Raw genomic sequence first — 53389 nt, 5'->3', positions numbered from 1 at the left:
TCTCGAGCGCCCGCCCGCGATAGACGATGCGGTCGCCCGGCCCGATGTCCTTTCTGAACCTCAGGGTCACCTCATGGGTCGCACGCCCGGTGCGCCCGTCGCTCTCCTCGGCAAATCGCCCCGCCCGCGAGCGCACGCGCGCCCACACACTGCCCAGCGGCACGAAAATCGCCTCGTGCCCACCATCGTCTGTGGAGCTCGTCTGTCGGCTCTGAAGCTGCACGCGGTCGCGCAGCGTGCCGATGGGCGGTGTCGCACCCCTCACAGCCCCATCCTCCGGTAGCGCGAGACCAGCCGGTCGAACCCCGCGGGCACCACCGCTCCGGCCCCGGCGACGATCACTGCGTCGCGGTTCTCGTACCAGTATCCCACCAGCACCAGCAGCGCCTGGATGAGATCGCCCGGCACCTCGGCAGGCTCGGTGGCCAGCCCGGCGACATAGTCGATCTCGATGCCCATGCGCGCCCGCACCCCGCCCGCGCCCTGCACCTGGGCGGGCACGAGAAGCCGCGCCGGCACCGCCCCGGCGTCGAAGCTGAACCCTTCGGTGTCGATCTCCTCGGGCGTGCCTTCTCCGTCATGGGTTCGCACCTCTGTGATCGCGATCACCGGGCCGACCGGCAGCCGCACCTCCCCGTCCCCGGGCCAGGCGTCGAGCACCACGCGCCAGGACTGGGCCAGCAGCGCGCGGCCGGTGATGCCCTCGATATGAATGCGCGCTGCCGTAATCAGCGCTTCGATCAGCCCGTCCTCGGCGTCGTCCTCGACGCGCAGCCAGGCCTTTGCCCGGACGAGCGCAATCGGCTCCTCGTCCGGTCCGGCGAGCAGATAAGATGTCATGGTTCGTCTCTGTTGGTGGTTCTTGTGGTTCGCCGTGAAAGCGTAGGCCCGATGAGGCGTCTTCCGCTCCGCAGTTCAGCGCTGGGGCACTTGCCTTCCCCCCTTGCGGGAGCAGGTGGCCGCGAAGCGGTCGGATGAGGGGTCCTCTGCCGCAACCAGGGCTTTGCGGACCGGATGGTCCCCAAGCCGCGCCTGGTCCGCGGCCCTCATCTACTCGGAGAACTTCAGCAGCTTGATCGCATCATAGTCGGCAATCCCGCCGCCCACGCGCTTGGTGGTGTAGAACAGCACATAGGGCTTGGCCGAATAGGGATCGCGCAACACGTTCACCCCCTGCCGGTCGACGATCAGATACCCGCGCCGGAAGTCCCCGAAGGCGATGGGCGTTGCGTCGGTGGCGATGTCGTGCATGTCCTCGGCTTCCACCAGCGGGAAGCCCATCAGCCGGGCCCGCCCGTCCGGGGTAGCCGCCGGCTGCCAGAGATAATTGCCGTCCGCGTCCTTGAGCTTGCGGATCGCCGCTTGCGTGCGCCGGTTCATCATCCAGGTGGCGTTCTGGCGATAGCCGGCCTTGAGCGCATAGACCAGGTCGACCAGCACGTCCGAGGCGTCGGCCGGCGCGGACCCGCCGGGGAACGCCCCATCGACGCCGGTCGCGACAAACCCCAGGCTCTCCCAGGCCCACTCCGCCTCAGCGACAGTGGTCGCAGATAGAAAGCCCCGCGGCTTGTTGTTTCCGTCACCGGTGATGAACGCCGCCGTCTCCTGCTCGGCAAAGGCCGCGTTCACCTCCTCGGCGATCCACTGGCCCACATCGACCACCGCATCGTCGAGAAACATCTGGGTCGCCGCCGGCATGGCGTAGAGTTCGGTGGTCGGGAAATTGAGCTCGTCGAGCGTCTGGGCATTGGTCTGGCTGCGCGCGGCGGATTCGCCCACCCAGCCGGTCTGGGGCCCGCTCACCGTGATGGGCTTTTTGTAGACCGAGGACGACACCTGCCGCACCCCGCAGATCGCCCGCATCGGCGAGACCGCCGTCAGCAGCCGCGACAGTTCCGTCTCGGTTTCGGCGGGCACCAGATAGCCGCCCTCCTCGCCCGATCCGGCCCGCAGCGCCTTTTCCTCGCCGTGCTTGACGTAGGCCGAGAACGCTTCCTTGTATTCGTCACCCGAATGGGCGCGTCCGCCTTCGAGCGACGGCCGGGCCCGCTCGATCGCGGCCTTGTCGAGCGCCGCCTTGTGCCCGTCGAGGATGGTGTTGAGGCGCTCGAGCTTGTCCTCGATCAGGGTGTCGGCGCCCCCGCGTTTTTCCAGTTCGCCCAGCCGGGCGTCATTGGTCGATTTGAACTCCTCGAACGCCGACATGAACTCGCCGAACAGGGCAGCCACATCGCCATTGGCGGGCACAGAAGCGGCCTTGTTCTCAAGGCGCGGAGCATCGGATACGGTCATTGTCCATCCTTTTTGGTTCTCATCAGTCGCGCCGCCGCGCCAAGCGTTGCGGCCAGTCGGGCGGCGTCGCCGCCCGGTGCGGCGCCGATCCGCGCCGCATCCATCATCGGGAAGGTGACGATGGAGATTTCCCACAGATCGAGCGCCCACAGCCGGCGGGTGCCCGATCTCTGTTCCCGGGTGGCGCGCACGGCACGGAACCCGATCGAAAGCCCGTCCAGCCCGCCCTGGGCGATCAGGTGCCGCAGGCTCGCTGCCCGTGGCACGCCCTCGAGCAGCCGACCGGCCACCTTCAGGCCCGTCGCGTCCTCGACCGCCTCTTCCCAGACGCCCACCGGCTCCTTGGGGTCGTGCTGGAACAACAGCCGGATGCGCGCCGGCCCGCGCAGGGCGAGCGAAGCGGCAAAGGCCCCTGGCATCACGATGTCCCCGCCCTGGTCGCGCCGCCCGAAAATCGAGGCGTAGCCGGAAAACCGCCCATCGGCGTCGATCACGACGCTCATTTGCGGCCCTGCCGTTCGCTCGCGGCTCCCGATTTGCCCGGCCGGGCGGCCAGCGTGCCCGCAAGGTTCCAGGCGAACTGCCGGAACACCCGCGTCGCCCGCGCGTCGGGTTTGGCGCCCTGGCTCTGCTTTTTGCTCATGATCTGTCCCTGTTGCTGAACAGCCTGTTGAGGTGCGCGATCTCGGTCACGAAAGCATTGAACCGCCGGTTCGCCGCCCCCAGCTCGCGCAACAGCACCAGGCACCCCCAACTCGCCGCCCCCGCCCAGAGAAACAGCGCCAGATGAGCCAGATCCCCGCGCTCGAGCACGGCATGAGTGATTTCATTCATGTGACGATTGCCTACGGAATGGTCCGAAGTTCGAACTCTGCTCGGTTCTTCTAGACTTGGTGAGCTGCACAGACGCAGCGTCAGGAGATTCGCGATGGCGAAAGTGAACCCGTTTCGTTCCCGGCTTCCCGGGACCAAAGTTCATCACGACAACAACGCTTGCACGGAAGGAAACAACATCGAGAGCAGAAACCGGGTAGCGGGCACCGGTGGACTGCCCAAATGCCAGCGTTGCAAAGAACTTTAGAACGTTTCCCCGCCCCGGGAGAGGTCAGGCTTGAGCCTGGACACCGCCGCTGGCCCACGAGCCCCCCTCTCCCCTTGAGGGAGAGGGGTCGGGGGTGAGGGGTGGACCGCGGCCCCACCAGCCACCCGCTACTCCCCGAACCCCACCAGCTCACGCTTCTCGGCGTCAGTCAGAAACCCGGCTTTCCCGATCCGGTCCCATTCAAGCGCCCGCTCGGCCGCCAGCGCCTCGATCACGTCGAAATCGGGCACCAGCGCCGCGCCGCCGAACGCCGGGGCCAGCCATTGGCCGAGCGCGGCGGCAACGCTCTGGACCAGCGGGATCACCGTCTGGCGCCAGAGGGCCCGGCTTGCTTCGGCATAGTTGGCATAGGTGTTGTCCCCGGGAATGCCGAGCAGCATGGGCGGCACGCCGAAGGCCAGCGCGATCTCCCGCGCCGCCGCGTTCTTGGCTTCGAGGAAATCCATGTCCTTGGGCGAAAGCCCCATCGACTTCCAGTCCAGCCCGCCATCGAGCACCATGGGCCGGCCCGCGTTCATCGCCCCTGCAAACCCGGCCTCCAGCTCGTCCTTGAGCCGGCGGAACTGCTCCTCGGTGAGGTTCTCGCCCGCGCTGTAGACCAGCGCCCCGGAGGGCCGCGCCGCGTTCTCGAGCAGCGCCCGGTTCCAGCGCGTGGCGGCGTTGTGGGTCTCAAGACTTTCCTGCGCCGCCTGGAGCGGGGACATCCCGTAATGATCGTCGAGCGGATGGAACAGGCTCAGATGCAGCACGCGCGGTATGGGCGCGGTGTCGAGCATCAGCCGGGTTGTCGTCCCGCCCACGGTGTAGCCATAGCCGATCGGCCAGCCATCCCGGCCCGCGATCACCGCCATGCGGTCGGGCCGCAATCCGTAGAGCCCCTTGACCTCCCCATCGGCGATCGCCGCGTCGATGAACGCGTTCCCCGCCGTCTGGAGATAGCAATAGACCGCCTCGAGCAGCGCGCTGCCCGTCTGGCGGCGGTTGGGCCGGGCGATCAGATCGAGCATGGGGTGCTCGGTCAGCACTCGCGCCCCGTCGCGGACCTCGAAAGGCACCCGCGCCGCACTCTGGGCCACCAGCCGCACGCAGCGATGGACCACCGGATTGCGCGCAAAGCCCTCATTGGCCAGCGCGACGAACCCTTTTCGCGGGCTCGCCCCCTCGCCCAGCGGGCTGAGCGCGAAGAGCGTCTGGCTGCCCGCCGTCTTTGTCTCAGCAGGCGCGCGGACGCGGCCGGCAACGAGCCGGTCGAACCAGTTCGGCATGTGTTGATATCCCTTCCTGGCAGCGGGCGCCTCCGCCGCGGCTCGACCGCCGGCGACCGGCACAAGGAGTGCGCTCCCGGCGCCCCGCCCACTGTTCCCATCATGTCAGAACCATACCCCAGCCCCGTGACGGGGGGATAAGTATTCGCTTTTCACCACCGCGCCCGGGGCACGCCGCCGCCCCTGAGCAGCAATTCGCGCAGCGCCCAGACCAGCGCGTCCAGCCTGTCGGGCGAATGGCCCTCTGCCATCCCGTCGACCCCGAAAGCGCACATCTCGTCCTCGAGCTGGGGGAAGGAACCCGCGTGGCTCACCTTGCCCTGCGCATAGAGCGCCGCGACCGGTTCGGCCCGCAGCCATTTGCCCCGGGTCGCGCGCACCGAGCGCACCGGCACCAGCGCATCGACCTGGGCGAGCACCTGCTTGACCATCTCCCCACCCTGGTTGACCTCCGCGATGATCGCGTCGGCCCCGAATTCGTGAAACGCCTTGATCGCCACGCGCGCCCAGCCCACCGGGGTCATCCGGGACACCGTGCGGTCGGCCAGCACCACGGCGATCCCGCCGCGCCGGCCCGCCACCACGATCCCGCACGAATCCGCGCCCTCGGCGCTCGATGCGGGAGGATCGACCGCCACCACCACCCGTTCGAGTTCGGGCACGATCGCGATCCGTACCGCTTCGAGCCCGTCACGGGTCCAGAGCGCGCCGGGCCTGTCCTCGATCATTTCCCCATCCAGTTCCTGCCGGCCCAGCGCCGTGCCGCGATAGCGTCCCACGACCGCGTCGAGAAATCCCGGCGCGAGATTGTCCGCGTTCTCGTCGGTCCGCATGCGCGTGATGACCGTTCCCGGCTCGGCCAGCAGCCGCTTGAGCAGCCGTGTGGGCCGGGGCGTCGTCGTCACGAGCTGGCGGGGGTGATCGCCCAGCCGCAGCCCGAATTGCAGCATGTCCCAGGCCGCCTCGGCCTTGGGCCATTTGGCCAGCTCATCGCACCAGGCCGCCGCGAACTGGGGGCCGCGGAACCGCTCGGGGTCGTTGGCCGGCAGCACCAGCCCGATCGCCCCGTTGGGCCACTCCACCCGGTCGCGACCGGAATCGTATCGCGGGCGCGTGCCCTCGCGCCCCAGAGCCAGAAGCCCGGAGACACCCTCCACCATCACGGCCCGCGCCTCGGTCATGGTTTCGCCAACGAGCGCGATCGGGCTCATGGGCCGTGAGCCGATCGCAAGGCCCCGCACCCATTCGGCGCCGGCCCGCGTCTTGCCCGCCCCGCGCCCGCCGACCAGCAGCCAGGTCACCCAGTCGCCAACGGGGGCAAGCTGGGCGGGCCGCGCCTCGAGCGTCCAGTCGTCGACGAGCCCCCTCGCCTCCGCGAGCGGGATCGCCCTGGCGATCGCTTCAGCCGTTCGTCTGTCCAAACCGCATGATCCTGTCTGCCAGCCGCGTGCGCAGCTCTTCTGCCTCGGGTCCGCTCAGGCGCCTGGGGCGCCGGGCGCGTTCGGCCTCGTCGAGCGCGATCAGCCGGTCCATGGTGCGCGTGAGGGTTTCGAGAAGGCGCACGTCCGGGAGCGTCCCGTCCCCGTCCGCGCCCATCTTCTCCTCGATCTGGCTCACCTGCCGGTCGAGCAGGCGCATCAGCCGCGCAATGAGCTGGACCCGTGATGCGGTCTGCCGCCCCGCGCGCCGGGGCATCCACTGGCCTGCCCGCCTGGCCTTGGCCAGGGCGTCGAGCGTGATGCCGTACCGCTCGGCGATGGCGCGCGTGGGCTCGGGCGTATCTTCATAGGCGCGCCGCACCGCGGCCCAGTCGACCCCGTCGGACATGTCTCCCCGCACCATTTTGTAAGCATGACACAACGATAGCCCGGCTGCGGCACGGGGGGACAAGTTCGTATGGCGCCGCTTGCTAAAGGCTCGCTGGCGCTGTAAGATGGGAACCATACGTGATGCTATTGGCGACCCTGAACTTCCGGTGCATGCCGGCTACTCTGGCTACCTTCAATTGCGATCGTTAGAGACGGGCACTTCGACCCGTCGCATCCGGCAACGCATGGTGCTCCGGGTGAACCTGCCAATTGAAAGGACCATATCATGGCCACCGGCAAGGTAAAATTCTTCAACACCACCAAGGGCTTCGGCTTCATCGAGCCCAACGAAGGCGGCGGTGACGCGTTCGTGCACATCTCGGCAGTCGAGCGCTCGGGCCTCGGCACGCTGACCGAAGGTCAGGTCGTGAACTACGATCTCGAGAAGGGCCGTGACGGCCGCAGCTCGGCGGTCAACCTCTCGGTCGCCGAATAATCTGCTTTCAGAGGGCCGCCTTCGGGCGGCCTTCTTCGTTCTGGAGCCAATCATGGTCACCCCAGCGCGCATCAGCGCGCAAAAGAAGTTCTCCGAAATGGAAAAGCGCCAGAAGCAGGCGCTCGATGAGGAAGAACGGACGCTCGACGCCACCCGCGCCAAGACCGCGCGTCTCAAGGCCCTTCGTCTCGAAAAAGAGCGCGTCGACGCCGAGGAAAAGGCTGCCACCAAGGCGGCCAAGCCCGTGCGCAAGTCGCGCAAAGCCTGACCGGCCCAGATCGGGGCCAGCAGTCTGAACCTTTGACCCCACCGGCGCATTAAGCAAGGTGTCCCACCGGAGCCTTCGCCATGATGCCGCGCCTTTTCGCCCTCGCTGCCGCCACCCTGCTTTCCGCCCCTGCCCTGGGGCAGGATGCGTTCGAGTTCGGCCGTGAGCGCTCCGACGCCTTCCTTGCCGGAGACCTCGAAGGCATCTGGGAGGCGATGAGCCCGGAGATGCAGGACGCGCTCGGCTCGTTGGAAGCCTTCGAGCAGTTCCGCGCCGACCTCGCCCCCGAAATCGGCCAGGAAGTCGACATCCTCGACGAAGTGGTCCGCGCCACCCCGCAGGGCGAATTCTACGTGCGCACCGGGCGCTGGGACAATGCGGAAACCCCCGTCGTCATGCAGTGGGCGTTCGCGGAAGACGGCACCATTCTCGGCTTTTACGTCCAGCCCGAGCCCGAAGCCGCACCCTCGCAACATCTCGACTACACCACCCGAGCCGATCTGCGCCTGCCCTTCGAGGGCGAATGGTCGGTCTATTGGGGCGGGCGCACGGTCGCGCAGAACTATCATGCGGTCGATCCCATTCAGCGTTTTGCGGTCGATTTCGTGGTCGAGAGGGACGGCGCGACCTTTGAGGGCGATCCTCTCCTGCCCGAGAACTACCATTGCTGGGGCCAGGAGATCCTCGCCCCCGCCGACGGCCTCGTCGTCGCAGCGGTCAGGGATCTGCCCGATCAGGTGATCGGGGAGACCGATCCGGAAAACCCGGCGGGCAACCACGTCATTCTCAATCTGGCCGATGACGAATATGCCTTCCTCGCCCACCTCCAGGCCGGCTCGGTCCAGGTCCAGCTGGGCGACGAGGTCAGCCAGGGCGATGTTCTGGGGCTGTGCGGGAACTCGGGCAACACCTCCGAGCCGCACCTGCATTTCCATCTCCAGACCACGCCCGATCTGCTGGAGGGCGAAGGCATTCCCGCTCAGTTCCTCGATTATGCCGCAGACGGCGAGCCCGTGGACCGCGGCGAACCGATGCGCGGGCAAATCGTCACCGCGAACTGAGTTCAGGCCGGGGCCCGTGCCCCTTGACCGCCCCCGCGATTCACGCTTTCCCTTTGCGCGTTGTTCAGCGGGGGCCCACAGGGTACATGCGTTCTAAGATTGCACTGCTCGTCTCCTCGCGTCGCTGGGAGCAATGGATCATCACGATCATCATCATCAACGCGGTGACCCTGGGGCTTGAAACGGTTCCCGAGGTGATGGCGCGCGCCGGCGGCCTGCTCGAGACCTTCGACCGCATCATCCTCGCCATCTTCATCGTCGAAATCGCCCTGCGGCTCTACGCCTTCGGCTTCCGGTTCTTCCGCGATCCCTGGTCGATCTTCGATTTCACTATCGTCGCCATCGCGCTCATTCCCGCGTCCGGGCCCTTCACCGTCTTGCGCGCTCTCCGCATCCTGCGCGTGCTGCGGCTGATTTCCGTGGTGCCCTCGCTGCGCCGGGTGGTCGGCGGGCTGATTTCCGCCCTGCCCGGGCTCGGCTCGATCGTCGTCCTCCTGCTGCTGGTCTTCTATGTCTTTGCGGTCATGGCGACCAAGCTCTTTGGCGCCAGCTTTCCCGACTGGTTCGGCTCGATCGGCGCCTCGTTTTATTCGCTCTTCCAGATCATGACGCTGGAAAGCTGGTCCATGGGCATCGTCCGGCCGGTGATGGAAATTTATCCCTGGGCATGGGCATTCTTCGTACCGTTCATCGCCTGCACGGCCTTCACGGTCCTCAACCTCTTTATCGGTGTGATCGTCTCGGCCATGCAGGAGGAGCACGATGCCATCCTGGAAGCCGATCGCCAGGCCTTGCAGTCGGAAACGTCGATGGTGCTCGAGGAAGTGCGCGCCCTGCGCACCGAAGTGGCCCAGATGCGCGAGGCCATCGGCAAGGACGGCTAACCATGGCCGGGAGCTAGATGTTGCAGCTCTCGCGCACCGGGGCGATCGCCTGCTCGATGCCGTCGATCTCAAAGCTCACGGTCACCGAGCGCTGCGATTGCGGCTGGGCGCGGACCAGCAGCCTGCCGGACTGGCGAAGCTGCTCGATAAAGGCGCGCGCCGCCTGGTCGTCGTAGAACCCCAGCGCGTTGCGATCGGGCGAGAGCGGAAGGGACTGGCTGCGTGGCGGCTGTCGGTCGAACTGGATGGTCAGCGTCCCGCTGTTGGACGTCGGCGTGCCCATCGGATAGCCCGCAAAGGCGAACTGCACCGCCGCATCGCCGTCCACGCACAGGATTGTCATCCGGGCCGGCGCGCGGCCCCTGGGGAGAGCAGGAATGAGCTGCTCGGATTGCACGGTCGCGAACGGGCGTTCGGTGCCCTCGATCTGGGAGATCTCGATCCCACCGGTCCAAAGCCCCGCAAGCGGCTCGCTCGCTTCCCCGGTGATCCCGGTGAACTGGTCCGAACGGAAAAGGGAATCATAGCACGACAGCCGCTCACTCGCCGGACCGATGGCCGCGCACCGCTCGACGGTCTGTGCCAGCGCCGGTGCGGCAGCGGACAGCCCGAGTGTGGCCAGTGCAACCAAAAGTCCCGCTTTGAGCATATCGTCATCCCTGATTGTCTCGACTGGCAGCAATGTGGTCGGCGCGGGCCGGCAAGTCCATACTGAATCACGCGATTGTTGGCCGCCGTGCTTGGCACCTCCCGCCCGCAACCCTACATACGGCAGCACAAGCGATCACCGAACAGGAGCACCCCATGGCCGCAGCAGACGCTTTCGATCTCATCGCCGAGGAACGGATCGAGGAGGTCAACGCTCTTGCGCGCCATTACCGGCACAAAAAGACGGGCGCCGAAGTGCTCTCGCTGATCAATGACGACGAGAACAAGGTGTTCGGCGTTTCCTTTGCCACCCCGCCCGAGGATTCCACCGGCATCGCCCATATTCTCGAGCATTCGGTCCTGTGCGGTTCGGAGAAATTCCCGGTCAAGAAGCCCTTCGTTGAAATGCTCAAGGGCTCGCTCCACACCTTCCTCAACGCCATGACCTTTCCCGACAAGACGGTCTACCCGGTCGCCAGTCAGAACCTTGCGGACTTCTACAACCTCACGGAAGTCTATCTCGATGCCGTCTTCTTCCCGCTCCTGAGCCGGGAAACCTTCCTTCAGGAGGGCTGGCACTACGAGCTCGAGGATCCCGCCGGACCTCTCGCCTACAAGGGCGTCGTCTTCAACGAGATGAAGGGCGGCTATTCCTCGCCCGATCAGGTTTTCCGCGTCTATGCGCAGAACTCGCTCTTTCCCGACACCACCTACGGGCTCTCCTCGGGCGGCGATCCGCGCGTCATGCCCGATCTCACCTTCGAGCAGTTCTCCGCTTTCCACAAACGCCACTACCACCCCTCGAACGCCCAGTTCATCTTCTATGGGGACGATGACCCGGAAAAGCGCCTCGACATCCTTGCCACCGTTCTCGACCGTTTCGAGCCCTCCGCTCCCGCCGGGGAGATCGCGCTCCAGCCACGATTTTCCAAGCCGCGCCGGGTCGAAAAGACCTATCCGGCCGACGAGGAAAACACGCGCAACGCCTTCGTCTCGGTCAACTGGCTGCTCGAGGACACTGCCGACGACGAGGAAAATCTCGCCCGCGCCATCACCGCGCTGGCGCTCTTTGGCACCTCGGCCTCCCCGCTCCACAAGCGCCTGACCGAATCCGGTCTGGGCGAAGCGGTGATGGCGTTCCTGAACGGTCATTCGCGCGAGCCGTGGTTTTATGCCGGCATGCGCGGGGTCGATCCCGCCGATGCCGACAAACTCCAAGCCCTGATCCTCGATGGACTAGAGGACCTTGCGCGCGACGGCGTGGACGCCGCGACCATCGAGGCGACGGTCAACAGCTATGAATTCCAGCTCCGCGAGAACAACACCGGCGGCTATCCACGCGGCATCATCTATTTCTTTTCCGCGCTCAACAAATGGCTCTATGGCGGCAATCCGCTCGACGGGCTGAAATACGAAAAGCCGCTAGCCGCCATCAAGGCCCGCCTCGCCGCCGGCGAACGTATCGTGGAGGACCGCATCCGCTCGCTCCTGCTCGACAATCCCCACCGCACCACGCTGGTGCTCAAGGCCGACAAGGATCAGGCCGCCCGCGAGGAGGCCGCCGAGCGGGCCCGGCTCGACGCCGCGAGATCGGCCATGAGCGAGGCCGAGATCGGTGCGGTCATCGAGACCACCAAGCGGCTCAAGACGCTCCAGAACGCGCCCGACAACCCAGAAGACCTCGCTCGTATCCCCACGCTGACGCTCAAGGATCTCCCGCGCGAGGGCATGTCCATTCCCGGGGCGGAAACCGCGATCGAAGGGGTGCGCGTGCTCACCCATGATCTGCCGACCAATGGCATCGTCTATCTGGACCTCGCCTTCGATCTCAAGGCCGTGCCCGCCGACCTCCTGCCGCTGGTGCCGGTCTTTTCGCGCGCGCTGACCCAGACGGGCACCTCGCGCGAGGATTTCGTCGCCCTCACCCAGCGGATCGGGCGGTCGACCGGCGGGGTGTCGATCTCGCGCCTGTCCTCGGCCATCGTCGGGAGCGACGAGGCGGCCACCATGCTGATCGCCCGCGGCAAGGCCACCGCCGACCGAGGCGCAGAGCTCGCTGCGGTGATGGGCGAAGTGCTCACCGACGCCAATTTCGCCAACCGCGACCGCATCCGCCAGATCGTGGGCGAGGACAAGGCGCGCTTTGAAGCCGGACTCGTGCCCTCGGGCCACCAGTTCGCCCTCGGTCGCGTCCGGGCGGGGCTGCACGAGGCCGATTGGGTCAACGAGCAGACGGGCGGGATCAGCCAGCTCTTTTTCCTCCGCGAACTGGCCCGGCGGATCGAGACCGACTGGGAGGGCGTGCAGCAGGCACTAGAAGCTCTGCGCGGGCATCTCGTCAATTCCGCTGCGCTCGTTGCCAACCTCACCGCCGACGGGCCGAGCACCGAAGCGTTCATGCCCGAGCTGGCCTCGCTGCTTTCGCGCCTGCCGCGCAGCGCCTTCGTGCGCGCCGACTGGGGCACGCCGCCAGCACCCCGCAATGAGGGCCTGACCATCCCCGCACAGGTCAACTACGTGGCCAAGGGCGCCAATCTCAAGGCGCTGGGCTATGCGCCCGAAGGCTCGTTCGCGGTGGTCAACAAGTTCCTGCGCACCTCATGGCTCTGGGACAAGATCCGGGTCGAGGGCGGCGCTTATGGCGGGTTCTCGCTCTTTGACTCCCTCTCGGGCGATTTCGCCTTCGGGTCCTATCGCGATCCCAACCTCACCGCGACGCTCGACGTCTACGACGCCACCGGCGATTTCCTGCGCAAGGGGATTTCCGAGGCCGATCTGGTGCGCTCGATCATCGGCGTCATCTCCGATCTCGACCCCTACCAGCTGCCCGACGCCAAGGGCTACACCGCGCTGGTGCGCGCGCTGACCAATGTCACCGACGCGCACCGGCAGGCCCGGCGCGAACAGGTGCTCTCCACCACCACGGCCGATTTCACCGCCGCGGCGGAGTATTTCGATGCCGTCGCCCGGCACGGCCACGTCGCCGTCCTGGGGTCGGCCGCGGCCATCGAAAAGGCTAATGCCGAGCGGAACGGGTTCCTCTCGGTCACCAGGGTTCTGTGATGGCGGCAGGCCCGGGCAACCGGGCCAGCCTGCCTGTCGGCGCCTTAGAGTTCGTCGACGATAACCTCGAACCCGCCATAGATCATGCGCTGCCCGTCGAACGGCATCTCCAAGCCTTCCATCTCCGGATCTTCCATCATCCCTTTGATGGCGGCTTCATAGGTCGCCTTGTCGGGATATTCGATCCAGCTGAAGACCGGTGTCTCGTCGTCCTTGCATTGGACGGCGGTGAAGAAGTCGTTGACCGTGCCCTTGGGCACGTCGTCGCCCCAGCACTCGACGTAGCGCACCGCGCCCAGCCGCTTGAACATGGCGTGGGCCTTGAGCGAAAAATCGGCATATTCCTGCTTTCGCGCGGTCGGCACGGCGGCAGCGAACCCTTGAACGTAAACCACGGTATTCTCCTTTGAAGCTTGTGGCTGCACCAGCCGGAGGACGCACGAGCCTCACGTCTCCCGACAGCCCGTGACGCGTTTTTTCCGGGCCGGCGGACGATTGTTCGGATTGACGATCGGGAGCGGCCGGTTCAACTATCGATCCAATCGCAGCCCGCCGCAATCGGGGAGTGCCCAATGCGCAAGCTCATCGCCTGGAACGTCATGACGCTCGACGGTCAGTTCGACGGGGACACCCCCTGGCAGCTCGATTTCCACCAGACCGTATGGGGCGACGAGCTCGAGGCGTTCTCGCTCGAACAGGGCCGGGACATGGACACGCTGGTTTTCGGGCGCAAGACCTATGAGGGCATGGCCGCCCACTGGGCGAACGAGACCGATGAGGTCGCCGATTTCATGAACGCGGTCGACAAGCGCGTCGCTTCGCGCACCCTGTCCGGCCCGCTCGACTGGGCCAATGCCAGCCTCCTTGAAGGCGACGCCTCAAAGGCCATCGCCGCGCTCAAGCGCCAGGATGGGCGCAACATCTATGTCTTCGGCAGCGCCGACCTGCTCGACACCCTGCTCGCGGGCGGCCTCGTGGATGAGTACCGCATCTGCCTCGCGCCGGTCATCCGCGGCTCGGGTGTTCCTCTCTTCAAACCCGGCCGCACCCTGCCGCCCCTGACCCTCCTCGAGTCCCGCCCCCTCGCCACCGGTGGCGTCATCCTGCGCTACGCGCTGGCTTCATGAGCGGGCGGACCGACAGCGCGTCGCGCATCATCGCCGCCGAGCCCCCCCGCATCTATGCTGCGCTGATCGACCCGGAGGCGATGGTCGAGTGGCGTCCGCCAACCGGCATGCGCGGCGAGGTCCTCGGCTTCGATCCACGGCCCGGCGGTACGCTGCGCATGGCCCTCCACTACGAGGACCGGTCCGTCCCCGGAAAATCCGGTGACGGCAGCGACGTGTTCGAAAGCAGGTTCGTCGCGCTCGATCCCGGCAGGCGGGTGACCGAAGCCATCGACTTTTCCTCGAACGATCCCGCCTTTTCCGGCACCATGACGATGACCACGTCGCTGGTGTCGTCGGACGCGGGCACCGAGGTAACCATCACCTGCACCGGCGTGCCGACCGGCATTTCTCCTGAGGATCACGCCATCGGCCTCGCCTCGACCCTCGACAATCTTGCGCTCTATTGCGAGGCCCGCAGCTAAGCTCCCGCCATGGCCGCCAGTTTCGCGACCGTATTCATGTTGCGCGCCGTCCCGCGCCGCGCTGCGGGAATGGTCAGCCGCGACTGCCCCATGCCCTGGTCGTAATGGACGTAGATCTCCCGCGCCCCGAGCGCGATGTCCTCACCGGACCGGTTGGTCACACCCTGGAGCGCATCGGCAGGCGGTGCATCGTCGAGAAAGATCGCCACCACCTGACTGGGCGGCTGCCCGGCAAAGGGATTGTCCGCGAGCACGCGGGCCATCTCGGCGTCGGTGCGCACCATCACGCCCACGGGCTTGCCGGCATGGGCGGCCAGCCGCGCCTCGAGCCGGGCCTTGACCTCCCCCGCAGTCAGCGCGCTCGAGAACACCACATTGCCGCTGGCGATATAGGTCCGCGCATCGGCAAACCCGATCTCGGCGCACATGGCCTTGAGCTCGGCCATGGGCAGCTTGCCGGTGCCGCCCACGTTGACGGCGCGCAAAAGGGCGATGAAAATGCCCATGGACGCCGCCGTTACGGCTCGAGCACGAAGGGCAGGTCGGTGTCCCCGGTCTTTTCGCCCAGTGCCGTGAGCGCCCCGTGAACCTGCCCGCGATGATGGGTCTGGTGGTTGAAGATCTGCATCACGCACAGCGCCCGGCTCCGCGTCAGTTCCCGATCCACCGCACCGCTGTACCAGGTCAACTCGCCCTCGAGATCGGCCTGAGCAAGCCCGCCGGCCCATTGCGCGATCACCCCGTCGAACGCCTGGCGCCGCGACCAAAGGGTGTCGAAATCGCCTTCCATCTGATCGCTCTGCGCGATCGGAAGGTCAGGCTTCTCGCCCGTCCCCAGCCGGGCGAGCCACAAGGTATCGGCCCACAGGATATGGCTCAGCGTCCCGTGGATCGAATGCCAGAACAGCCCCCGCTCCGCCTTGCGATCGGCATCGGACAGCCGCAGGGTCGCACCATAGATGCGCCGGTTCATCTCCGCATTATAGGCCGCCATGGCCTGTGCAAATTCAGGACTGATCACGACTCGCTCCTCGGCCATTATTGGGCTCCCGATCATCGGCCAATTCCCGCCCCCTGCAAAGACCCGGTCGAGCCCCGCCGCTGCTGCAATGCAGCGACAACTGCCTGTGAAGCCATGATCGCCAAGCCCTTGGCGGGAGTGGGGATCAGCGGCACATGATGAATTCCATCGAGACAATCAGCCCAACCCTCGCGCGCGCTCCGCAGTTCACACACCGCCGCTGCCCCACGAGCCCCCCTCTCCCCTTGAGGGGAGGGGCCGGGGGTGAGGGGTCCTCCGGCTGATCGTCCGGGCGCTCAACGGTCAACCCCTCATCCGTCTCGGGCCTTCGGCCCGAGCCACCTTCTCCCTCAAGCGAAGAAGGGAAGATGGGGCCGAGCGCGGTGAGGGCTTCGTCCTCGGGAGTGCCGGGCTGGTCCAGGTGCAGACCCGGTGTCTTCGCACCCCTCTCCCCTTGAGGGAGAGGGGCCGGGGGTGAGGGGTCCTGCTGGGTCTTCACCGCCCCCACCCCACATGGCTGCCCCGGGCATCATCCCGGGCCCATCAGCATACCTGCCCCAACCAGTTCCTGCGATTTCGGCTGATGGCCCCTGCTTAGGGCCGAGGCAACGCAGGGGCTCGGCTGCCGCCAGGCCGAACATACCCGCGCTCTTCTCCTCTTCCCCCTTCCTTCCTTCCTTCCTTCCTTCCTTCCTTCCTTCCTTCCTGCCTGTCTTCTTTCCCTTCCTCTCTCCAGCCTCCTCCATTCCTCCCCTTCCCTCGCCCCTCCCCGATTCCCCACCATCCCCACCTCAGCCGTACCGTACGGTACGGTACGGTTTTGCTTTACACATCGGCGTGCCCGCGATAGACAGGGAGCATGCCGCCGCGTACAGGAGGAGACTGCGCGCCGGCACGTCACGATGCCGAACACGTTCTCCCAAAAGCAGGTGACCTCATGCCCGCATATCGCTCACGCACAACCACTCACGGTCGCAACATGGCCGGTGCCCGCGGCCTCTGGCGCGCCACTGGCATGAAGGATGGAGATTTCGGCAAGCCCATCATTGCCGTGGTCAACTCCTTCACCCAGTTCGTGCCCGGCCACGTCCACCTCAAGGATCTGGGGCAGATGGTGGCGCGCGAGATCGAGCGCGCCGGCGGCGTGGCCAAGGAATTCAACACCATCGCGGTCGACGACGGCATCGCCATGGGCCATGACGGCATGCTCTATTCGCTGCCCAGCCGCGAGGTGATCGCCGACAGCGTGGAATACATGGTCAACGGCCACTGCGCCGATGCCATGGTCTGCATCTCGAACTGCGACAAGATCACCCCGGGCATGCTCAACGCCGCCATGCGGCTTAACATCCCCGTCGTCTTCGTCTCGGGCGGCCCCATGGAAGCGGGCAAGGTCGTCTACAAGGACGAAGTCCGCGCCGTCGATCTGGTCGATGCCATGGTCGTGGCCGCCGATGACAGCTACACCGATGCCGAAGTCCAGTCGTTCGAAGAGAATGCCTGCCCCACCTGCGGGTCGTGCTCGGGCATGTTCACGGCCAATTCCATGAATTGCCTCACCGAGGCGCTCGGCCTCTCGCTGCCGGGCAACGGCTCGACCCTCGCCACCCACGCGGACCGCAGGCGCCTGTTCCTCGAAGCCGGGCATCTGATCGTCGATCTGGCGCGCCGGTACTACGAGCAGGATGACGAAAGCGTGCTGCCGCGCAACGTCGCCTCCAAGGGCGCGTTCGAGAACGCCATGGCGCTCGATATCGCCATGGGAGGGTCGACCAATACGGTCCTGCACATCCTCGCCGCCGCCCATGAAGGCGAGATCGATTTCGACCTTGAGGATATCGACCAGCTCTCGCGCAAGGTCCCCGTGCTCTGCAAGGTGGCGCCCGCCAAGTCCGACGTCCACATGGAAGACGTGCACCGGGCCGGGGGCATCATGAGCATTCTCGGCCAGCTCGACCGGGCGAACCTGCTCAATCGCGACCTGCCCACCATCCACAGCGCCACCATAGGCGATGCGCTCGACAAATGGGACATCTCGCGCACCAATTCCGACAGCGTGCGCCAGTTCTTCATGGCTGCGCCGGGCGGGGTCCGCACCACCGAGGCCTTCTCGACCGAAAACCGCTGGAAAGAGCTCGATCTCGACCGCAGCAACGGCGTCATCCGTTCGGCCGATCACGCGTTTTCCAAGGATGGCGGACTGGCAGTACTCAAGGGCAACATCGCGCTCGATGGCTGCATCGTGAAGACTGCGGGCGTGGATGACTCCATCCTCAAGTTCACCGGCAAGGCCGTGGTCTACGAAAGCCAGGACAGCGCCGTCTCCGGCATTCTCACGGGCAAGGTCAAGGCCGGCGACGTGGTCGTCATCCGCTATGAGGGCCCCAAGGGCGGGCCGGGCATGCAGGAAATGCTCTATCCCACGAGCTATCTCAAGTCCAAGGGACTGGGCGCGGACTGCGCGCTGCTGACAGACGGACGGTTTTCGGGCGGCACGTCGGGCCTCTCGATCGGCCACGTCTCGCCCGAAGCGGCCCAGGGCGGCGCCATCGGGCTCGTGGAACAGGGCGATACCATCGAGATCGACATCCCCAACCGCACCATCAACCTTCTGGTGTCCGATGCCGAGCTCATCCGCCGGCGCGAGGAGATGGATTCGCGCGGCGCCGATGCATGGAAGCCGCTTGAAAAGCGCAAGCGCAAGATCACGACCGCGCTCAAGGCCTATGCCATGCTCGCCTCGAGCGCGGACAAGGGCGCCGTCCGCGTGCTCCCGGACGAATAAGCAGAAAACGCCGGCCCTTCTCGCGCGGGGCCGGCGTGACATTGCTCGCGTTTCAATGATTTTCCGGGCTCAGACCTCGGTGGCACGCCCGCGCCGCACCACTTCCTTTTTGGCGCGCTGCAGCGCCTGGGCCAGCAGGCTCATCTTTTCACTGTTGCCACGGTCCGCGCCTTCGCTGGCCTCGGCGTTGCCCTTGCCGCGCGCGTTGCGCCGCTGGGCCTTGGCGAGGTCGCGCGCCCGGTCGCGCCGCTCGCGCAACAGCTTGATGAGCTGCGCCAGATCCTTGTCCGATACAGCGGCCAGCGCCGGATGCCGCGTCTGGTCCACCAGTTCGCGCTCGGTCTTGTCCAGCAGCCGGTCTTCGGCTTTGCGTGCAGTGCTCATCGGGGCTCCTTGACGTGATACCTCTATCAAACACCCTGCCCCGCCGCCCGGTTCCCTTGCGCGGCGCGCTGGCCCGAACACGTGCCCTCTAAAGCCGGCTCACCACCATAGCGTCGAACACCGCGATCAGGTGAAGCGCCGCGCCCAGCACCACGAAGGCATGCCAGAGCACGTTCTGGAAGTGCAGCTTCTCCCAGAGGTGGAAGATGATTCCGGCCGAATAGGCGATGCCACCGGCCACGATCAGCCAGAGCGCGGTCTTGGGCAGTGCATCGGCCAGCGCGCTGAACACCAGCACCCCGCTCCAGCCGATCGCGAGATAAATCGGGATGGCCAGCCGCCCGAAATGCTGAGGCACGAACAATTTCAGCGCCATGCCGATCAGCGCCGTCGCCCAGACGAAGACCAGCAGTTTGTCTGCCAGCGGCACATCGGCCAGCGCGGTGAGAAAGGGCGTGTAGGTCCCGGCGATGAACAGGAAGATCGCCGCCTGGTCGAACCGCGCCAGCCAGGCCTTGGCAGCGCCGGGCGGGCACAGATTGAACGCCATCGAGACGCCGAACAGCACCACCAGCGAGCCCACATAGACCGCCAGCCCGAACACCTCGTCGCGCGCGGTTTCCATCGCCGCGACCGTGATCAGAACGGTGCCCGCCACCAGCGCCACCACCAGCCCGATGCCGTGCACGATGCCGTCGGCCACCAGTTCCGCCAGCGTGAACCTTCGGCGCGAGCGCAGCACGAATGCCCTCGCCTTGCGCGCAACGCCGGTCTTCCCTTGGTGGGGTCTCTCGATCACTGAAATGTCCGTATCCTTGCCATCATGTCCCGGCCGCCCGGCAGACCTTATTGTCCACGGACTGTGGCACGGTGATGAACGACACCAACGCCGCAGCGCCGTGTTGGTTCACCGGCGCATCGCCGTCTCAGTGCAGGTCGAAGCGTACCGAGGGCACAATTTCATCCGTCGCGGCCGTGGGACCGTCCGCGGTCTCGACCGGCGGCGCGAACGCAACGCAGTTCCGGCCCGATTTCTTGGCCTGATACAGCGCCACATCGGCCTGGGCAAACCACTGGATGCCCGAGGCCAGCTCGGGCACGAAATTGGCGATCCCCAGGCTCGCGGTCACCGAGAGCACCTTGCCTCCGGCCCGGAAGCTCATCGCACCGATGGTTTCGCGCAGGCGCTCGGCGCACTGGCTGGCTTCGTAGGCCATGGTCTCGGGCAGCAGCAGGCCGAACTCCTCGCCGGCCAGCCGGCCGAGCACATCGGTGGCCCGCAACTCTTCGGATGCGCGATTGGCGACAGCCTTGATGATTTCCTCACCCGCCCGCGGCCCGATGGTCCGGTTGATCTCGGCTGCGCCGTCGATCTCGATGAAGACCAGCGCCGCCGGGCAGCCATAGCGGCGGGCCCGCTCGAACTCGCGCTCCACTTCGCCGAGGAACCGCCGGCGCGTCGGCACGCCGGTGAGCATGTCTCGGTCCTGGGCAACGCCCGCCGCCATCTGGGTGGCGGCCAGCCCGGCCAGATTGGCAACGAGGTCGATCTCGCGCAGCGCGAACCGCCGCGGGGTGTCGGACATCACGCTGAGTACGCCGATGGGGCGCCCGTCCTCGGACATGATCGGCGCGCCCATATAGGCCTTTATCCCCGGATCGCCCGAAACCAGCGCGCAGTCGGCGTGGGCCGGTTCGGCCGAAATGTCCTCGATGATCATGGGGTCGCGCCCGGCGATCACCTGCGCCGCCAGCGACAATGTGCGGTCGATGGGGTCGGTCGGAATGCCCGAAGCGGCCAGTACCACTTCCTGGTTGCGGCCGATCGCGCTGATCGACACCATCGAGGCATCGGTCGCCAGTTGCACGATCCGCACGATGCGCCGCAGCGCATCGCGGTCGATCCCGGCGGGAAAGCCGTGGGCGTAGAGCGCCGCGAGACGACGCTCTTCGTCCCGATCGATCACGGGGTCCATAGACAGGTCTCCTTGGTCACGCTCCGAGGATACCTCATTTTCGCCCTATTCGGGCAAGGCATGTCCGACTTGGTTACGCAATCGTTTCGCGGGCCGGAGGCCGGGACTTAGCGCAGCCGGCTGAGCACCGTGCTCGAGGGATGGCCGTCTGCGGTCAGCCCCGCACTGCGCTGGAACCCGATGATGGCCTCGCGCGTGCGCGGCCCGATGATCCCGTCGGGCGTCCCCGCACTGAACCCGCGATTGTTCAGCAATTGCTGGAGTTCGCGGCGCTGGTCGCGGCTCAGCCCGGTTTCGTTGGCCGGGAACGGCTGGGCGAACGGCCCGACGCCCAGGATCCGGTCGGCGAGATGGCCGACCGCGAGGGCATAATTGTCGGAATTGTTGTAGCGCTTGATGACGTCGAAATTGGCCAGCAGCAGGAATTTCGGCCCCTGACTGCCCGAGGGCATCAGGATGCGGGCCTGATCACCGAGGCGGGGGAATTCCCGGCCTCCCGTGCGGCGAACGCCCATGTCACGCCATGTGGAAAGGCTCTGGCGCCCCGCGTCCCAGGCACGGCCATAATCGAAATTGGAGGGCAGCTCGACTTCGTAGCCCCAGGTCTCGCCATTGTTCCAGCCATGGGCGCGCAGATAGTTGGCCGCCGAGGCCAGTGCGTCGGGCACCGAGTTCCAGATGTCGCGCCGTCCGTTGCCGTTATAGTCCACCGCATAGGATGTGAAGCTGGTGGGCATGAACTGGGTATGGCCCATCGCACCCGCCCAGGAGCCCACCATGTTGGACGCAGCCACATGCCCCTGCTGCAGGATCTGTAGCGCGGTCAGCAGTTCGCCCTTGAAGAAATCGTAGCGGTAATTGCCATAGGTCAGGGTGGCCAGCGCGTGGATCACGTTGTTGCCGCCCATATATGAGCCGTAATTGGTTTCCATGCCCCAGATCGCGAGCACGATTTCCGACTGCACGCCCCAGCGCTGCTGAACGGTGCCCAGGGTCTGGCTCCACTCCCCGCGCATCGAGCGGCCGGTGGAAATGCGGGCCGAACTCACGGCGTTGCCCAGATACTGGCCCGTGGTGTTGGTGACTTCGGGCTGGCGCCGGGTGAGATCCATGATCTTCTGGCTGGGCGAAAACCCTGCGAACGCGGCATCGAAGACCTGCCGGGAGACGCCCTTGGACTGGGCTTCCGGCCACAGGCCCGAAACGAAATTGGGAACGCTCGCAAAGGCCACCCCAGGCAGCGCCATGGCGGCAGCGCCGGCGCCAAGGCCGAGGGCGATCGCCCTGCGGCGAGAGAGCAAGGGACCAGGGGACACGATAACTGTTTTACGCATGGGCACACCTTCACGGCTCCCAGCCCCCGCGCGATGGTAACCCGCCATTATGGCGGGATGGCGTCCAAGCCCCCTTTGGACGACCGGCACGCACGGACCGGTACACGACTGACTCAACAGCCGCCATATTGCGCCCATAGGCTTAAGGGCATGTTAAGCACGTTGGCACCGGGGCGGTCATCGGTTAGCCTTTGGTTCACACTCCCGTGAAGACGTGCCCTGCCCCATGCTCACCCGCGCCGCCCTCCGTGCCGAAATTGATCGCATCGGGCTCGTCTCTGGCGATATCGTAATGGTTCATGCGGCCATCGGGTCGCTGGGCCCGGTGCTGGGCGGACCCGACACCGTCATCGCCGCACTGGGCGATGCCGTCGGACCCGAGGGCACGCTCATCGCCTATACCGACTGGGACGCGTCCTACGAGCAGCTGGCCGATGCCGAGGGCCGCGTCCCCGAATACTGGAAGCCCCACATTCCGCCCTTCGATCCGGTGCGCTCGCGCGCCGCGCGCGAGAACGGCATCCTGCCCGAATTCCTGCGCACCACCCCGGGCGCGCTCCGCAGCGCCAGCCCCGGCGCTTCGGTCGCCGCGCTGGGCGCAAAGGCCCAAGCCATCACCGCCGATCACCCGCTGGACTATGGCTATGGCGAAGGCTCACCCTTCGCCAAACTCGTCGCGGCGGGAGGCAAGGTGTTCATGGTCGGCGCGCCCGACGACACCATAACGCTGATCCACCACGCCGAGCATCTTGCCCGCATCCCGGGCAAGCCGATAAAGCGCATCGAGGTGCCCTTTGCGCGCGAAAGTGGCACGCTCTGGCGGATGATCGAGGAGTTCGACACTGCCCGGCCCGTCATGGCCAGCCTTGCGGGCGAGGACTATTTCGGCGCCATCGTCGCCGGCGCAGTCGCAGCCGGCATCGCGCGACGCGATCGCATCGGGCCTGCGCCCTGCCTTGTCACCGATGCCGCGCCCATGGTCGGCTTCGCGGTCGACTGGCTGGAGCGACTGGCCCTGCGCTGAACCACCCGTTCACGCAACCCAGGTGCGCTCGAGCAGATCGATCCAGTTGCCATGGGTGATCCGGGCGATCAGGTCCTCGCCATAGCCGGCCTCGGCCATTGCCGCGACCAGAAGCGGCAGGCCCCGCGCATCGCCGATCTCGCGCGGCATCGAAGCGCCGTCAAAATCGGACCCGATCCCCACGCCCGCTTCACCGAGCTTTTCCAGCAGATAGTCGAGATGGGCGATCATCTGGGCGATCGGAGTATCCGTCCGCCCGTGATTGCCATCCTCGCGCAGGAACCCCACCGCGAAATTGAGCCCCACGAGCCCCCCGGATTCGGCGATGGCGTCGAGCTGGCGGTCGGTAAGGTTCCGGGGCGTGGGGCTGAGCGCATGGACGTTGGAATGGCTGGCAACCAGCGGCTTGTCCGAGAGCCGTGCGATATCCCAGAACCCTTTTTCATTGAGGTGCGAAAGGTCGAGCATGAGCCCTTTGGCGTTGCAGGCTCTCACGAGATCTTCGCCCTGCGCCGTCAGCCCCGGCCCGTGGTCGGGCGAGGCGGGAAATGAGAACGGCACTCCGTGGGCAAACACATTGTCCCGGCTCCACACGGGTCCAACCGACCGCAGCCCGCGCGTATAGAGCGCGTCGAGATTGCCCAGATCGGGCGCGATCACCTCGGCCCCCTCGATGTGATAGACCATCGCCAGCGCCCCCTCTTGCATGGCCGTGCGGATTTCGGCCGCGCTCGTGCAGTGCCGCACCGCCCCACCCGATTGCGCAACGATCTCGTCGCCCGCATCCATCATCGCGTAGGTAAAGTCCTCGGCCACCTCCTGGGAAATCGGATTCCCCATCGCGGGCTTGCCGCCGAGCGCGCTCGAAAGGCTGTCGGGATTGGGCGAGAACATCGCAAACAGCCCGCCTGCAAGCCCGCCGGCCTGCGCCTTGGGCAGGTCGATATGGTAGCCCTCGACCCCGGCAAGAAAGTCGATCTCTCGCCCCTTGCGCCGGTCCATCACGATCCTGAGCAGTGTGTCGTTGTGGCCGTCAAAGACCGTGGGGTTCGGGCGCGTCATCAAGGGCTCCGTCAAAGGATCAGATAGCCTTCCCTATCGCAAAGCGGGCCCGGATGCACTGGCGGCGGGTACCGGTTTTTGACCGGCCCCGCCACCAGGACGTTGTGCTTGCGGTCGACCTACCAGCCGAAGACCAGGCCCAGCCCGCTCTGGCCGTTGCCGTTCTGGTTGACGTGGGCATTGGTGTTGCGCCCGAACTGGAACAGCCCGTAGCTGTTGGAATTGCCGTTCTGCTGGACCGTGCCGTTATGTCCGCGACCCTCCTGGTGGACGACACCGAAATTGCCGCCCCCGTTCTGCGCCACCCCGGCGGTGTTGTTGTTGCCGCGTTGGCGGATGCCGCCATTGCGCTCGATCTCGTTGACGATTTGATAGATCCCCAGCCCCATCTGCACCATCTGGGCATCACGGGCGTTGGACGGGTTGTAATTCAGCGAGATCTGCCCGCCCGCCTGCGCGGGGGCGATCATCGAGACCATCGCGATCGTTGCTGCGGCGACGCCGGCTGCGAAAGACTTGGTGAAACGTTTGGAAATTGCGGTCATGGCCCTGCTCCTTTGTGTGTTGCTCCGGCTCCCCAGCCGTTGATTGGACACTGACGCATCGCGGCTGAACCGATCCGGAAGTGCGCGTTAAGCGTCGGTTCATCGCGCCGGCGGCCGGCCCTCAAAGCGAAAAGGGCTCCGGTGTCCCGAAGCCCTTTTCTATGGGTCTGGCTGGTGGTCGGTCTCATGCGCGCGAGCCGACCTTTCCCGAACACGCATAGCTCTTGCCGCCGATTTCGATCGAGAGCCTGGCGTCATAGGTCGCGCCCTGCCCGCCCAGATTGACCGAGCCCAGCGTCACCGCCTCGTCCGGTCCGGCGGAAAATTCCCCGCCCTGGGAAATGGTGGAGCGGTTGGGCCCGCCCACGCTCTCAACCTCGAGCCTGTAGGTGCCCCAGCCGGTCTGCCCGGCCTGATAGAGCGCCTTGATCCGCGTCATGCCGCCCTCAGCGGTTGTCGCTATCGCGCATTCGGTGGCGTCGGTGCCGGCCCCGGTGAAACTTCCACCGGCCTGAGTGGCGCCGGCCACCCCGATGATCGCCACCGCCGAGACCGCGATGATCGCGGCATTGGCTCTGATTGTCTTTACGATTCTCATGTCCTGTCTTCCTTTGGCTTTCGCATGTCCGGGAGACGCGCGCTCGCCTCTCCCGGCGCCTGCAGCGCTCAATTGCAGGTCTGGACGAAGGCGGCGACGTTGCCCGATCCGGACTGGTCGACGCTGGCCGAGCAATTGCGGCCCACCTGCACGCCGGCTGCGACGTTGCCTCTGCCGTCCTGGGTCAGGATCGAGGTGTGACCCCGCCCGAACTGGCCGACACCCGCCGCGTTGTTGCGGCCGCGCTGGTCGATGGTGGAGGAGTGGTAGCGGCCGGTCTGGCCGGTGGCGGCGACGTTGTTGCGGCCCCGCTGGTTGGCGACAGAGCCGTTGAAGCGCCCGTCCTGATGGATGCCGATCTGGTTGGCCCGGCCGGTCTGCTGGCCGCCGGCGGAGTGGCCCCAGCCCCACTGGTTGATGAAGACATCATTGGCCATGGCCGGAACGGCCGAAAAGCCTGCGATTGCCACGAAAACCGTCGAAAGAATGAATTTGCGCGTCATGTTCCGTCTCCTGAGCTCCGGCTTGCTGCCGTGTGTTGCGTTGACGGGACAAGATCTAGCGCCGCAGGCCGGAACGCAGGCTGAAGTGCACGTTCAGAAACCGTTCAGCCGTAACATTTCTCACAACCCATTGAATTTGCTATTGAATTATTTGTCTTCGGGCTCCCAGTATGGCCAATCCACCATGTGGCTTTCCCAGTCCTCGGTGTTGGCATCCTCCTCGGCCACGGTCCGCCCGCGCACCGAAACGCCCACCTGGTGCACCGTGTCGGGATCGCCCGAAACCAGCGGGTGCCACCAGGCCAGTCCTCTTCCCTCCGCGATTCGCCGATAGGCGCAGCTGGGCGGGATCCAGGGGATCTGGGTCACTTTCTCGGGCGTGAGCTTGATGCAGTCGGGCACCTTGGACTGCCGGTTGGGGTAATCGCTGCACCTGCACGAATCGCCGTCGAGCAGCTTGCACCTGACGTCGGCGGTAAAGATCTGCCCGGTGTCCTCGTCCTCGAGCTTGAGCAGGCAGCACCGGCCGCAACCGTCGCACAACGCCTCCCATTCGACGGCGTTCATTTCATCAAGCGTTTTTTCATCCCACCAGGGCATAAACCAAATCCCGTCTCGCGGCTCGCAAACTGCGTGAAAAGCACGTACAATTGTGGTGACCCGATCGTCGGGAACCGGATAGGATCAGGCTCCGTTGGGCAATGGCTTTCGGGCCACCCCGGCAGAGTTCGGTGCGAGCGAGTCGACGTGCAAGACCCATTCTATACCAAGCAGCGGCGAAAAAAGAGCAACAATCGCCTTCTGGAAGCCGACGCATGGCTCGATTCGGCGCTGTTTGACGGCGCCAAATCGGCCGGGCGCTTCTATGGACGCCTGCAGGACTTCTTTGCCATGTTCACCGTGCGCGGCATCGCGCGGCTGTTCGTGGAGGCCGCATCGGACGCCATGAGCTTTGCGGCCATCGGCGCGGTGCTGATGACCGCCCTCGCGCTTTCGGCCATGGATGCCACCGCCACGGGCGAGTTCAACCGCGCCGAGGACTATTCGGTCACCTTCCTTGACGTCGACGGCAATGAAATCGGCCGGCGCGGCGTGCGGGCCGACGACACCGTCGCGCTGACCTCGATCCCCGACTATCTCATCAAGGCCACCCTCGCCACCGAGGACCGACGGTTCTACGAGCACCTGGGCATCGACGTGATGGGCACGCTGCGCGCGCTGGTCTCGAACGCGGAGGGCGAGGGCGGGCTGCAGGGCGGCTCCTCGATCACCCAGCAATTGGCCAAGAACCTGTTCCTGTCCAACGAACGGACGCTTGAGCGCAAGATCAAGGAGCTGTTTCTCGCCTTCTGGCTGGAGGCCAATTACTCCAAGGACGAAATTCTCAAGCTCTATCTCGACCGCGCCTATATGGGCGGCGGCAATCTGGGGGTCGTCGCGGCCGCCGATTTCTATTTCGGCAAGCGCATCCAGGACGTGACGCTCGCCGAAGCGGCCATGCTGGCCGGGCTCTACAAATCCCCCAGCCGCATCGCCCCGCATGTGGACCTCGCCGCCGCGCGCGGCCGGGCCAATGTGGTGCTCTCGAACATGGTCGCCGCCGGCTTTCTCACCGAAGGACAGGTGACAGCAGCCCGCAGGCGTCCGGCCCAGGCCGTCGACCGGTCCGCCGAGCTCAACTCCCCCAATTATTTCCTCGACTGGGCGTTCGCCGAAACCAAGCGGCTGGTGGGCAATTCCAACGAGATCGGTTTCGTCGTCCAAACCACGCTCGATACCGAGCTTCAGCACGCCGCAGAGGATGCGGTGCTTTCGGTGCTGCGCGAGGAAGGCACCGCCTTCCGCGTCTCCCAGGGCGCAATGGTCGCCATGGAGCATGACGGGGCCGTGCGGGCAATGGTCGGGGGCGTGGATTACGGGCAGAGCCAGTTCAACCGCGCCATCGCGCCCAACCGCCAGCCCGGCTCATCGTTCAAGCCGTTCGTCTATGCCACCGCGTTCGAGATGCTCGACATCACGCCGCTGAGCAACATTTCCGACGCACCGGTGTGCATCGGCAACTGGTGCCCGCAGAACTATGGCCGTTCCTATCGTGGGGGCACCACGATCAAGGCAGCCATGGCTGCTTCGATCAACACCGTGCCTGTGCGCCTCTCGATCCAGACCGGGCGCGAGCCCATCGCCGAGATGGCCCACCGGCTCGGCATCCGCAACGAATTCCCCGTCACCCGCTCGCTGGCGCTTGGCGTCGCCTCGGTCAGCGCCATCGACATGGCCTCGTCCTATGCCGTGTTCGCCAATGGCGGGTACAAGGCCACCGGCTACGGGGTGACGCGCATCGAGACCCTGCGCGGCGATCTCGTCTATTCGGTTGAGGATGAAGCTCCGGCCCCACGCCTGATCGACGAGGTCATCTCGCTTGAGATGAACGACATGCTGCACGCGGTCAATTACGGCGGCACGGGCGGACGGGCCCAGATAGAGGGTGTACCCTCGGCGGGCAAGACCGGCACCACCTCGTCCTACCGCGACGCCTGGTATGTGGGCTACACCGGCAACTACGTCGCCTCGGTCTGGTATGGGAACGATGATTACACCTCGACCAACGACCTGACCGGCGGCCGCCTGCCCGCGCAGGCGTGGCAGAAGTTCATGGAACGCGCGCACGCCGATATAGAGGTCAAACCCCTGTTCGGCGTCGCCATGCAGCCGCGCCCCACCATCATCGCGGAAGCCGAGGTGGACGCGGATGCCGAGGCCGAGGCGGAAGTCGCCCCGCAGCTCTCCCAGGCGGCGGCGGTCAAGCTGCTCGATCTGTCCGAGCTGATGCGCAGCGTGGCCGACGGCGATCTCTCGACCACCGAACAGGCCCGGGCCCCGGACCCGATCGGCGAGAGCGAGAGTCTTTAGGTCTTGGGATTTCTCTTCCGAATTTTCCTGATCGTGGTCATTGCTGTCGGTGTCGGGTTCGGCGCCAGCTATTACGCGCTCACCGACGGCAGGGTCATCGGCTCGGTCAGCGTCGGCCCCTGGGCCGCATGGCCCCAGATCGGCCAGAGCTATCCCGATCCCTATTCGCGCGCCTATCTCGCCCGCGAGGGCTTTCTCCAGCTCGGCGAGAGCGAGGGCATCCAGTTCGTCGCCAACGAGGACAGCTCGGGCGATCCGCTGGACCGTGCCTGCCATTACGCCCTTGAGGGCAGCGTGCCGACCGCCGACTTCTGGACCCTTGCCGCCACCACGCCACAAGGCGCGATCGTCTCTGCCGCCCCAGAGACCATGGCCCTGCATTCGGACCGGCTGGCGCTGGATCGGGACGGCTCGGTCAACGTTCATGTCAGCCCGAGCCTTGCCCCGGGCAACTGGCTCGAGATCGACGGCGACGGCGCCTTCCAGCTCATCCTGACGCTCTATGATGCGGCCGTGTTCTCTGGCGGCACCACCGCCATCTCCGGCCTTCCCTCGATCACCCGGGTCGATTGCCCATGATGCGGCTGGGTCTGACCGTTCTGGTGGGCATCGCGTGCGGGATCATCATTCACATCGTGATGATCCTGGTGTTGCCCGATTTCGCGACCAGAGACCTCTGGCACCGGCTGGAGGCCGTGACCGAGCCCGCCCAACTCGTGGTGCTCGACGACCTCGCGGCGGGAGACCCCAATCCTCTCCGGCTCGATCCCGAGCTTTTATATGGCGTCTGCCGGTTCGATCTCGATGACGGGCCGGGCGTCCTGAGCGGCACGCTGCCTGGCAGCTTCTGGTCGGTGGCGGTGTTCGATGCCGACGGGCACGTGGTCTATTCCACGACCAGCCGCGCCAATGCCAGCGACGATCTCGACCTCGGGATCTTCGGGCCCAGTCAGATGCGGCTCCTCACCGAACAGAGTTTCGAAGTCGAGGAAGGACTGATCATCGCTGAAGCGCCGGGTGACGAAGCCCTGGCCGTCCTGCGGCTGGCCCCGCCCCACCCTGCGGCACGCGATCGCTATCGCGAGGCTCTTGCCGACCTGCGCTGCCTCAACGTGCGATAGAGCGTTGCCAGGAAAATGCCTGTCCCAGACCCCGATCCGGGATGGCAACGCTTTTCCGGCTCGGCAACGCGACAGGTCAAAGCCGCTATTTGCGCGGCAGCGCCGGCGTGTGCAGCCCCGACCGTGGCGCGGCGAACCGCGAGCCCTCGCTGCCATCCTTGGCCACCGCGGTGCCGGCCGATGGGCAGAAGGCTCCTGCCTTGGCCCGATGCACGAACACCTCGAGCGCGACCAGCGCCGCATCGACGCCACGCGCCTCCTCATGGGGCGTTTCGACCAGCAGCCCATCGAGCGCCGTGGAATAGGCGATGAAGCGATAGTCCAGCGCGCGCGTGAACCAGCCGATCACCTGCTGGTTCTCCCATTCACGCGCCGCCACATTTTCCGCGGCGCCTGAGGGCTTGCGCTCGATATTGGCCAGCGCCACCGCCCTCTGGCGGTCGATCTCGATCACCTTGCAGATCGATGCAAAGGTCGATGGCAGCGTGGCGATATCGGCCCTGGCGTCATCCTCGATCCGGCTGTAGCGGGCGCGCGAGGAGGCAAAACGTGTCGCGGCAAGGTGCTCGTAATAGGCGCGCGGCTTGAAGGCCCTGTCGAGCGCGCTCGCCAGCCGGGTGCGCTGCAGCTCGGCCGCGGCATCGTGGAACCAGTCCGCATGGGGCGCAACGAGGAAGCGCCAGATGCGGTCGCTCATCTCGATCTCTTCTGCCGTGCGGTTGAACCGCGACACCGGCTCGCCCGCCAGTTGCGCGCGCACGCTCCCTGCGACCGGCATCACCTCGTCATGGACGAGACTGGCCTCCACCCGTCCCAGATCGCCCACCGGACGCGTGACGCAGCCAGCCAGCGCGCCTATGGCGAGCGCGATCCCGGCCCCGCGCAGGAGGCCGCCCAATATCGGTTTCAAGGGATTCTCACCCCTTGCGCACGCGTCGCGTGCGCCCGACCGGCGCCTTTGGCCCGGCATCAGGTGTCCGGTCATAGAATATCCCTGTAAACAGCACGACCTTGCCGCCGCCGGAATGTCCGGAGGACGCGGGGCTACCAGGCTTGTGCAGTCCGGGCCGAAAATCGAGCACGACACCCATGATTGGCCTCTCAACATTTGCCCGACGGAACTGCAACGCCCCCGCGGAATCTCCACCCATCGTCCGTCGGCATGTCCATTAAGAGTTCATCAAGGTTAATAGTCCGCTAACGAATTTGAAACGATAGTAAGCAAAATCCAATTCCAATGCGGATACGATTCGACCCATGCTCGGTTTCCAGCCGTACGAGACGTTTCAGTTGCTCATCGAATCCGGCGGTGTGGAGCGTGCCAACACGCTGCTCGTGGCCGCCTGCGATGCCTATGCGAGCCGTCCGCGTCCGCTGGCCGCCGAATCCGAACAGTTCGAGGCGCTGGCCCGTCGCCTCTTTCCCACTGCCGCACCCTCGGCGCGCGCCCGCGCCGCCACCATTCTCGCCAGCGCGCCCGGGCTCACCCCTGCTCTTGAAATCCTCGTCTTCGAGAATCTCGGGGACGGGCTGGTCAACCGCATCCGCCAGGCCGACGCCATTTCCGAGAACGTGCTGTTGCGCCTCGTTGCCAAGGGCGACACCGCGATCAGCGCCGCGGTCGCCGAGCGGCCCGACCTCACCGGTCCGGTGCTGGCGCGCCTGTTCCCGATCAACAGCCGCAAGGTTTATCGCGCGCTCGCGGCCAATCGGGCCGTCGAGCCACGCGGCTCATACCTCACGGCCCTCACCCGCTCGGCGCAGATGGACCGCGAGGTCGCGTCCATTCTCTCCATGCGCGAGGACTTCGACGCCGCGCTCCTCACCCCGGTCTTTTTCGACCTGCCCGAAGCGGGCCGCCTTGCGGTTCTGCGCGCCTATAGTGGGCGCGAACTTCCCAGCGTGCCGCTCATGCGCACCTTCGAGCAGATTTCTGTGGCGACCGACGAGTTCACCGCCGCGCTGATGAAGCTGTTTTCGGACAATCGCCGGCCCCGGATCACTAAGCTGCTGACCCAGATCACCGGGCTCGACGAAATCCGTTGCGGGGAGATCGCCCACGACACCAGTGGCGCGGCGCTCTTTGTGGTCCTGCGCGCCTTTGGATGCACGGCTCAGGACGGGCTCAAGGTCCTGATCCACGCCACCAGCCACGACGAGGACCGCTCACGCACCCTCGCGGCCTATGCGCATCTGTTTGAAGCCGTGGACACCGCCGCCATGGTGTTCCTGCTCAGTGCCTGGCGCGGCGACGTAAAGGTCTCCGGTCTCGCCCGGCCCGAACACACCCGCTTTGTCGAGGAAAGCCGCCGCACCCCGACCCCAGAGGTCGCCCCGCGCACCGGAACGGTCGGGCAGAAGGCCATCGAGCAGCTCGACAGGATGCGCAGCCGTCACGCCGGCTGATCGATCACCGGCACGCCATGCTCGCCCGAGCGTGATTCCAGCGCCAGCACCCACACATCGGGATCGAAATCCACCTCCCGGGCAATCCGCTCGCGCACCGTGGGCGGATCGACCCGGTCGTGCCGAACGATGAACGTACGGTCGTCGCGCGCCTCTCCCATGCCGATATCGGGCGCGGGCACCAGCAGCGAGACTGTTCCGTTGAGATGATCGATCTCGATCCAGACCTGCCCGGCCACCGGATCGCCCCGGCGCGCCACCACACACATGCTGCCCAGCGCGTTGTGCCGCCGCACAAAGGCTGAGCACCAGATATCGCTGCGCAATCGCTGCATGGCCCGGCTTCCCGGCTCAATTGGAGGGCGGGAGCTCTGGCGTGTTTCCAGGAAAATGCCTGTCCCAGACGTGGTCTGGGATGGAAACACTTCCCCGGCTCACGAACGCGAAAAACCGAACACCGAGAGCTCTCCGGTTCTGATCCAATCAGAACTGGATATGCCCTAGGAGTTTCCGCCGGCCAGGGCAAGCCTGTCGAGCAATTGCGGGGTTATCTCGCCGGTCACCCGGTAATTGTGGAAGATCTGGAACTTCCGGATCGCCTGCGCCGTAGTGTCATCGAGCACGCCCGTTGCCGGCGCATGCATGAAGCCCAGCCGCAGCAGGCCGGACTGCACCGCCCGCACCAGTTCGCGGTCACGGGCCGGAGGGATTGCTTCTTGATCGCTTGCCGCAACTGACGCGACCGCCTCTGCCTGGGGCTCGGGCGCCGCCACGGCCTGCACCGGCGCGGGCGCGGCTGCAGGGGCGGGCTCGGGAGCCGGACGCTGTTCGACTGGCGCCGCCGCGATCAGCGAGGCGATGTCGTCACTCGAACTCGGGGCCGAGGCGACCGCTGTCTGCGCGGGCGCGGCCACTGGCGTGGGCTCGGGCGCCGGAGACGGTGTCGGGACCGGGGCCGCCGAGGACTGGTCGCCAGCAGAGCGCACGGCCCGCAGCACGTCCGGGCTCGCCGCTCCGGTACGCGGCAGGCCCGAGCGGGCCTCGAAGGCGCGGATCGCGTCGGCGGTCTTGGGCCCGTAATAGCCGTCCACCGTTCCGTCAAAGAGTCCCATGGCCGAGAGCCGCTCCTGCAACTCGGCGATATCGGCATTGCCGATGGCCGGAGTGCTCTCGCTCGGCGGCTCGGGCTGGGGCGCCGGTGTGGGCGAGGCGCTGGCCGGGGGCGGCACGGAGGCCATCTCGAGCCCTTCGGGCCGGATCGGCGGGGTCGCCATCACCGGGGCGATGGCCGGCGGCGCATCTGCTGCCTGCTGGCCCTGGACCGAGAACATCGGCGCGGGGTGTTTGCCTTCCTGGAGGTAGAGCGCGTTGGTGCCCGCCATCAGCACGAGGCCGCTGGCGGTAAACAGCACCGCCGAGGCCATCGGCGCGGCCATGACCTGCGCGGCGCCCCAGGAAAGCCCCCGGCCCGAAAGCGCCAGGAGCGCCGAACCGATGGAAAGCGGAATGTGGGTGAGAGACGAAGCTGTCATCCTGCGGCGCTTTTTCTTTCGTCTTGCTGCCATTTTTCCTCATCACTGGCCGTGCGGGCCGGTCTGAGTTCGGTGATTTCGGCCGAGGGCCGCGGACGGGCGCGCTCGGGGCCTTCGAGTGGGAGCAGCACCGTCACCACCGTCCCCTCTCCGGGGCGGGACATGACGTGAAGCTGCCCGTCGTGCAGTTCGACCAGTGCCTTGACGATCGACAGGCCAAGGCCCGTCCCTTCGAAGCGGCGCGCGAGGCCGGTCTGCTCCTGCAGGAACGGCTCGCCGATTCGCCCGATCGTCTCGGGCTCCATTCCTACGCCCGTATCGGTAACCGAAACGTTGAGCATCGCGCCCTGGCGTTTCATGGCGAGGCTGACCGTGCCGCCGTCATGGCTGAACTTGACCGCGTTCGAGAGCAGGTTGATCAGGATCTGCCGGCACGCGCGCTCGTCGGCAAGAACCCGCGGCAGCGTCGTGGGCACCGCGCGCACCAGCCGGATCGCCCGGTCGGCCGCGGCCTGTTCCACAAGCTGCATGCAGGGGGCCGCGATCTTTTCGGGGTCGAAGGCCTCGCACTGGAGCTCGAACCGCCCCGCTTCGAGCCGCGACATGTCGAGCAGCATGTTGACCACGTCGAGAAGATGATACCCGCTCTGCTTGATGTGGCCGGCATATTCTGAATGGGTCGGGTTGAGTTCGCCCCCGATCCCGGCGGTCATCAAGTCGGAAAACCCCACGATGGCATTGAGCGGCGTGCGCAGCTCGTGCCCGATGGTCGCCAGGAAGCGCGACTTGGCCAGCGATGCTTTCTCGGCTTCGGCGCGCCCGGCCCGGGTTTCTGCTTCCATCCGCTTGCGGGCGCTGATGTCGCGCAGGAGCGCCACGGCGCCGACCGGGCCTTTGGTGGCACCGGCATCCGCCTCGATCGGCTCGAGCGCCATTTCCATCCACAGATACTGCGCACTCTCGCCCGGCGCCTCGGCATCGCGGCGCATGCGCATCTCGACCGTCCGGCCGATCCGCCCATGGGTCGCCTCGGAAATCGCGGCCATGTAGGCGGGCCGGTCGAGCACATGCACCCGAGCGAGGAGACCGCCGTGGTCGAGCTCGAAATGCCGGCATCCCAGAATCGCGGCCGTGCGCGCCGAAACGAACACCGGATGGCCCGCCGGGTCGAACCGAACCACCGGGTCAGGCAGCGCCTCGATCAGGCTTTCGGGCCCCTGTGCAGTCCTGGCCGCGCCAGAGACAAGGGTCCGCGCCAGCGCACCGGCTTCCAGCGCGGCCAGGGCCAGCACTCCGACCCCGAACGCCATCGCGAGCGGACCGGCAAGCACCAGCATGGTGCCGATGCCGGCCAGCATCGCCGCATGGACCAGAACCGCAGCGCCGGTCCGTCCCTGGGCCAGCGCCATCAGGGCCAGCGCCGAGCCGGCCAGCCCCAGCGAGGCTCCGACGAGCGGGACATAGCTGCCCGTCACCATCGCGGCCAGCGCGAATGGATAGACGAGGCCAGCAAGGGCGAGCGTGGTCAGCACGCCAGAGACCCATGCGAGGTCGGCCTGGCTCCGGACATGGGCCGCAAGCGCGCCGGCGCCCGGGATCCGGTCCAGAAAAGATCGCATTGGCAGTGACTTGACCATGAAATACTCGGTGTTCTCGAACAGGATACGCGTCCGGTCCGCCCAGGTCCGGGCGGCACGGCAACAGTTTCATTCAAGCCCTAAGACACCCTTAAGTGAGAGCGACGGGAGGCGCGGAGTTGGACGAATCAGGCTCCCGAACGGCCTTAAACTGGGGTTAGCGTAAACAGTTCCTTGCCTGACCAATCCTTGCCGGGGGCTCTGCAACTTTCATAAAATTCGAGATAAATTTGTCCGGTCTTTTCGATACCCGCTTCACGCGCACCCCATAGGATCACCCAATCGGTACCCTTCGGTTGTGAAAGGCGGTGCGACATGCGCTTCATTCTCCGCTCGGCATTCTGGCTCGGTGCAGCCTGGCTGGTCATGGCGCCCAACCACGGCCCCGCCGGAGCCGCCTCCGCTGGCGCGGACCTCGCCGCCTCGGGCCGCTCGCTCGCCGAAGCGTTCGATCCCAATGCCTGCACCTCGCTCGAATGCGCCGCGGGCCGCGCTGCGGTCACCGGGCTCGTGGGTTTTGTCGCCGACCGCGCCGGCGCCCTCGCCTCGCCTCCAGCCGACCCCACCCCGGCGCCTCAGCCGGCCGAAGCCCCCTTCCCGCCCCCACGGCCGGCCTGGGCAAGTTAAACCGTCTTCGGGTGAATTGGCCGCACACGCAGTCCTGATGCGCATGCGGCCTTTTTTTGTGACCCGCGAGGGTCTATCTAGGAGCCCATGAGCACAACGCCGCAATTTGACGAAATCGCCGAGAACCTGGACTTCCTCGATGACTGGGAAGACCGGTACAGATACCTGATCGAGCTCGGCCAGCAGATGGCTCCGCTCGCAGAGGCCGAGCGCTCGGAAGCCAACCGCGTCCATGGCTGCGCCTCCCAGGTCTGGCTGGTCACCGAAACCGACGCGGTCGATGGCCAGACCGTCCTGCGCTATCGCGGGGAATCCGACGCCATGATCGTCAAAGGGCTCGTTGCGATCCTGCTCGCGCTGTATTCGGGCCGCACGCCCGCCGAGGTGGCCGAGACCGATGCGGTGTCGATCCTCGATTCCATCGGCCTCCGCGAGCATCTCTCCACCCAGCGCGCCAACGGGCTTTCCGCGATGGTTGGCCGCATCCGTTCGGACGCGCAGGCCCACATGTAACGCGGCGCGCCGGCCGGGGCTTCAGCCCACCAGCGTCGGCCGCCCGTCCGGGGCCACCCAGCCCCGCACCGACCCCGATGCCGCCCCCGTGGCCGCACCGCTCAGCCCGAAGGCGATCGCCGCCTGGTCGAGCGCAATGCGCAGCACCATCTTGGCGGACCGGCGCGGCCAGCCCCGCGCCGCCTCGATCTCCCCCAGCCCTTTCTCATACCCCACCACGTCGACGATCACGTCCATGCAGTCGGGCGGCAAATGCCCATGCAGCCGGGCCAGCGCCTTGCGGGCCTCCGCCGCCATCTCGGGGATATCGCTGCCCCCTTCCCGCCGCCCCTGCCGGCCCCCGCCGGGCACAGGCTCGTAGCGCATGGTCACCCTCGGGGTCAGCCGGGATCGCTCATAGAGCCGCGCGATCCGCTCGGCGGCGACGATGTGATGCGCCTCGAGATAGGGCCCCGCCCTGCCCTGCCGCCGCACCAGCGCAGCGATGGCCGGCAGCGCCAGAACGCCCTCGCCCCGCACGCGCTCAGCGGGCATCATGATCGTGCCCTCCTGCCACCCGTGCAGCAGCGCCCGTGGCATGGGCGAGGACCGACGCCTCGATGGTCGATATCCGCGCATCGGCGTCGCAGTCGTCGCGCATGTCCTCGACCGTCTGGCAGGCATGGGCCACCGTGGTGCGGTCGCGCCCGAAGCACGCCCCCACATCGCTCATGGTCACCTCCAGCAGCGTGTGGGCGATATACATCGCGAGCTGCCGGGCAGACGCGATCGGTGCCCGACGGCGGGTGGGGGCGAAGATCTCGCTGATCGGCACGCCTGCCTTTCGCGCCACCTGGCCGGCGGCCAGCCGGCACATCTGCTCGGCCCGCGCCGACCGCGCGCCCTCGCTGCGGAGCCGGGAATCGGAGAAACTGACATCGGACATGACCACACCTGCAAACGACTATAGGATATAATTCCTATATCGCGCGACAGGCGAGAGGGGATAAGTTCGTATCGATCCCGCATGGGCGAGCCCAAACGAAAAGGCCGCCCGATGGGCGGCCCTGTCACTTGTGATTGATCGGTGCTGGTGGGTCCCCGGCGTGCGGCGCTCATGGTATCCTGAGCACTTGCCCATCGGGTGGGCGACTCACGGATCCAGCCCCGGGCCCGCAGATGGCGGACCCCTTTAGCGGGCTGCGGTCAGTCGGCCTTGCGGCCCAGACCGTTGTCCTTGGCCAGTTTCGAGCGCGTGGCCGAATATGACGGCGCAACCATCGGATAGTCGGCCGGCAGGCCCCACTTCTCGCGATATTCTTCTGGCGAGAGGTTGTAGTGCGTGCGCAGGTGCCGCTTGAGCGACTTGAACTTCTTCCCGTCCTCGAGACAGATGATGTAATCGGACGTCACCGATTTGCGCACCGGAACAGCGGGCTTTTTCTCCTCAGCCTGAGCAACGGCTTCATCAGACGTCAGCCCGCGCAGCGCCGCATGAACTTCGGCGATCAGCTTGGGCAGGTCTGTAGGACTAATTGCGTTGTGGCTCACATACGCGGATACTATTTCAGTGCTGAACTCGACAAGGTCCATATCAACCTTGGGCTCCGCATTCACCGAAGTGGTCATTGCGTTTCCCTTCCCCTTCCTTGGGATTGATTATTGACGGCCCCCAAAACGCCTGGCCGTCAATTCCGATTTCCGTTTAATGATGTTTCGCTAGCGATGCAACTGTGTCGGCATATCTTGGCGAAAAAGGGGTGCATACAATTTTTATTTGTCGCCCTTCTGAGCATCTGCCAATTCGTTGAGCACAGTGCTCGAATGGGGCATGTATCCCGCAATATAGGCCGCGCGTGAGAGCAGATGAGCGGAAATGGGCGCCGTCAGCATGAAGAAGACGATGCCCACGACTGCCCGCAACGCCACCGATACGTCGAACGAGACCAGCGCGATCGCGATCAGGGTCAGCCCCGAGCCCACCGTACCGGCCTTGGAGGCGGCATGGGCGCGGGTATAGAGATCCGGCAGGCGCAGGATGCCCACCACCGCGAGGAAGCTGAACAGCGCACCCACGATCAGCATGACGCCGGCGGCATAATAGAGCAGATCGATCATCACCGGCGGGCCTCCTGGGTCGGGGTTTCATCGGCCGTCGCCTGGCTGATCTGCCAGCGCTGGTGGATGAACCGGGCGAAGGCGACCGTGGAGAGAAAGCCCACGAGGCCCAGCGAGATGGCGATGTCGAGATAGAGCGTGAAACCGGTGCGGATCGCGACCACCACGATATAGCCGATGGCGACCGCAATCAGCATGTCGAGCGCCAGTACCCGGTCGGGCAGCGTCGGGCCCACCACGATGCGGTAGATGGTCAGAACGAAGGCCGCGGTCAGCACCGCCAGCGAGATCGTCGTGGCAAGGAACAGGAACTCGGGACCCGTCATGATTCGAACACCTCGGCGATTCGGGCTTCAAAGCCGGATTTGATCCCGGCGATCGTTTCGTCCTTGTCGCGCATTTCCAGAGCGTGGACATAGATTACCGAGCGGTCCTGGGCGACGTCGATGCTCAGCGTGCCAGGGGTCAGCGTCATGAGATTGGCCAGAAGCGTGATCTCCTGATCCGATTTCACGGTCAGCGGATAGGCAAAGATCGCGGGACGCAGCTTGGCGTGCATGTTGGGCGAGGCCACCAGTACGGCCACGCGCCAGGCCGACAGCGCCAGCTCGTAAAAGAACAGGAACGCCAGCACGAGGATGCGGCGCAGCCGGCGCGGCAGATGGGGCCTCTCCACGCGCGCGCGGATGAACAGCGCCGCAAACACCGCCACCGCGAAGCCGAGCAGCAGGTTCATCAGGCTGAACGAGCCGGTCACAGCAGCCCAGATCAGGGCCAGAACGATGACGAGCAGGATAAAGGCCATCAGTTGGGCACCTCCGCAAAGACCGCATCGACATAGCGGTCGGGCATGACGAGATCGAGACCGGCAACCCCACCCGCCTCAAACAGCCAGTTGGGGAACAGGCCGAACACCACGATCAGCGCCATGAGCGCGATCACGGGCATGAGGCCGAACCGCACCTCGCGGGGCTCGAGCACGCGCAGGCGCGTGTTGCGCTGCTCCGAGCGCGCGCCCTCCTCGCCATTGCGCCAGAAGATGTGGGCCCACAGCCGGCTCGCCGCGACGAGGGTGAGCAGCGAATTGACCAGCAGTGCCACCATCAGCACCCAGTTGCCGGCCCGGATCGTGCCCTCCACGAGGATCAGCTTGGGCCAGAACCCGAGAAAGGGCGGCATGCCGGCGATGGCAAAGACCAGGACCACGAACATGATCGAAAGCGGGACGCTCGCGAGATAGAGCCCGCCCATGAACCGGATGTCGTCGGTCCCGCTCATGCGCTCGATCAGCCCGGCCACGAGGTAGAACGCGGTGAGGGTCAGCATAGAGTGGAAGCCGTAGAGCACCGCGCCGCCAAGCCCCTGACGGGCGACAGCCGTCGCCGCCATGCCTTGGACATCGGCCGGCGCGACGATCGCGAGCCCGCCCAGGATCACCCCGATCCCGCCGATCACCATAAAGCCGACCGCCCGGCGCAGATTGGTCTGGGCCATGGCCCCGAGCGGGCCCAGGACCATCGTGGTCACCGCCAGGGCTGTGATCGCGGGCACCAGCATGTCGCGGCCCTCGGGGAAGATCATCACGAGAATGCGGATCGCCGCATAGGCGCCCACCTTGGTCAACAGGCCGCCGAACACCGCCGACACGGCCACCTTGGGCGTGTGATAGGCGGCGGGCAGCCAGGCATTGGCCGGGAAGGCCGCCGCCTTGATCGCGAAGGCAAACAGGAACAGCGCGGCGACGGTCAGCATGGGCCCGAGCGGCAGATCGTCGGCCTTGGCAACCAGATCGGCCATGTTGAGCGTGCCGGTCAGCCCGTAGGTATAGGCGATGGCGATCAGAAAGAACGTCGTGGCCAGCAGGTTGAGGAAGCCGTATTTCAGCGTCCCGTCGAGCTGGATGCGCGTCCCGCCCATCGAGAGCAGGCCAAAGGACGCGATCAGCATCACCTCGAACCACACATAGAGGTTGAAGATGTCCCCGGTCAGGAACGACCCGCTCACCCCGCACAAAAGCAGCAGCAGCAACGGGAAGAAGCCATAGCCGTATTCGCGGTCCTCGATCTCCACTTGCGCATAGACCAGCACCACCAGCGTCGCGATCGAGGCCGCGAGCGCAAAGAGCGCGCTGGTCATGTCGGCCGCGAACGTGATGCCGAACGGGGGCAGCCAGCCGCCCATTGTCAGCGCCACCGGCCCGTTCTCGAAGACCGTGACAAGGAGGGTGAGGTTCGAGACGGTGATCGCCAGCACGATGGCGGCGGCGAACCAGGCCTGCAACGCTTTGTGGCCGCGCAGCATCACGAGCAAGCCCGCCCCCAGCAGAGCCAGCGCCACCGGCCAGACCACGATCCATTCGCCCGCAGCAACGCTGCCTGCCTCGATCATCGCGACCGGCAGGTCGAGTGCGTCGTATGAGGAACCTTCAGTCTCCATGTCCTGGTCTTTGTCCTAGTAGCTGAGCGGTGGGCGTGGGGCGTCGGTGGGTTCGGCCAGGCGCATGGTGTCGGTGTTGTCCGCGTCCAGCTCCTGGTAGGCGCGATATCCGAGCACCAGAAGGAAGGCAAAGAGCGCAAATCCGATCACGATGGCCGTCAGGATCAGCGCCTGGGGCAGCGGATTGGCCGCGCCCTCTATCGGCACGTATTGCGAGCCGGGAATGATGGGCGGGATCTCGGCGGTCAGCCGGCCGGCGGTGAAGATCAGCAGGTTCACCGCATTCGAGAGCACCACCACGCCCAACAGCATGCGCACCACGGCCCGCGACAGCAGGAGATAGAGCGATACGGCGAAAAAGGCTGCGATCAGCCCCGCGAGTGCGACTTCCATTAGTCCATCTCCTCGTCGTCGTCCTCGAGCGCGAAGGCGATGGCCGAGACCGAGCCCACGACCACCGCATAGACCCCGATATCGAAGATCAGCGGCGTGGACAGCGGCACCTCCGTGCCGTCGACCTCGAAGATCCACCACAGCCCGGTAAAGGCCGGCATGCCCACGAGAAGCGAGGCCAGCCCGCTCAGCGCGGCGAGGAACACGCCGAATCCGGCCAGCGAGATCGGGTGCACATGGAGCGCGCGCCGCGCTTCGGTCACGCCGCAGGCGATGCCGTAGATCGCGAGCCCGGAGGCCCCGATCAGCCCGCCGATGAACCCGCCGCCCGGCTCGTTGTGGCCGCGCAGCAGAACGAAGATCGAATACATGATCATCAGGGCGGCCAGCCCGGGGGCGACCGTGCGGAAAATCACCGTGTTCATGATGCAGCCCTCCGGGAGGTGCGGGCGGGCTTAGGCGTGCCGGCCCGTTTTTTGGGGGTTTTGCGGGCCCTGAGCTGGATCACCGACAGGATCGCGACACCGGCCGCCATCACCACGGCGATCTCGCCCACGGTATCGATCGCGCGGTAGTCCACGAGGATGACGTTGACGATGTTCCGGCCATGGGCGATCGGGGTGCTCGTCGCCTCGAAAAGCTCGGAAAGCGACAGGTCCAGTTCGGTCTCGAGCACGCCCAGCAGCACGATGGCAAAGCCGATGGCCGCGGCGATCGCGATGGCCCCGTCGCGCACGGCCACTTCCAGCTCGCGATGGTCGCGCCCGTCCACATGCAGCCGGGTCATCACCAGCGCCATGATCACCACCGAGAGCGTCTCGACCATGAACTGGGTAAAGGCGAGGTCCGGCGCGCCGAACAGAAGGAAGATCAGCGCCACGGCAAAGCCCTGGATGCCCAGCGCCGCGATCGCCACCAACCGGACGCGCGAGAAGACCACCGCCCCCAGACCGATCAGTGCGATCGCGATCGCACCCCATTCATAGAAGGTCAGCACGGGGAAGCCGGGCATGGCGGGGAACGTCCCGGTCAGCGCCATGGGCAGGTAGAGCGTGGCGACCAGCACAACGAACATCACGAGCACATACATCTCGAGCTTGCCGTGGTGGAGCAACCGGGTCACCGCATCGGCAAAGCGGATCAGCCCGAACATGGCCGCGTCGAACCCGGCGTCGAAGGTGAACCCGATGGCATTGCCCGTGCGCCGCAGCCCCGAGCGCACCGCGTCGGCCTTCCAGAACACCAGCGCGCCCAGCGCCCAGGTCGCGAGCGAGGCCCAGACCGCCGGATCGGCGAGATCGAAGGCGAACGCCACATGGGCATCGACCGCGGTATTGGTAATCGTGGAGGCCGTGGGGCTGAGCACGTAGGTGTTCACCAGCCCGATGAGCACGCCCGCCGCGATCCCCGCGATGCCCAGCACCACCGGCCCCGCGAGCAGCGAGAGCGAGCCCTCATGGGGCTTGTGCGGCGTGGCGGTCAGCGCGCCGGTAAACGGCTTTATGGCGATCAGAAGACCCACGGCCATCATCAGCCCGTTGCCCACGATCAGCACGACGAGGAACAGAAGGTCCGGCCACACCCCGCCGGTCAGCGCGATATACATCTCTTCCTTGGCAAAGAACCCCAGCGCGATGGGAAAGCCGGCCATGGAGAACGCCGAGAGCAGTGCCGCCACGAAGGTGATCGGCATCGCCTTGCCCAGCCCGCCCAGCGCGGTGATGTCGCGCGTGCCCGTGCCGTGGTCGATCACCCCGGCGATCATGAACAGCGCGCCCTTGAAGAACGAGTGCGCGCACAGATAGAGGATCGCGCCGAGAATGGCGTATTCGGTCCCCACCCCGATCAGCATCACCAGAAGGCCCAGCGAGCCGAGCGTGGTATAGGCCAGCATCTGCTTGAGATCGGTCTGGCGCACCGCCAGCGCGCCGCCCATCAGAAGCGTCGCGCCACCGAAAAGCGTCAGGATCCAGAACCATTCCGGCGTGCCGCCCAGCACAGGGCTCATGCGCGCCAGAAGATAGACGCCCGCCTTCACCATGGTGGCCGAGTGCAGATAGGCCGAAACCGGGGTCGGCGCTTCCATGGCATTGGGCAGCCAGAAATGCAGCGGCACCTGCGCGGACTTGGCGAAGGCGCCGCCCACCACCAGCAGCAGCGCCACGAGATAGAGCGAATGCTCCTGGGCGGTGCCCGCGCTCATGAGCATGCCGGTGAGCGAATTCTGCCCGGTCATCACTGTCAGCGCGATCAGCCCGGCCAGCAGTGCAAGCCCGCCCCCGCCGGTGATCACAAGCGCCTGGATCGCGGCACGGCGCGCGGCCTGGCGGGAGTGATCGAACCCGATCAGAAGGAAGGAGGTGATCGAGGTCAGTTCCCAGAACACGAACAGGGTGAAGACGTTATCGGCCAGCACCAGCCCGAGCATCGAGCCCATGAACATCAGGATATAGGCGAAGAACCGCCCCTGATGGGGATGGCCTGCCAGATATCCGCCCGCATAAATGACGATGAACGTGCCGATTCCCGAGATCAGCAGCCCGAAAACCAGGCTCAGCCCATCGATGAAGAACGAAAAGCTGATGCCGTAGGTGGGGATCCAGTCCAGCGATGCACGGATCACCTGATTGTCGGCAACCGGCGTGAAAAAGCCAATCAACGTCACAAAGATGCTCGCGGGGACGATGGCCAGCACCCATCCTGCGAGCGGACCCACGAATCTCTTGAGAAGGGGGGCGATGGCTGCGGCGAGGAACGGCGCCACGGCGATCAGCGCTACAGAAAAATCGATAGTCGGTCCCAACGGTTCCCCCGGCTCGATCGTAATGGGCATGTCCGCTGCGCTCTATATACGCGGCATCCATGAGACGTAAGCGGAATCAGCGTGCAGACATTACCTATCCCTGCCGCAGGCTCAACCAAAACCGGACACATCACGGGAACGTCGACTTGTGCTGGCGAGTTGTGCACACCATATTTCCTGCAACAAGACCACGTTCCATCATGGATCAGGACGGAGGGAAAATGACCGATACCAGTAAGATTTCCGAGCGCGAATGGCGCGACAAACTGACGCCCGAACAATATCACGTCACACGCGAGCACGGCACCGAACGTCCTTTCACCCACCCGCTCAATACCGAAAAGCGGGACGGCACCTATTACTGCGTCTGTTGCGGTTCGGCGCTGTTCACCTCAAACACCAAGTTTGACTCCGGGTCCGGCTGGCCGAGTTTCTACGAACCGGTGAGCGAGGGCGCGGTCAAGGAGATCGACGATCGCAGCCATTTCATGCGCCGCACCGAAATCCGCTGCGCCAATTGCGACGCCCATCTGGGACACGTCTTTCCCGACGGACCGGCGCCCACGGGCCTGCGCTACTGCATGAACGGCACGTCGCTGGACTTCAAGACCGAGGATTAGGGTACGAATTTCCCCTGCAACGGGCGCTGCCAATCCGGCCGCGCCCGTTTTCTGGCGCGCCTCGGCCCTCCCTCCCCGCGCCTTGCAGGCGTCACATGAGGGCGATAATCGAGAAGCGATCCCACCAATCGGCCCCAAGGACATCGGATTGACTCAGCCCACACCGCCCCTCGCTCCGCAGCGCCCCTTCGAGGACACCCGCCACGGTGTGACGCGCCAGGATCCCTATTGCTGGCTGCGCGCCGAAAACTGGCGCGAGGTGATGGCCGATCCCACCACGCTCCCGAGCGATATTCGCGCCTATATCGAGGCGGAAAACGCCTGGTACGAGGACCGCTTCGGCACCCCCACACGCCCGCTGCAGGACGAAATCTACGCCGAAATCCGCGCGCGCATCAAAGAGGAGGACAGCTCGGTCCCCTCGCCCGACGGCCCCTTCGCCTATTATTCGCGCACCCGCGAGGGCGACCAGTACGCCCTTATCTGCCGCACCCCGCGCGAGGGCGGCGGCGAGGACATCCTGCTCGACTGCAACGCGGAGGCCGGCGAGGGCTATTTCGGGTTCGGCGGCGCCGAACACTCCCCCTGCCATTCCATGCTCGCCTGGGCGGCGGACCGGAACGGCTCGGAATATTACACCATTCTCATCCGCGACCTGGACACCGGCACCGACCGGGCCGAGCGTATCGAGAAGGCCGGCAGCGGTGCTGTCTGGGCCAGTGACTCGACCGCTTTCTATTATGTCGAGCTCGACGAGAGCCATCGCCCCTTCCGCGTGCGCCGGCACGTGCTCGGCACGGCCCAGGCAGAGGACGCGATCGTCTATGAGGAAGCCGATCCCGGCTTTTTCGTCGGCGTGGGCGAAACCCAGTCTCGGCGATTCATCACCATTTCCGCCCATGACCACCAGACCTCGGAAGTCTGGCTGATCGACGCCGAGCAGGGCGGTGACCCGGTCTGCGTCGAGCCCAGGCACGAGAACACCGAATACGATGTGGAGGAACGCGGCGGCGTGCTGTTCATCCACACCAATGACGACGAGGCCGAGGACTTCAAGATCGCCACCGCGCCCATCGACGCTCCGGGCCAGGCCAACTGGACCGATCTCGTCGCCCACGAACCGGGCACGCTGATCCTCGACATCGAGTTGCTGGCCAATCACCTCATCCGCCTCGAGCGCCGCGACGGGCTGCCGCGCATCGTGGTGCGCGATCTGCGCGACGACACCGAGGAAACCATCTCCTTTCCCGAGGAGGCCTATTCGCTCGGGCTCATGGGCGGCTATGAGTTCGACACCGCCACCATCCGGTTCTCCTATTCCTCGCCCACCACCCCGGCCCAGATCTTCGATATGGATCTCGAGACCGGCGAGCGCACCCTGCGCAAGCAGCAGGACGTGCCCTCGGGCCATGATCCGGACCTTTATGAAACCCGGCGGCTGTTCGCCACCGCCCCCGATGGCGAGGAGGTGCCCGTCACCCTGCTCTACCGCCGGGGCCTCGCGCTCGACGGCTCGGCGCCGCTCCTGCTTTACGGCTATGGCTCATACGGCCATTCGATCCCCGCGAGCTTTTCGGTTTCCAACCTCTCGCTCGTCGATCGCGGCTTTGTCTATGCGGTCGCCCACATCAGGGGCGGCATGGACAAGGGCTATCGCTGGTACAAATCGGGCCGCGCCGAGCACAAGACCAACACCTTCACCGACTTCATCGCCGCGGCCGAAATGCTGGTCGCCAAGGGCTATACCTCCAAAGGCCGGATCGTCGCCGAGGGCGGGTCGGCGGGCGGCATGCTCATGGGCGCCATCGCCAACATGCGGCCTGATCTGTGGGCCGGCATCGTGGCCAATGTGCCCTTCGTGGACGTGCTCAACACCATGCTCGACGACACCCTGCCGCTCACCCCGCCCGAATGGCCCGAATGGGGCAACCCCATCGCCTCGCGCGAGGCCTATGACAGGATCGCGTCCTATTCGCCCTATGACAATGTCACCGCGCAGGACTACCCCCCGATCCTGGCGCTCGCAGGGCTCACCGATCCGCGGGTGACCTATTGGGAGCCTGCAAAATGGGTGGCGCGGTTGCGCGCAACCAAGACCGACGCCAATGCATTGTTCCTGCGCACCAACATGGACGCGGGCCATGGCGGAGCGTCCGGGCGTTTCGAGCGCATCAGGGAAACGGCGATCACCTACGCCTTTGCCCTTCATTGCGTCGGAATGGCGGAAACTTCCACGCCCGCGCATTGAACCGTGCCGCACCGGCCAATATATAAGGCCGTACAAAATCTCGGAAAAAGCCGATCTTTCCGGCTTTCTTCCCTCTGAAAATTTTCATTTGAACGATCAAGGAGGCCCTTTCATGAGCTTTACTCTTCCCGACCTTCCCTATGCCTATGACGCGCTGGGACCGTACATGTCGGCCGAAACCCTCGAGTTTCACCACGACAAGCACCACCAGGCTTACGTGACCAATGGCTCGAAACTGCTCGAAGGTTCGGGCCTGGAAGGCAAGTCGCTCGAGGAGATCGTCAAGCAGAGCCATGGCAAGAACCAGGGTCTCTTCAACAACGCCGGCCAGCACTACAACCACATCCATTTCTGGAAGTGGATGAAGCCGAATGGCGGCGGGCGCTCGCTGCCCGGCAAGCTGCAGGCCGCGATCGATTCCGATCTTGGCGGGTTCGACAAGTTCCGTGAGGACTTCCTTGCCGCCGGCGCCGGCCAGTTCGGTTCGGGCTGGGCATGGCTGACCTTCAAGGATGGCAAGCTCGAAGTCACCAAGACGCCCAATGGCGAGAACCCGCTGGTCCATGGCGGCACCCCGCTGCTCGGCGTCGACGTGTGGGAGCACTCCTATTACATCGACTACCGCAACGCGCGGCCGAAATATCTCGAGGCATGGTTCGACAACCTCGTGAACTGGGACTATGTCGCCGAGCTTCACGAAGCGGCCTCCTGATCGAATGTGCTCGCCCCTTTCGAGGGGAGGTATCGATGCGCCCCGTCTCGCAAGAGGCGGGGCGTTTTCTGTGGTCGGCGCGACGCAAAAAAAGCGCCCGGCCCTTCCGACTCTCCGGATCGCCGTGTTAAGAGCGCGTTAAGCATTCGGCTTATCGGAGCGTCAACCTTGTCCCTGCCCCTGCCCATCGTTGCAGTGCTGTCCACCAGCAGGGCCCTGTCCTCGATCCTTGGGGCCACCCTGCGCGACAGCGCCGACTGGCGGGTGCGCGAGTTCACCAACCCCGAAGCCATGGCCGCCTATATGCGCATCTCGCCGGTCGCGCTGGTGGTCTGCGACTATGATCTGGGCCCCAATGACAACGCCGCGGACCTCGTGGCCCGCATCCGCACCGACGAGCTGATCGTCTCGCGCGCGGTCGAAGTCATCGCCATGAGCCGGACCGTTGAGGCAAAAATGCGCGAGCGCTGCGCCATGGTGGGCATCAACGAGGTCGTCGCCAAGCCCATGAGCCCGCGCTATCTCGCCGAACGGGTCACCGCCCGGATCGCCGCCAGACGCCAGGCTCCCGCCGAACCGCGCCCCGCGCCGGTCCACCGCCCGCGCCCGACCCTGGCCGAGGACGACAACGTCGTCTCGCTGCTCGCCCACAAGGCCCTTCGCGCCCGCGCCATCCGGGACGAATGCCCCGCTCACTGAGGCTGGCCACGAGCGCCTACCCCTTGAGCCGGGACAGCCGCGTCCAGAGATCTTCGATCGTATCGGAAAACTGCACCAGATCGTCGGTGCCCCTGCCCAGCCCCACCGAGGCCACGTCGCCGATGAACCCGCGCACCACCTCGAAGGCGCGCTTGCGGTTCAAAAGCCCCACCGGCTTGCCGCTCGCCGCGCCGCCGGCCGAAATCCAGGCCGCGTGCAGATCGGCCGCCGAATCGAGCCGTCCGGGCAGCCCGATCAGCGCCTGGGCGTCCCGCGCGGCCATGGCGAGCGCCTCGGCGCGGGTCTGCACCCGTTCGATCCGCGCGCCCTCGAGCGGCGCCTTGATCGCGTCGTCCTCGCGGCCGATCATCAGCACCTCGCCCCCGGCCCGCAGCGCGCCGGCCACCAGATGGGCGGGGGCCGAGCCCTTGTCGGTCACGACCACGATCAGCGCCCCGCGCCGGGCGAGCCACTCGCCCACCTCGCCGTAAAGGGCGGCATGGGCGGTGGTGCCGTTGTCGGCAAAGACGGCGACGGTCCTCAGACTGGCCATCAGCTCTGACTGCCGGGATATGGAGCGGTCGCGCCTCGGGTCGGTGCGTGCATCGATCAGGGGGTCCGTTTCATGGGCTCGGGGTTCGGATGCGCGACAAATCAAAAACCTGCTTCTCCCATTCCGATCCGATCGGAACAGGGCCTTGCCCTAGCTATAACTTCTGGGCCTTGCGCGCGACAAGAGCCGGGACGGCGATTTACCACGATCGCGGGTTTGGCTTGGTCCCGCCCCCCGTGCCGCTAAAGTGTTTCGAAGAAAAGGGGAACACTGTTCCGGTTCGGAATCGCGACAGATCAAGCACTCTTCAGGCATTGGACGAGACTGCCATGGCCCTCACACGCCGCCGCTTCACCACCGCGCTCCCCGCGCTCGGGCTCGCCGCACTCGTCGGCCCCGTGCCCCTGCGCGCCCAGGATCTGGGGCTGGTGCCCGGCGCCGAAATCGACCAGACCGACATCCTCCAGGCCGCCCTTGATGGCCTCGCGCCAGACGGGGGCCGGCTTGTCCTGCCCGCAGGCCGCGTCATGGTCAGGACGCTCGATCTGCCCTCGGGCGTCTCGCTCGAGGGGGTCCCCGGGGCCAGCGTTCTGGCCCAGCTCGGCTCGGGCCCTCTGCTCGCGTCCCGCGGCGCATCCCATATCACGCTCGCCGGGCTGACCCTGGACGGCAATGGCTCGGACGCCGATCTCTGGCATGGCGGGCTCATCCATATCGAGGATTGCCCTTCTCTCACCATCGCCGACTGCACCGTGCGCGCCACCGGCCTTAACGGCATCGCGCTCCACCGCTGCGCCGGGGACGTCCGGGACTGCTCGATCACCACCAGCGCGCTCACCGGCCTTTTCAGCTATGACGCGGCCGGGCTGCGCTTTTCGGGCAACACGATCGCGGACTGCGACAATGGCGGCATCCGCATCTGGCGCGGGGAACCCGGGCCCGACGGCACGCTCATCACCGGCAACCGGATCGCCCGGATCGGCTGGACCGGTGGCGGGAACGGGCAGAACGGGAACGGGATCAACATCTTCCGCGCCGACGAAGTGATCGTTGCCGACAACCACATCGCCGACTGCGCCTTTTCCGCGGTGCGCCTCAACGCCACCGCCAACACCCAGGTGCGCGGCAATCTCTGCCTCTCATCGGGCGAGGTGGCGATCTTTTCGGAGTTCGAGTTCTCGGGCTCGATCATCTCGGACAACATCGTCGATGGCGCCGCTGCCGGCATCTCGATGACCAATTTCAGCGAGGGCGGACGGCTGGCGGTGTGCTCGGGCAACATCGTGCGCAACCTCGCGGGCCCCTCCCAGACCAACCCCGACCTCGAAACCCCCTATGGCATCGCCGCGGAAGCCGATGCGCTCATCGCCGACAATCTCGTCGACACCGTCGCCGGCGTCGGCATCAGCGCCGGCTGGGGCCCCTATCTGCGCGACGTTTCGATCACCGGCAATCTCATCCGCGACACCGAAATCGCCATCACCGTCTCGGTCGCCCCAGACGCGGGCAGCGCGACCGTGATCGGCAACACCATCTCGGGCGCCCGCCGCCACGCCATCGCTGGCACCGCCTGGTGGGACATCGAGACCCCCGACCTCACCGCCGACCCCGCGCGCCATCCCGCCCTCACCGTCTCGGACAACACGATCCTCCAGCCGTAACCCGCCTATCCCCCCGGAATCGGGGGAGGCAACGGCTGCGATCGTCTGGCACCATGGCTCTGTTTCCAGATTTGGAGAGTGCCATGACGCGAACCCTGATCGCTACGCTTTTGGCTGGCGCAACGCTCCTGGTTACCGGCTGCGCCAACAGCGTCATCAACGACCCTGAAGAAATGGCCAGACGCCACGCCGAAGTCGCCCGCAACCAGGCAGCGTGGGACGATTTCTGGGGTGGCGGCACGGGTAGCGGCGGCAGCGCGGTGGGGAGCACAACGACCAGCAGCGCCCCGGCACCCCTGCCGTCGGTCCGGACCCAGGCCCCCCGCCGCTGCTACCAGACCTCGGCCACCCACCAGACCTGCTTCGACTGAACGGCAGCGCTGACGCGGGCCGCCCCATCTCCGTCGAGGGTTTGGGAGGCGGCGACAAATCTACCCGTCGCTCCGGGGGAGTGATTGGAGCCGTCGAGGATGTCTGCCTGGGCAGCGTTTACCGCTGACAGCTCGACCTCAGGAAATCGCGCATGAAGGCACCTCCAATTCAGCCGCCCCAGCTCCCCTTCTCCCCTTGCGGGAGAAGGTGGCCGCGAAGCGGTCGGATGAGGGGTCTTGCAGCCCCCTCAAACGCGCGCTGCGGTCAGCCTGATCGCCCGCATCGCCACGGAGCAAGCCTGCCCGCGTGCTCCCCGGAGCGTTTCCAGGAAAAGTGTTTCCACTTTTCCGGTTCGGAAACGCGACACATTAAAGACTTAGAGCTCCTGTTCTGATTCAGTCAGAACAGGATATGCTCTAAACCCTGATCCGCGCGGCGGCGTCGGCCTCGAGCACGCCCACCTCCAAGCCCGTCCAGTTGCGCACCACCTTGCGCGCATTGCGCTCGAGAATGGCTTTCGCCTCGCCGTCGGGCGCTGCGATGCCGAGGAGCAGATTGGCCACCATCGCGGTGGCGGCGGGCACGCTGCCATCGTCGCATTTGAGCGCAAAGCCCAGCCCCCTGTCGCGCAGCGCGCCGCAGAACACCCCGTCCGCGCCGTATTTGATCGACAGCCGACCCGCGAACGCCCCCATCAGTTCAGTGTCGAACGAACGCGAGCCCCCGACAAAGAAGGGATGGGCAGTCACCGCGTCGAGGATTGTGCGCGCCGCCGCGCCCGTCGCGTCATCGAGTCCCTTCCCGCTCGCCATCCGCGCCATGCCGCCGGCAAAGGCCGAGAGCGGCGCGGCGCAGGTGGGGATCGAACAGCCATCGGTGCCGCACTGGCCCGGCGCCAGTTCCTGCCCGATCACCGCCTCGATCCGCGCCCGGACTTCTTTTTGTACTGGATGGTCGGGGCGCACATACCCCTGGGGGTCGGCGCCCAGCGCCCGCGCCACCGCCAGCATGCCCGCATGCTTGCCCGAACAGGCGTTGTGCAGCGCGCTCGGCTTTTCCCCGCGCGCCAGCATATCGCGCCGTGTCGCCGAATCGAGCGGCGGATGGGCCCCGCATTCCAGAGCATCGGCATCCAGATCGAGTCTGGCGAGAATGCGCGCCACGAGGTCTGTGTGGGCCTTCTCTCCGTTATGGGAGGCGCAGGCGATGGCGAGCGCTTCACCCTCGATCCCGAACATCTCTGCGGCGCCGGAGGAAAACATCGCCAGCGCCTGCATGGTCTTGATCGCCGAACGCGGGAACACGGCCCGCCCCGCATCGCCCACCGCAGCGAGGATGTCCCCATCCGGTCCGCATACGCAGATCGCGCCGGTGTGGCGGTTTTCGGTCAGCGGGCCACGCACGAAGCGGGCGAGTTCGGGATTGGTCGGCATCGGGTGGGGTGCTCGTGTCGGGTTCTCGGGTCAACCTCCGTTGGAGCCCGTGAACCCGCCGATGTCAACGCCGCCCGGCCCGGGCCTCCGCGATCAGGGCCAGCCGGGGGTGAGGTAGCGCGAATTGACCCAGCCCTCGGTGGTCTCGCGCCTGACCAGGCACCAGTCCGATCCGCTCTGGCTTTCGATGCAGCGCTCGACCCACACCCAGGCCTGTGGGCCCAGGACCCCGACCTGCTGGGAATAGGCGGCCGGCCAGCGGCGCACGTTGAGCTGATCCCAATGGGCCACGTCGCTGACCTGCGCCAGGGTAGCCACGTCATAGCCCTGGGCATGGGCGGGCGGTGCGAAAATGCCCGAAGCGGCCACTGCGATCAATCCGCCCATGAGTGCAGGAAATGTGAGTTTGGACACAATGCTCATTGTCAGACCCCCGGTCCTCTGTAAATGTCGAGGCTTCAGTGGTAGCTCTTGCGTCTTGAACTGCTTCTGAGGTTGGCGTTCAGCAGGCGTTCACCGCTGATCCGCTGCCAGTGCCATTACGTTCCCGGGCGGGGATTTCGCCCGCAGGGACAGGAGGAGATACGGTCGATGTCGGCAACCCGGCTACTCGTACTCGCGTTCGTTCGCGCTCACGGGCGCGCCCACGGCTATATGATCGGGCAGGATCTGCTCGCCTGGAAGGCTGATCAATGGGCCAATACAAAGACCGGTTCGATCTATCACGCCCTGCGCCAATTGACCCGCGAGGGGCTGTTTGACGCGATCGAAGTGGAAGCCTCAGAAGAGGGGGCCGCACGGACGGACTATGCGCTCACGCCCGACGGCGAGGAAGAATTTCAGCGCCTGATGGAAGTTGCGCTGACCCGGCCCGATCCGCGCCCCGACATGTTCTGCTCGGGCCTG

61 protein-coding genes (2 of these 61 cut by a window edge) are annotated in these 53389 nt (G+C 66.0%); 22 read left to right on the top strand and 39 right to left on the bottom strand.

All coding sequences use genetic code 11. The features are described 5' to 3' along the window. The 9 genes from EO136_RS17385 to EO136_RS17350 all read right to left on the bottom strand — a co-directional run. A protein-coding gene (locus EO136_RS17385; RefSeq protein ID WP_164730670.1) for a phage head closure protein crosses the window boundary here: on the bottom strand, window positions 1-265 show its 5' portion. Its footprint begins 77 nt before the window's first position; the window shows 265 of its 342 coding nt (coding positions 1-265); it begins with the start codon at window positions 263-265; its stop codon lies beyond the left edge, outside the window. Beyond that, the gene (locus tag EO136_RS17380) at window positions 262-840 is read right to left on the bottom strand and encodes a head-tail connector protein (protein ID WP_127145654.1); all 579 of its coding nucleotides are present in this window, start codon (window positions 838-840) and stop codon (window positions 262-264) included. The genes EO136_RS17385 and EO136_RS17380 overlap by 4 nt, the downstream gene beginning before the upstream one ends. A gap of 210 nt (window positions 841-1050) precedes the next feature. Next, the gene (locus EO136_RS17375) at window positions 1051-2292 is read right to left on the bottom strand and encodes a phage major capsid protein (RefSeq protein WP_127145653.1); all 1242 of its coding nucleotides are present in this window, start codon (window positions 2290-2292) and stop codon (window positions 1051-1053) included. Continuing rightward, complete coding sequence (locus EO136_RS17370) at window positions 2289-2795, bottom strand: HK97 family phage prohead protease (RefSeq protein WP_127145652.1); 507 nt, start codon at window positions 2793-2795, stop codon at window positions 2289-2291. The genes EO136_RS17375 and EO136_RS17370 overlap by 4 nt, the downstream gene beginning before the upstream one ends. After that, on the bottom strand, window positions 2792-2935 hold the full coding sequence (locus EO136_RS18680) for a hypothetical protein (RefSeq protein WP_164730669.1): 144 nt from the start codon (window positions 2933-2935) through the stop codon (window positions 2792-2794). Before EO136_RS18680 ends, EO136_RS17370 begins: the two co-directional genes overlap by 4 nt. Then, window positions 2932-3126, bottom strand: a complete 195-nt coding sequence (locus tag EO136_RS17365) for a hypothetical protein (protein WP_127145651.1) — start codon at window positions 3124-3126, stop codon at window positions 2932-2934. The genes EO136_RS18680 and EO136_RS17365 overlap by 4 nt, the downstream gene beginning before the upstream one ends. A 375-nt stretch (window positions 3127-3501) precedes the next feature. Continuing rightward, complete coding sequence (locus tag EO136_RS17360; protein ID WP_127145650.1) at window positions 3502-4659, bottom strand: phage portal protein; 1158 nt, start codon at window positions 4657-4659, stop codon at window positions 3502-3504. Between the two features lie 152 nt (window positions 4660-4811). After that, window positions 4812-6080: a DNA-packaging protein gene (locus EO136_RS17355; protein WP_425466635.1), complete on the bottom strand. Its 1269-nt coding sequence runs from the start codon at window positions 6078-6080 to the stop codon at window positions 4812-4814. Further along, entirely contained in the window at window positions 6061-6486 is a 426-nt protein-coding gene (locus EO136_RS17350; RefSeq protein WP_127145649.1) for a hypothetical protein, read from the bottom strand. Before EO136_RS17350 ends, EO136_RS17355 begins: the two co-directional genes overlap by 20 nt. 267 nt (window positions 6487-6753) lie before the next feature. On the opposite strand from EO136_RS17350, the gene EO136_RS17345 reads away from it, so the two are divergent. From EO136_RS17345 to EO136_RS17330, 4 genes are all read left to right on the top strand, one after another. Beyond that, window positions 6754-6963: a cold-shock protein gene (locus EO136_RS17345; RefSeq protein WP_127145648.1), complete on the top strand. Its 210-nt coding sequence runs from the start codon at window positions 6754-6756 to the stop codon at window positions 6961-6963. A 52-nt stretch (window positions 6964-7015) separates the two neighbouring features. Beyond that, on the top strand, window positions 7016-7231 hold the full coding sequence (locus tag EO136_RS17340) for a hypothetical protein (protein WP_127145647.1): 216 nt from the start codon (window positions 7016-7018) through the stop codon (window positions 7229-7231). Window positions 7232-7311: 80 nt separating this feature from the next. Next, window positions 7312-8292 carry a peptidoglycan DD-metalloendopeptidase family protein gene (locus EO136_RS17335; protein WP_246018432.1) on the top strand — a complete coding sequence of 327 codons (981 nt, stop codon included), beginning with the start codon at window positions 7312-7314 and terminating at the stop codon, window positions 8290-8292. Between the two features lie 86 nt (window positions 8293-8378). Continuing rightward, complete coding sequence (locus tag EO136_RS17330; protein WP_127145646.1) at window positions 8379-9176, top strand: ion transporter; 798 nt, start codon at window positions 8379-8381, stop codon at window positions 9174-9176. A gap of 13 nt (window positions 9177-9189) precedes the next feature. Here the strand turns inward: EO136_RS17330 and EO136_RS17325 are convergent, their stop codons facing one another. Then, entirely contained in the window at window positions 9190-9825 is a 636-nt protein-coding gene (locus tag EO136_RS17325; RefSeq protein WP_127145645.1) for a type VI secretion system-associated protein TagO, read from the bottom strand. Between the two features lie 155 nt (window positions 9826-9980). On the opposite strand from EO136_RS17325, the gene EO136_RS17320 reads away from it, so the two are divergent. Beyond that, a complete protein-coding gene (locus EO136_RS17320) occupies window positions 9981-12887 on the top strand; it encodes an insulinase family protein (RefSeq protein ID WP_127145644.1) in 2907 nt (968 codons plus the stop codon). 44 nt (window positions 12888-12931) lie between these two features. Here EO136_RS17320 and EO136_RS17315 read toward each other — a convergent pair whose 3' ends face one another. Then, window positions 12932-13282, bottom strand: a complete 351-nt coding sequence (locus EO136_RS17315; protein ID WP_127145643.1) for a DUF1428 domain-containing protein — start codon at window positions 13280-13282, stop codon at window positions 12932-12934. A gap of 177 nt (window positions 13283-13459) precedes the next feature. Between EO136_RS17315 and EO136_RS17310 the strand changes: the two genes are divergently transcribed. Both EO136_RS17310 and EO136_RS17305 read left to right on the top strand, forming a co-directional pair. Further along, window positions 13460-14014: a dihydrofolate reductase family protein gene (locus EO136_RS17310; protein ID WP_127145642.1), complete on the top strand. Its 555-nt coding sequence runs from the start codon at window positions 13460-13462 to the stop codon at window positions 14012-14014. After that, window positions 14011-14478 (top strand): SRPBCC domain-containing protein, encoded by a 468-nt coding sequence (locus tag EO136_RS17305; protein ID WP_127145641.1) that lies wholly within the window; start codon window positions 14011-14013, stop codon window positions 14476-14478. Before EO136_RS17310 ends, EO136_RS17305 begins: the two co-directional genes overlap by 4 nt. On the opposite strand, the gene EO136_RS17300 is transcribed toward EO136_RS17305, so the two are convergent. Next, complete coding sequence (locus EO136_RS17300) at window positions 14475-14984, bottom strand: DUF1697 domain-containing protein (protein WP_127145640.1); 510 nt, start codon at window positions 14982-14984, stop codon at window positions 14475-14477. The two genes, EO136_RS17305 and EO136_RS17300, sit on opposite strands and share 4 nt — an antisense overlap. Window positions 14985-14995: 11 nt before the next feature. Then, complete coding sequence (locus tag EO136_RS17295; protein ID WP_127145639.1) at window positions 14996-15499, bottom strand: DinB family protein; 504 nt, start codon at window positions 15497-15499, stop codon at window positions 14996-14998. A gap of 937 nt (window positions 15500-16436) precedes the next feature. On the opposite strand from EO136_RS17295, the gene ilvD reads away from it, so the two are divergent. After that, complete coding sequence (gene ilvD / locus EO136_RS17285; protein WP_127145638.1) at window positions 16437-18284, top strand: dihydroxy-acid dehydratase; 1848 nt, start codon at window positions 16437-16439, stop codon at window positions 18282-18284. Between the two features lie 69 nt (window positions 18285-18353). Here the strand turns inward: ilvD and EO136_RS17280 are convergent, their stop codons facing one another. The 4 genes from EO136_RS17280 to EO136_RS17265 all read right to left on the bottom strand — a co-directional run bounded on the left by EO136_RS17280 (window position 18354) and on the right by EO136_RS17265 (window position 21978). Continuing rightward, window positions 18354-18668 carry a hypothetical protein gene (locus EO136_RS17280; protein WP_127145637.1) on the bottom strand — a complete coding sequence of 105 codons (315 nt, stop codon included), beginning with the start codon at window positions 18666-18668 and terminating at the stop codon, window positions 18354-18356. An 88-nt stretch (window positions 18669-18756) separates the two neighbouring features. Next, window positions 18757-19467 (bottom strand): PAQR family membrane homeostasis protein TrhA, encoded by a 711-nt coding sequence (gene trhA, locus EO136_RS17275; RefSeq protein WP_246018431.1) that lies wholly within the window; start codon window positions 19465-19467, stop codon window positions 18757-18759. Between the two features lie 127 nt (window positions 19468-19594). Then, window positions 19595-20644 carry a sensor domain-containing diguanylate cyclase gene (locus tag EO136_RS17270; protein ID WP_127145636.1) on the bottom strand — a complete coding sequence of 350 codons (1050 nt, stop codon included), beginning with the start codon at window positions 20642-20644 and terminating at the stop codon, window positions 19595-19597. Window positions 20645-20751: 107 nt separating this feature from the next. Beyond that, window positions 20752-21978 carry a lytic murein transglycosylase gene (locus EO136_RS17265; protein WP_127145635.1) on the bottom strand — a complete coding sequence of 409 codons (1227 nt, stop codon included), beginning with the start codon at window positions 21976-21978 and terminating at the stop codon, window positions 20752-20754. Window positions 21979-22204: 226 nt separating this feature from the next. Between EO136_RS17265 and aac(3) the strand changes: the two genes are divergently transcribed. Further along, window positions 22205-23002, top strand: a complete 798-nt coding sequence (gene aac(3), locus EO136_RS17260; protein WP_127145634.1) for an aminoglycoside 3-N-acetyltransferase — start codon at window positions 22205-22207, stop codon at window positions 23000-23002. 9 nt (window positions 23003-23011) lie between these two features. On the opposite strand, the gene EO136_RS17255 is transcribed toward aac(3), so the two are convergent. The 5 genes from EO136_RS17255 to EO136_RS17235 form a co-directional block, all read right to left on the bottom strand. Further along, window positions 23012-24064, bottom strand: a complete 1053-nt coding sequence (locus tag EO136_RS17255; RefSeq protein ID WP_127145633.1) for a dipeptidase — start codon at window positions 24062-24064, stop codon at window positions 23012-23014. Window positions 24065-24183: 119 nt separating this feature from the next. Next, on the bottom strand, window positions 24184-24609 hold the full coding sequence (locus EO136_RS17250; RefSeq protein ID WP_246018430.1) for a curlin repeat-containing protein: 426 nt from the start codon (window positions 24607-24609) through the stop codon (window positions 24184-24186). A gap of 184 nt (window positions 24610-24793) precedes the next feature. Then, entirely contained in the window at window positions 24794-25207 is a 414-nt protein-coding gene (csgH, locus tag EO136_RS17245; RefSeq protein WP_127145632.1) for a curli-like amyloid fiber formation chaperone CsgH, read from the bottom strand. A 68-nt stretch (window positions 25208-25275) separates the two neighbouring features. Further along, window positions 25276-25710: a curlin gene (locus tag EO136_RS17240; RefSeq protein WP_127145631.1), complete on the bottom strand. Its 435-nt coding sequence runs from the start codon at window positions 25708-25710 to the stop codon at window positions 25276-25278. A 147-nt stretch (window positions 25711-25857) separates the two neighbouring features. Further along, window positions 25858-26310 (bottom strand): YcgN family cysteine cluster protein, encoded by a 453-nt coding sequence (locus EO136_RS17235; protein WP_425466634.1) that lies wholly within the window; start codon window positions 26308-26310, stop codon window positions 25858-25860. A 147-nt stretch (window positions 26311-26457) separates the two neighbouring features. On the opposite strand from EO136_RS17235, the gene EO136_RS17230 reads away from it, so the two are divergent. From EO136_RS17230 to EO136_RS17220, 3 genes are read left to right on the top strand one after another with little or no spacing between them, the layout of a single operon-like run. Further along, the gene (locus EO136_RS17230) at window positions 26458-28620 is read left to right on the top strand and encodes a transglycosylase domain-containing protein (protein WP_127145629.1); all 2163 of its coding nucleotides are present in this window, start codon (window positions 26458-26460) and stop codon (window positions 28618-28620) included. Between the two features lie 3 nt (window positions 28621-28623). Beyond that, on the top strand, window positions 28624-29199 hold the full coding sequence (locus EO136_RS17225) for a DUF1214 domain-containing protein (RefSeq protein WP_127145628.1): 576 nt from the start codon (window positions 28624-28626) through the stop codon (window positions 29197-29199). Then, complete coding sequence (locus EO136_RS17220) at window positions 29196-29741, top strand: DUF1254 domain-containing protein (protein WP_127145627.1); 546 nt, start codon at window positions 29196-29198, stop codon at window positions 29739-29741. Before EO136_RS17225 ends, EO136_RS17220 begins: the two co-directional genes overlap by 4 nt. A gap of 85 nt (window positions 29742-29826) precedes the next feature. Here the strand turns inward: EO136_RS17220 and EO136_RS17215 are convergent, their stop codons facing one another. After that, the gene (locus EO136_RS17215) at window positions 29827-30651 is read right to left on the bottom strand and encodes a hypothetical protein (RefSeq protein WP_127145626.1); all 825 of its coding nucleotides are present in this window, start codon (window positions 30649-30651) and stop codon (window positions 29827-29829) included. Window positions 30652-31031: 380 nt separating this feature from the next. Between EO136_RS17215 and EO136_RS17210 the strand changes: the two genes are divergently transcribed. Next, window positions 31032-32147 (top strand): DUF2336 domain-containing protein, encoded by a 1116-nt coding sequence (locus tag EO136_RS17210; RefSeq protein ID WP_164730668.1) that lies wholly within the window; start codon window positions 31032-31034, stop codon window positions 32145-32147. On the opposite strand, the gene EO136_RS17205 is transcribed toward EO136_RS17210, so the two are convergent. The 3 genes from EO136_RS17205 to EO136_RS17195 form a co-directional block, all read right to left on the bottom strand. Further along, entirely contained in the window at window positions 32135-32482 is a 348-nt protein-coding gene (locus EO136_RS17205) for a DUF1491 family protein (protein WP_127145624.1), read from the bottom strand. The genes EO136_RS17210 and EO136_RS17205 overlap by 13 nt on opposite strands. A 165-nt stretch (window positions 32483-32647) precedes the next feature. Continuing rightward, entirely contained in the window at window positions 32648-33679 is a 1032-nt protein-coding gene (locus EO136_RS17200) for a peptidoglycan-binding protein (protein ID WP_164730667.1), read from the bottom strand. Beyond that, window positions 33676-35298: a PAS domain-containing sensor histidine kinase gene (locus EO136_RS17195; RefSeq protein WP_164730666.1), complete on the bottom strand. Its 1623-nt coding sequence runs from the start codon at window positions 35296-35298 to the stop codon at window positions 33676-33678. Before EO136_RS17195 ends, EO136_RS17200 begins: the two co-directional genes overlap by 4 nt. A 333-nt stretch (window positions 35299-35631) precedes the next feature. On the opposite strand from EO136_RS17195, the gene EO136_RS17190 reads away from it, so the two are divergent. After that, window positions 35632-35943 carry a hypothetical protein gene (locus EO136_RS17190; RefSeq protein WP_127145621.1) on the top strand — a complete coding sequence of 104 codons (312 nt, stop codon included), beginning with the start codon at window positions 35632-35634 and terminating at the stop codon, window positions 35941-35943. Window positions 35944-36030: 87 nt separating this feature from the next. Continuing rightward, window positions 36031-36456: a SufE family protein gene (locus EO136_RS17185; RefSeq protein ID WP_127145620.1), complete on the top strand. Its 426-nt coding sequence runs from the start codon at window positions 36031-36033 to the stop codon at window positions 36454-36456. A gap of 21 nt (window positions 36457-36477) precedes the next feature. Here the strand turns inward: EO136_RS17185 and EO136_RS17180 are convergent, their stop codons facing one another. The 10 genes from EO136_RS17180 to EO136_RS17135 all read right to left on the bottom strand — a co-directional run bounded on the left by EO136_RS17180 (window position 36478) and on the right by EO136_RS17135 (window position 44215). Beyond that, window positions 36478-36993: a DUF6456 domain-containing protein gene (locus EO136_RS17180; protein WP_127145619.1), complete on the bottom strand. Its 516-nt coding sequence runs from the start codon at window positions 36991-36993 to the stop codon at window positions 36478-36480. Continuing rightward, complete coding sequence (locus tag EO136_RS17175; protein ID WP_127145618.1) at window positions 36980-37381, bottom strand: helix-turn-helix domain-containing protein; 402 nt, start codon at window positions 37379-37381, stop codon at window positions 36980-36982. Before EO136_RS17175 ends, EO136_RS17180 begins: the two co-directional genes overlap by 14 nt. 260 nt (window positions 37382-37641) lie before the next feature. Further along, on the bottom strand, window positions 37642-38064 hold the full coding sequence (locus EO136_RS17170) for a Ros/MucR family transcriptional regulator (protein WP_127145617.1): 423 nt from the start codon (window positions 38062-38064) through the stop codon (window positions 37642-37644). Between the two features lie 144 nt (window positions 38065-38208). Further along, on the bottom strand, window positions 38209-38553 hold the full coding sequence (gene mnhG / locus EO136_RS17165; RefSeq protein ID WP_127145616.1) for a monovalent cation/H(+) antiporter subunit G: 345 nt from the start codon (window positions 38551-38553) through the stop codon (window positions 38209-38211). Next, window positions 38553-38879 (bottom strand): cation:proton antiporter, encoded by a 327-nt coding sequence (locus EO136_RS17160; RefSeq protein ID WP_127145615.1) that lies wholly within the window; start codon window positions 38877-38879, stop codon window positions 38553-38555. Before EO136_RS17160 ends, mnhG begins: the two co-directional genes overlap by 1 nt. Continuing rightward, window positions 38876-39358, bottom strand: coding sequence for a Na+/H+ antiporter subunit E (locus EO136_RS17155; protein WP_127145614.1), 483 nt, complete (start codon window positions 39356-39358; stop codon window positions 38876-38878). Before EO136_RS17155 ends, EO136_RS17160 begins: the two co-directional genes overlap by 4 nt. Beyond that, window positions 39358-40989 carry a proton-conducting transporter transmembrane domain-containing protein gene (locus EO136_RS17150; protein WP_127145613.1) on the bottom strand — a complete coding sequence of 544 codons (1632 nt, stop codon included), beginning with the start codon at window positions 40987-40989 and terminating at the stop codon, window positions 39358-39360. The genes EO136_RS17155 and EO136_RS17150 overlap by 1 nt, the downstream gene beginning before the upstream one ends. A gap of 15 nt (window positions 40990-41004) precedes the next feature. Beyond that, a complete protein-coding gene (locus tag EO136_RS17145; RefSeq protein WP_127145612.1) occupies window positions 41005-41382 on the bottom strand; it encodes a Na+/H+ antiporter subunit C in 378 nt (125 codons plus the stop codon). Next, entirely contained in the window at window positions 41382-41807 is a 426-nt protein-coding gene (locus EO136_RS17140; RefSeq protein ID WP_127145611.1) for a Na+/H+ antiporter subunit B, read from the bottom strand. Before EO136_RS17140 ends, EO136_RS17145 begins: the two co-directional genes overlap by 1 nt. Continuing rightward, window positions 41804-44215: a putative monovalent cation/H+ antiporter subunit A gene (locus EO136_RS17135; protein WP_127145610.1), complete on the bottom strand. Its 2412-nt coding sequence runs from the start codon at window positions 44213-44215 to the stop codon at window positions 41804-41806. The genes EO136_RS17140 and EO136_RS17135 overlap by 4 nt, the downstream gene beginning before the upstream one ends. 191 nt (window positions 44216-44406) lie before the next feature. On the opposite strand from EO136_RS17135, the gene msrB reads away from it, so the two are divergent. The 4 genes from msrB (at window position 44407) to EO136_RS17115 (ending at window position 48464) form a co-directional block, all read left to right on the top strand. Further along, window positions 44407-44805, top strand: a complete 399-nt coding sequence (gene msrB, locus EO136_RS17130; protein WP_127145609.1) for a peptide-methionine (R)-S-oxide reductase MsrB — start codon at window positions 44407-44409, stop codon at window positions 44803-44805. A gap of 148 nt (window positions 44806-44953) precedes the next feature. Further along, window positions 44954-47053, top strand: a complete 2100-nt coding sequence (locus tag EO136_RS17125; RefSeq protein WP_127145608.1) for a S9 family peptidase — start codon at window positions 44954-44956, stop codon at window positions 47051-47053. A gap of 112 nt (window positions 47054-47165) precedes the next feature. Then, window positions 47166-47765 carry a superoxide dismutase gene (locus EO136_RS17120; protein ID WP_127145607.1) on the top strand — a complete coding sequence of 200 codons (600 nt, stop codon included), beginning with the start codon at window positions 47166-47168 and terminating at the stop codon, window positions 47763-47765. A 168-nt stretch (window positions 47766-47933) separates the two neighbouring features. Next, window positions 47934-48464, top strand: coding sequence for a response regulator (locus tag EO136_RS17115; protein WP_164730665.1), 531 nt, complete (start codon window positions 47934-47936; stop codon window positions 48462-48464). A 16-nt stretch (window positions 48465-48480) separates the two neighbouring features. Here EO136_RS17115 and EO136_RS17110 read toward each other — a convergent pair whose 3' ends face one another. After that, window positions 48481-49017: a hypothetical protein gene (locus tag EO136_RS17110; RefSeq protein ID WP_127145605.1), complete on the bottom strand. Its 537-nt coding sequence runs from the start codon at window positions 49015-49017 to the stop codon at window positions 48481-48483. A 329-nt stretch (window positions 49018-49346) separates the two neighbouring features. Between EO136_RS17110 and EO136_RS17105 the strand changes: the two genes are divergently transcribed. Together EO136_RS17105 and EO136_RS17100 are read left to right on the top strand one after the other, a co-directional pair. Continuing rightward, on the top strand, window positions 49347-50678 hold the full coding sequence (locus EO136_RS17105; protein WP_164730664.1) for a TIGR03808 family TAT-translocated repetitive protein: 1332 nt from the start codon (window positions 49347-49349) through the stop codon (window positions 50676-50678). Between the two features lie 83 nt (window positions 50679-50761). Next, window positions 50762-51049 carry a hypothetical protein gene (locus EO136_RS17100; protein ID WP_127145603.1) on the top strand — a complete coding sequence of 96 codons (288 nt, stop codon included), beginning with the start codon at window positions 50762-50764 and terminating at the stop codon, window positions 51047-51049. 417 nt (window positions 51050-51466) lie between these two features. Here the strand turns inward: EO136_RS17100 and EO136_RS17095 are convergent, their stop codons facing one another. Continuing rightward, window positions 51467-52483, bottom strand: coding sequence for an asparaginase (locus EO136_RS17095; RefSeq protein ID WP_127145602.1), 1017 nt, complete (start codon window positions 52481-52483; stop codon window positions 51467-51469). A 93-nt stretch (window positions 52484-52576) separates the two neighbouring features. Then, window positions 52577-52906 carry an SH3 domain-containing protein gene (locus EO136_RS17090; RefSeq protein WP_127145601.1) on the bottom strand — a complete coding sequence of 110 codons (330 nt, stop codon included), beginning with the start codon at window positions 52904-52906 and terminating at the stop codon, window positions 52577-52579. 168 nt (window positions 52907-53074) lie between these two features. On the opposite strand from EO136_RS17090, the gene EO136_RS17085 reads away from it, so the two are divergent. Then, window positions 53075-53389, top strand: the 5' portion of a protein-coding gene (locus EO136_RS17085) for a PadR family transcriptional regulator (protein ID WP_127145600.1). Its footprint extends 297 nt past the window's final position; only the first 315 of its 612 coding nucleotides appear in the window; it begins with the start codon at window positions 53075-53077; its stop codon lies beyond the right edge, outside the window.

The organism is Pelagibacterium montanilacus, from assembly GCF_003992665.1.
Lineage (GTDB): Bacteria > Pseudomonadota > Alphaproteobacteria > Rhizobiales > Devosiaceae > Pelagibacterium > Pelagibacterium montanilacus.
Note: the sequence above shows the minus strand (reverse complement) of the source record. Positions and strands in the feature narration are given on the sequence as shown.

Bases quoted from the DNA above. Each gene is read 5' to 3' on its own strand.
- EO136_RS17380 (WP_127145654.1), bottom strand. From the start codon at position 840: ATGACATCTTATCTGCTCGCCGGACCGGACGAGGAGCCGATTGCGCTC.
- EO136_RS17375 (WP_127145653.1), bottom strand. From the start codon at position 2,292: ATGACCGTATCCGATGCTCCGCGCCTTGAGAACAAGGCCGCTTCTGTG.
- EO136_RS17370 (WP_127145652.1), bottom strand. From the start codon at position 2,795: ATGAGCGTCGTGATCGACGCCGATGGGCGGTTTTCCGGCTACGCCTCG.
- EO136_RS18680 (WP_164730669.1), bottom strand. From the start codon at position 2,935: ATGAGCAAAAAGCAGAGCCAGGGCGCCAAACCCGACGCGCGGGCGACG.
- EO136_RS17365 (WP_127145651.1), bottom strand. From the start codon at position 3,126: ATGAATGAAATCACTCATGCCGTGCTCGAGCGCGGGGATCTGGCTCAT.
- EO136_RS17360 (WP_127145650.1), bottom strand. From the start codon at position 4,659: ATGCCGAACTGGTTCGACCGGCTCGTTGCCGGCCGCGTCCGCGCGCCT.
- EO136_RS17350 (WP_127145649.1), bottom strand. From the start codon at position 6,486: ATGTCCGACGGGGTCGACTGGGCCGCGGTGCGGCGCGCCTATGAAGAT.
- EO136_RS17345 (WP_127145648.1), top strand. From the start codon at position 6,754: ATGGCCACCGGCAAGGTAAAATTCTTCAACACCACCAAGGGCTTCGGC.
- EO136_RS17340 (WP_127145647.1), top strand. From the start codon at position 7,016: ATGGTCACCCCAGCGCGCATCAGCGCGCAAAAGAAGTTCTCCGAAATG.
- EO136_RS17335 (WP_246018432.1), top strand. From the start codon at position 7,312: ATGATGCCGCGCCTTTTCGCCCTCGCTGCCGCCACCCTGCTTTCCGCC.
- EO136_RS17330 (WP_127145646.1), top strand. From the start codon at position 8,379: ATGCGTTCTAAGATTGCACTGCTCGTCTCCTCGCGTCGCTGGGAGCAA.
- EO136_RS17325 (WP_127145645.1), bottom strand. From the start codon at position 9,825: ATGCTCAAAGCGGGACTTTTGGTTGCACTGGCCACACTCGGGCTGTCC.
- EO136_RS17320 (WP_127145644.1), top strand. From the start codon at position 9,981: ATGGCCGCAGCAGACGCTTTCGATCTCATCGCCGAGGAACGGATCGAG.
- EO136_RS17310 (WP_127145642.1), top strand. From the start codon at position 13,460: ATGCGCAAGCTCATCGCCTGGAACGTCATGACGCTCGACGGTCAGTTC.
- EO136_RS17305 (WP_127145641.1), top strand. From the start codon at position 14,011: ATGAGCGGGCGGACCGACAGCGCGTCGCGCATCATCGCCGCCGAGCCC.
- EO136_RS17300 (WP_127145640.1), bottom strand. From the start codon at position 14,984: ATGGGCATTTTCATCGCCCTTTTGCGCGCCGTCAACGTGGGCGGCACC.
- ilvD (WP_127145638.1), top strand. From the start codon at position 16,437: ATGCCCGCATATCGCTCACGCACAACCACTCACGGTCGCAACATGGCC.
- EO136_RS17280 (WP_127145637.1), bottom strand. From the start codon at position 18,668: ATGAGCACTGCACGCAAAGCCGAAGACCGGCTGCTGGACAAGACCGAG.
- EO136_RS17270 (WP_127145636.1), bottom strand. From the start codon at position 20,644: ATGGACCCCGTGATCGATCGGGACGAAGAGCGTCGTCTCGCGGCGCTC.
- EO136_RS17265 (WP_127145635.1), bottom strand. From the start codon at position 21,978: ATGCGTAAAACAGTTATCGTGTCCCCTGGTCCCTTGCTCTCTCGCCGC.
- EO136_RS17255 (WP_127145633.1), bottom strand. From the start codon at position 24,064: ATGACGCGCCCGAACCCCACGGTCTTTGACGGCCACAACGACACACTG.
- EO136_RS17250 (WP_246018430.1), bottom strand. From the start codon at position 24,609: ATGACCGCAATTTCCAAACGTTTCACCAAGTCTTTCGCAGCCGGCGTC.
- csgH (WP_127145632.1), bottom strand. From the start codon at position 25,207: ATGAGAATCGTAAAGACAATCAGAGCCAATGCCGCGATCATCGCGGTC.
- EO136_RS17240 (WP_127145631.1), bottom strand. From the start codon at position 25,710: ATGACGCGCAAATTCATTCTTTCGACGGTTTTCGTGGCAATCGCAGGC.
- EO136_RS17235 (WP_425466634.1), bottom strand. From the start codon at position 26,310: ATGCCCTGGTGGGATGAAAAAACGCTTGATGAAATGAACGCCGTCGAA.
- EO136_RS17220 (WP_127145627.1), top strand. From the start codon at position 29,196: ATGATGCGGCTGGGTCTGACCGTTCTGGTGGGCATCGCGTGCGGGATC.
- EO136_RS17205 (WP_127145624.1), bottom strand. From the start codon at position 32,482: ATGCAGCGATTGCGCAGCGATATCTGGTGCTCAGCCTTTGTGCGGCGG.
- EO136_RS17200 (WP_164730667.1), bottom strand. From the start codon at position 33,679: ATGACAGCTTCGTCTCTCACCCACATTCCGCTTTCCATCGGTTCGGCG.
- EO136_RS17195 (WP_164730666.1), bottom strand. From the start codon at position 35,298: ATGCGATCTTTTCTGGACCGGATCCCGGGCGCCGGCGCGCTTGCGGCC.
- EO136_RS17190 (WP_127145621.1), top strand. From the start codon at position 35,632: ATGCGCTTCATTCTCCGCTCGGCATTCTGGCTCGGTGCAGCCTGGCTG.
- EO136_RS17185 (WP_127145620.1), top strand. From the start codon at position 36,031: ATGAGCACAACGCCGCAATTTGACGAAATCGCCGAGAACCTGGACTTC.
- EO136_RS17180 (WP_127145619.1), bottom strand. From the start codon at position 36,993: ATGATGCCCGCTGAGCGCGTGCGGGGCGAGGGCGTTCTGGCGCTGCCG.
- EO136_RS17175 (WP_127145618.1), bottom strand. From the start codon at position 37,381: ATGTCCGATGTCAGTTTCTCCGATTCCCGGCTCCGCAGCGAGGGCGCG.
- EO136_RS17170 (WP_127145617.1), bottom strand. From the start codon at position 38,064: ATGACCACTTCGGTGAATGCGGAGCCCAAGGTTGATATGGACCTTGTC.
- mnhG (WP_127145616.1), bottom strand. From the start codon at position 38,553: ATGATCGATCTGCTCTATTATGCCGCCGGCGTCATGCTGATCGTGGGT.
- EO136_RS17160 (WP_127145615.1), bottom strand. From the start codon at position 38,879: ATGACGGGTCCCGAGTTCCTGTTCCTTGCCACGACGATCTCGCTGGCG.
- EO136_RS17155 (WP_127145614.1), bottom strand. From the start codon at position 39,358: ATGGCCTTTATCCTGCTCGTCATCGTTCTGGCCCTGATCTGGGCTGCT.
- EO136_RS17150 (WP_127145613.1), bottom strand. From the start codon at position 40,989: ATGGAGACTGAAGGTTCCTCATACGACGCACTCGACCTGCCGGTCGCG.
- EO136_RS17145 (WP_127145612.1), bottom strand. From the start codon at position 41,382: ATGGAAGTCGCACTCGCGGGGCTGATCGCAGCCTTTTTCGCCGTATCG.
- EO136_RS17140 (WP_127145611.1), bottom strand. From the start codon at position 41,807: ATGAACACGGTGATTTTCCGCACGGTCGCCCCCGGGCTGGCCGCCCTG.
- EO136_RS17135 (WP_127145610.1), bottom strand. From the start codon at position 44,215: ATGCCCATTACGATCGAGCCGGGGGAACCGTTGGGACCGACTATCGAT.
- msrB (WP_127145609.1), top strand. From the start codon at position 44,407: ATGACCGATACCAGTAAGATTTCCGAGCGCGAATGGCGCGACAAACTG.
- EO136_RS17120 (WP_127145607.1), top strand. From the start codon at position 47,166: ATGAGCTTTACTCTTCCCGACCTTCCCTATGCCTATGACGCGCTGGGA.
- EO136_RS17110 (WP_127145605.1), bottom strand. From the start codon at position 49,017: ATGGCCAGTCTGAGGACCGTCGCCGTCTTTGCCGACAACGGCACCACC.
- EO136_RS17105 (WP_164730664.1), top strand. From the start codon at position 49,347: ATGGCCCTCACACGCCGCCGCTTCACCACCGCGCTCCCCGCGCTCGGG.
- EO136_RS17100 (WP_127145603.1), top strand. From the start codon at position 50,762: ATGACGCGAACCCTGATCGCTACGCTTTTGGCTGGCGCAACGCTCCTG.
- EO136_RS17095 (WP_127145602.1), bottom strand. From the start codon at position 52,483: ATGCCGACCAATCCCGAACTCGCCCGCTTCGTGCGTGGCCCGCTGACC.
- EO136_RS17090 (WP_127145601.1), bottom strand. From the start codon at position 52,906: ATGAGCATTGTGTCCAAACTCACATTTCCTGCACTCATGGGCGGATTG.